General features: G+C 59.8%; 57 protein-coding genes (2 of these 57 cut by a window edge). 23 read left to right on the forward strand and 34 right to left on the reverse strand.

Translation table 11 applies throughout. From position 1 onward, the window contains the following. A protein-coding gene (locus QOM10_RS00265; RefSeq protein ID WP_316917381.1) for an ATP-binding protein crosses the window boundary here: on the forward strand, positions 1–652 show its 3' end. Its footprint begins 1,139 nt before the window's first position; only the last 652 of its 1,791 coding nucleotides appear in the window; its start codon lies off the left edge, out of view; it ends in the stop codon at positions 650–652. Here the strand turns inward: QOM10_RS00265 and QOM10_RS00270 are convergent. The 7 genes from QOM10_RS00270 to QOM10_RS00300 all read right to left on the reverse strand — a co-directional run bounded on the left by QOM10_RS00270 (position 649) and on the right by QOM10_RS00300 (position 7,974). Further along, complete coding sequence (locus QOM10_RS00270) at positions 649–2,262, reverse strand: EAL domain-containing protein (protein ID WP_174245092.1); 1,614 nt, start codon at positions 2,260–2,262, stop codon at positions 649–651. The genes QOM10_RS00265 and QOM10_RS00270 overlap by 4 nt on opposite strands. 76 nt (positions 2,263–2,338) lie before the next feature. Beyond that, positions 2,339–3,121, reverse strand: a complete 783-nt coding sequence (locus tag QOM10_RS00275) for an N-acetylmuramoyl-L-alanine amidase (RefSeq protein ID WP_127925307.1) — start codon at positions 3,119–3,121, stop codon at positions 2,339–2,341. Positions 3,122–3,222: 101 nt separating this feature from the next. Next, positions 3,223–5,295 carry a diguanylate cyclase gene (locus QOM10_RS00280; RefSeq protein WP_316917382.1) on the reverse strand — a complete coding sequence of 691 codons (2,073 nt, stop codon included), beginning with the start codon at positions 5,293–5,295 and terminating at the stop codon, positions 3,223–3,225. Further along, positions 5,292–6,170 (reverse strand): endonuclease/exonuclease/phosphatase family protein, encoded by an 879-nt coding sequence (locus QOM10_RS00285; RefSeq protein ID WP_007911779.1) that lies wholly within the window; start codon positions 6,168–6,170, stop codon positions 5,292–5,294. Before QOM10_RS00285 ends, QOM10_RS00280 begins: the two co-directional genes overlap by 4 nt. A 14-nt stretch (positions 6,171–6,184) precedes the next feature. Beyond that, positions 6,185–6,826, reverse strand: coding sequence for a thiol:disulfide interchange protein DsbA/DsbL (locus tag QOM10_RS00290; RefSeq protein ID WP_122604722.1), 642 nt, complete (start codon positions 6,824–6,826; stop codon positions 6,185–6,187). A gap of 200 nt (positions 6,827–7,026) precedes the next feature. Next, entirely contained in the window at positions 7,027–7,638 is a 612-nt protein-coding gene (locus QOM10_RS00295) for a c-type cytochrome (protein ID WP_016986443.1), read from the reverse strand. Between the two features lie 30 nt (positions 7,639–7,668). Continuing rightward, on the reverse strand, positions 7,669–7,974 hold the full coding sequence (locus QOM10_RS00300; RefSeq protein WP_045123119.1) for a c-type cytochrome: 306 nt from the start codon (positions 7,972–7,974) through the stop codon (positions 7,669–7,671). 191 nt (positions 7,975–8,165) lie between these two features. On the opposite strand from QOM10_RS00300, the gene yihA reads away from it, so the two are divergent. Then, positions 8,166–8,807, forward strand: coding sequence for a ribosome biogenesis GTP-binding protein YihA/YsxC (gene yihA, locus QOM10_RS00305; RefSeq protein ID WP_007911767.1), 642 nt, complete (start codon positions 8,166–8,168; stop codon positions 8,805–8,807). A gap of 410 nt (positions 8,808–9,217) precedes the next feature. Here the strand turns inward: yihA and polA are convergent, their stop codons facing one another. Further along, on the reverse strand, positions 9,218–12,022 hold the full coding sequence (gene polA, locus QOM10_RS00310) for a DNA polymerase I (protein ID WP_160037660.1): 2,805 nt from the start codon (positions 12,020–12,022) through the stop codon (positions 9,218–9,220). Between the two features lie 74 nt (positions 12,023–12,096). Between polA and QOM10_RS00315 the strand changes: the two genes are divergently transcribed. Together QOM10_RS00315 and QOM10_RS00320 are read left to right on the forward strand one after the other, a co-directional pair. Further along, complete coding sequence (locus tag QOM10_RS00315; RefSeq protein ID WP_064389732.1) at positions 12,097–12,387, forward strand: DUF2782 domain-containing protein; 291 nt, start codon at positions 12,097–12,099, stop codon at positions 12,385–12,387. A gap of 54 nt (positions 12,388–12,441) precedes the next feature. Continuing rightward, on the forward strand, positions 12,442–13,395 hold the full coding sequence (locus QOM10_RS00320) for a homoserine kinase (protein ID WP_316917384.1): 954 nt from the start codon (positions 12,442–12,444) through the stop codon (positions 13,393–13,395). A gap of 91 nt (positions 13,396–13,486) precedes the next feature. Here QOM10_RS00320 and QOM10_RS00325 read toward each other — a convergent pair whose 3' ends face one another. Beyond that, entirely contained in the window at positions 13,487–14,407 is a 921-nt protein-coding gene (locus QOM10_RS00325) for a zinc ABC transporter substrate-binding protein (protein ID WP_127925312.1), read from the reverse strand. Positions 14,408–14,473: 66 nt separating this feature from the next. Between QOM10_RS00325 and QOM10_RS00330 the strand changes: the two genes are divergently transcribed. Genes QOM10_RS00330 through QOM10_RS00345 form a run of 4 tightly spaced genes read left to right on the forward strand, consistent with a single transcriptional unit; the run spans position 14,474 to position 17,273 of the window. After that, the gene (locus tag QOM10_RS00330; RefSeq protein WP_007911760.1) at positions 14,474–14,956 is read left to right on the forward strand and encodes a Fur family transcriptional regulator; all 483 of its coding nucleotides are present in this window, start codon (positions 14,474–14,476) and stop codon (positions 14,954–14,956) included. Further along, positions 14,956–15,741 carry a zinc ABC transporter ATP-binding protein ZnuC gene (gene znuC / locus QOM10_RS00335; RefSeq protein ID WP_007911759.1) on the forward strand — a complete coding sequence of 262 codons (786 nt, stop codon included), beginning with the start codon at positions 14,956–14,958 and terminating at the stop codon, positions 15,739–15,741. Before QOM10_RS00330 ends, znuC begins: the two co-directional genes overlap by 1 nt. Beyond that, positions 15,734–16,522, forward strand: coding sequence for a zinc ABC transporter permease subunit ZnuB (znuB, locus tag QOM10_RS00340; protein ID WP_007911758.1), 789 nt, complete (start codon positions 15,734–15,736; stop codon positions 16,520–16,522). Before znuC ends, znuB begins: the two co-directional genes overlap by 8 nt. A gap of 37 nt (positions 16,523–16,559) precedes the next feature. After that, positions 16,560–17,273, forward strand: a complete 714-nt coding sequence (locus QOM10_RS00345) for a PA5502 family lipoprotein (protein WP_127925314.1) — start codon at positions 16,560–16,562, stop codon at positions 17,271–17,273. A 122-nt stretch (positions 17,274–17,395) separates the two neighbouring features. Here QOM10_RS00345 and katE read toward each other — a convergent pair whose 3' ends face one another. Further along, positions 17,396–19,537 (reverse strand): catalase HPII, encoded by a 2,142-nt coding sequence (gene katE, locus QOM10_RS00350; RefSeq protein ID WP_316918408.1) that lies wholly within the window; start codon positions 19,535–19,537, stop codon positions 17,396–17,398. Positions 19,538–19,797: 260 nt separating this feature from the next. Here katE and QOM10_RS00355 point away from each other — a divergent pair, with 260 nt between their 5' ends. From QOM10_RS00355 to QOM10_RS00365, 3 genes are all read left to right on the forward strand, one after another. Next, the gene (locus tag QOM10_RS00355; RefSeq protein WP_127925315.1) at positions 19,798–20,805 is read left to right on the forward strand and encodes a methionine ABC transporter ATP-binding protein; all 1,008 of its coding nucleotides are present in this window, start codon (positions 19,798–19,800) and stop codon (positions 20,803–20,805) included. Beyond that, positions 20,805–21,479 carry a methionine ABC transporter permease gene (locus QOM10_RS00360; RefSeq protein WP_127925316.1) on the forward strand — a complete coding sequence of 225 codons (675 nt, stop codon included), beginning with the start codon at positions 20,805–20,807 and terminating at the stop codon, positions 21,477–21,479. Before QOM10_RS00355 ends, QOM10_RS00360 begins: the two co-directional genes overlap by 1 nt. 76 nt (positions 21,480–21,555) lie before the next feature. Next, positions 21,556–22,326: a MetQ/NlpA family ABC transporter substrate-binding protein gene (locus tag QOM10_RS00365; protein ID WP_316917385.1), complete on the forward strand. Its 771-nt coding sequence runs from the start codon at positions 21,556–21,558 to the stop codon at positions 22,324–22,326. A gap of 277 nt (positions 22,327–22,603) precedes the next feature. Here the strand turns inward: QOM10_RS00365 and QOM10_RS00370 are convergent, their stop codons facing one another. Genes QOM10_RS00370 through QOM10_RS00390 form a run of 5 tightly spaced genes read right to left on the reverse strand, consistent with a single transcriptional unit; the run spans position 22,604 to position 26,512 of the window. Further along, positions 22,604–23,239 (reverse strand): SCO family protein, encoded by a 636-nt coding sequence (locus QOM10_RS00370; protein WP_007911741.1) that lies wholly within the window; start codon positions 23,237–23,239, stop codon positions 22,604–22,606. After that, a complete protein-coding gene (gene cyoE, locus QOM10_RS00375; protein ID WP_160037665.1) occupies positions 23,236–24,135 on the reverse strand; it encodes a heme o synthase in 900 nt (299 codons plus the stop codon). The genes QOM10_RS00370 and cyoE overlap by 4 nt, the downstream gene beginning before the upstream one ends. Then, a complete protein-coding gene (locus QOM10_RS00380; protein ID WP_316917386.1) occupies positions 24,123–25,202 on the reverse strand; it encodes a COX15/CtaA family protein in 1,080 nt (359 codons plus the stop codon). Before QOM10_RS00380 ends, cyoE begins: the two co-directional genes overlap by 13 nt. A gap of 10 nt (positions 25,203–25,212) precedes the next feature. Continuing rightward, positions 25,213–25,806 (reverse strand): hypothetical protein, encoded by a 594-nt coding sequence (locus tag QOM10_RS00385; protein ID WP_316917387.1) that lies wholly within the window; start codon positions 25,804–25,806, stop codon positions 25,213–25,215. Further along, positions 25,772–26,512, reverse strand: coding sequence for an SURF1 family protein (locus QOM10_RS00390; RefSeq protein ID WP_316917388.1), 741 nt, complete (start codon positions 26,510–26,512; stop codon positions 25,772–25,774). Before QOM10_RS00390 ends, QOM10_RS00385 begins: the two co-directional genes overlap by 35 nt. Before the next feature lie 71 nt (positions 26,513–26,583). Here QOM10_RS00390 and QOM10_RS00395 point away from each other — a divergent pair, with 71 nt between their 5' ends. After that, positions 26,584–26,787, forward strand: coding sequence for a twin transmembrane helix small protein (locus tag QOM10_RS00395; RefSeq protein ID WP_034152251.1), 204 nt, complete (start codon positions 26,584–26,586; stop codon positions 26,785–26,787). Positions 26,788–26,842: 55 nt separating this feature from the next. On the opposite strand, the gene QOM10_RS00400 is transcribed toward QOM10_RS00395, so the two are convergent. The 4 genes from QOM10_RS00400 to coxB all read right to left on the reverse strand — a co-directional run bounded on the left by QOM10_RS00400 (position 26,843) and on the right by coxB (position 31,220). Next, positions 26,843–27,730, reverse strand: a complete 888-nt coding sequence (locus tag QOM10_RS00400) for a cytochrome c oxidase subunit 3 (RefSeq protein ID WP_127925323.1) — start codon at positions 27,728–27,730, stop codon at positions 26,843–26,845. Positions 27,731–27,755: 25 nt separating this feature from the next. Then, positions 27,756–28,307 carry a cytochrome c oxidase assembly protein gene (locus QOM10_RS00405; RefSeq protein ID WP_102902574.1) on the reverse strand — a complete coding sequence of 184 codons (552 nt, stop codon included), beginning with the start codon at positions 28,305–28,307 and terminating at the stop codon, positions 27,756–27,758. A 116-nt stretch (positions 28,308–28,423) separates the two neighbouring features. Further along, positions 28,424–30,010 (reverse strand): cytochrome c oxidase subunit I, encoded by a 1,587-nt coding sequence (ctaD, locus tag QOM10_RS00410; protein ID WP_095119635.1) that lies wholly within the window; start codon positions 30,008–30,010, stop codon positions 28,424–28,426. Between the two features lie 82 nt (positions 30,011–30,092). After that, positions 30,093–31,220 carry a cytochrome c oxidase subunit II gene (gene coxB / locus QOM10_RS00415; protein WP_127925324.1) on the reverse strand — a complete coding sequence of 376 codons (1,128 nt, stop codon included), beginning with the start codon at positions 31,218–31,220 and terminating at the stop codon, positions 30,093–30,095. A gap of 369 nt (positions 31,221–31,589) precedes the next feature. Here coxB and QOM10_RS00420 point away from each other — a divergent pair, with 369 nt between their 5' ends. Continuing rightward, complete coding sequence (locus tag QOM10_RS00420) at positions 31,590–32,240, forward strand: hypothetical protein (protein ID WP_127925325.1); 651 nt, start codon at positions 31,590–31,592, stop codon at positions 32,238–32,240. Positions 32,241–32,369: 129 nt separating this feature from the next. Here the strand turns inward: QOM10_RS00420 and QOM10_RS00425 are convergent, their stop codons facing one another. From QOM10_RS00425 to QOM10_RS00435, 3 genes are all read right to left on the reverse strand, one after another. Further along, positions 32,370–33,896 (reverse strand): SulP family inorganic anion transporter, encoded by a 1,527-nt coding sequence (locus QOM10_RS00425; protein WP_122604742.1) that lies wholly within the window; start codon positions 33,894–33,896, stop codon positions 32,370–32,372. A 90-nt stretch (positions 33,897–33,986) separates the two neighbouring features. Beyond that, positions 33,987–34,715, reverse strand: a complete 729-nt coding sequence (locus QOM10_RS00430) for a carbonic anhydrase (protein ID WP_007911720.1) — start codon at positions 34,713–34,715, stop codon at positions 33,987–33,989. A 238-nt stretch (positions 34,716–34,953) separates the two neighbouring features. After that, positions 34,954–36,012: a PA0069 family radical SAM protein gene (locus tag QOM10_RS00435; protein WP_316917389.1), complete on the reverse strand. Its 1,059-nt coding sequence runs from the start codon at positions 36,010–36,012 to the stop codon at positions 34,954–34,956. A gap of 226 nt (positions 36,013–36,238) precedes the next feature. On the opposite strand from QOM10_RS00435, the gene QOM10_RS00440 reads away from it, so the two are divergent. Beyond that, positions 36,239–36,541, forward strand: coding sequence for a hypothetical protein (locus QOM10_RS00440; RefSeq protein WP_127925327.1), 303 nt, complete (start codon positions 36,239–36,241; stop codon positions 36,539–36,541). Between the two features lie 69 nt (positions 36,542–36,610). Here the strand turns inward: QOM10_RS00440 and QOM10_RS00445 are convergent, their stop codons facing one another. Genes QOM10_RS00445 through QOM10_RS00455 form a run of 3 tightly spaced genes read right to left on the reverse strand, consistent with a single transcriptional unit; the run spans position 36,611 to position 40,458 of the window. Continuing rightward, positions 36,611–37,912, reverse strand: a complete 1,302-nt coding sequence (locus QOM10_RS00445) for a cytochrome c (RefSeq protein WP_316917390.1) — start codon at positions 37,910–37,912, stop codon at positions 36,611–36,613. Positions 37,913–37,924: 12 nt separating this feature from the next. Further along, entirely contained in the window at positions 37,925–39,709 is a 1,785-nt protein-coding gene (locus QOM10_RS00450) for a GMC family oxidoreductase (RefSeq protein ID WP_160037673.1), read from the reverse strand. A 2-nt stretch (positions 39,710–39,711) separates the two neighbouring features. Then, the gene (locus tag QOM10_RS00455) at positions 39,712–40,458 is read right to left on the reverse strand and encodes a gluconate 2-dehydrogenase subunit 3 family protein (RefSeq protein WP_127925330.1); all 747 of its coding nucleotides are present in this window, start codon (positions 40,456–40,458) and stop codon (positions 39,712–39,714) included. Between the two features lie 305 nt (positions 40,459–40,763). On the opposite strand from QOM10_RS00455, the gene QOM10_RS00460 reads away from it, so the two are divergent. After that, a complete protein-coding gene (locus QOM10_RS00460) occupies positions 40,764–41,411 on the forward strand; it encodes a dual specificity protein phosphatase family protein (RefSeq protein ID WP_316917391.1) in 648 nt (215 codons plus the stop codon). Positions 41,412–41,415: 4 nt separating this feature from the next. Here the strand turns inward: QOM10_RS00460 and QOM10_RS00465 are convergent, their stop codons facing one another. From QOM10_RS00465 to prlC, 3 genes are all read right to left on the reverse strand, one after another. After that, complete coding sequence (locus QOM10_RS00465) at positions 41,416–43,440, reverse strand: M3 family metallopeptidase (protein ID WP_316917392.1); 2,025 nt, start codon at positions 43,438–43,440, stop codon at positions 41,416–41,418. 113 nt (positions 43,441–43,553) lie between these two features. Beyond that, positions 43,554–43,847 carry a YheV family putative zinc ribbon protein gene (locus tag QOM10_RS00470; protein WP_127925333.1) on the reverse strand — a complete coding sequence of 98 codons (294 nt, stop codon included), beginning with the start codon at positions 43,845–43,847 and terminating at the stop codon, positions 43,554–43,556. Then, positions 43,844–45,895 carry an oligopeptidase A gene (gene prlC / locus QOM10_RS00475; protein WP_127925334.1) on the reverse strand — a complete coding sequence of 684 codons (2,052 nt, stop codon included), beginning with the start codon at positions 45,893–45,895 and terminating at the stop codon, positions 43,844–43,846. The genes QOM10_RS00470 and prlC overlap by 4 nt, the downstream gene beginning before the upstream one ends. Positions 45,896–45,983: 88 nt before the next feature. Here prlC and QOM10_RS00480 point away from each other — a divergent pair, with 88 nt between their 5' ends. Next, positions 45,984–46,529, forward strand: a complete 546-nt coding sequence (locus tag QOM10_RS00480) for a gamma carbonic anhydrase family protein (protein ID WP_127925335.1) — start codon at positions 45,984–45,986, stop codon at positions 46,527–46,529. Positions 46,530–46,558: 29 nt separating this feature from the next. Next, a complete protein-coding gene (locus tag QOM10_RS00485) occupies positions 46,559–47,209 on the forward strand; it encodes an HAD family hydrolase (RefSeq protein ID WP_316917393.1) in 651 nt (216 codons plus the stop codon). Positions 47,210–47,302: 93 nt separating this feature from the next. On the opposite strand, the gene QOM10_RS00490 is transcribed toward QOM10_RS00485, so the two are convergent. Then, the gene (locus QOM10_RS00490; RefSeq protein ID WP_316917394.1) at positions 47,303–48,385 is read right to left on the reverse strand and encodes an aminopeptidase; all 1,083 of its coding nucleotides are present in this window, start codon (positions 48,383–48,385) and stop codon (positions 47,303–47,305) included. Between the two features lie 59 nt (positions 48,386–48,444). Here QOM10_RS00490 and QOM10_RS00495 point away from each other — a divergent pair, with 59 nt between their 5' ends. Together QOM10_RS00495 and QOM10_RS00500 are read left to right on the forward strand one after the other, a co-directional pair. Next, a complete protein-coding gene (locus tag QOM10_RS00495; RefSeq protein WP_095113091.1) occupies positions 48,445–48,867 on the forward strand; it encodes a hypothetical protein in 423 nt (140 codons plus the stop codon). 40 nt (positions 48,868–48,907) lie between these two features. Then, positions 48,908–49,327, forward strand: a complete 420-nt coding sequence (locus tag QOM10_RS00500; protein ID WP_316917395.1) for a hypothetical protein — start codon at positions 48,908–48,910, stop codon at positions 49,325–49,327. Positions 49,328–49,333: 6 nt separating this feature from the next. Here the strand turns inward: QOM10_RS00500 and QOM10_RS00505 are convergent, their stop codons facing one another. Together QOM10_RS00505 and QOM10_RS00510 are read right to left on the reverse strand one after the other, a co-directional pair. After that, positions 49,334–49,573, reverse strand: a complete 240-nt coding sequence (locus QOM10_RS00505) for a DUF1161 domain-containing protein (protein WP_007911697.1) — start codon at positions 49,571–49,573, stop codon at positions 49,334–49,336. Between the two features lie 259 nt (positions 49,574–49,832). After that, the gene (locus QOM10_RS00510) at positions 49,833–50,264 is read right to left on the reverse strand and encodes an OsmC family protein (RefSeq protein WP_316917396.1); all 432 of its coding nucleotides are present in this window, start codon (positions 50,262–50,264) and stop codon (positions 49,833–49,835) included. A gap of 242 nt (positions 50,265–50,506) precedes the next feature. Here QOM10_RS00510 and QOM10_RS00515 point away from each other — a divergent pair, with 242 nt between their 5' ends. Then, positions 50,507–51,508 (forward strand): LLM class flavin-dependent oxidoreductase, encoded by a 1,002-nt coding sequence (locus tag QOM10_RS00515; RefSeq protein ID WP_150776273.1) that lies wholly within the window; start codon positions 50,507–50,509, stop codon positions 51,506–51,508. A 254-nt stretch (positions 51,509–51,762) separates the two neighbouring features. Here QOM10_RS00515 and QOM10_RS00520 read toward each other — a convergent pair whose 3' ends face one another. After that, positions 51,763–51,987 carry a DUF1161 domain-containing protein gene (locus QOM10_RS00520; RefSeq protein WP_316917397.1) on the reverse strand — a complete coding sequence of 75 codons (225 nt, stop codon included), beginning with the start codon at positions 51,985–51,987 and terminating at the stop codon, positions 51,763–51,765. Between the two features lie 128 nt (positions 51,988–52,115). Further along, positions 52,116–52,331: a dodecin gene (locus tag QOM10_RS00525; protein WP_007911688.1), complete on the reverse strand. Its 216-nt coding sequence runs from the start codon at positions 52,329–52,331 to the stop codon at positions 52,116–52,118. 157 nt (positions 52,332–52,488) lie between these two features. On the opposite strand from QOM10_RS00525, the gene QOM10_RS00530 reads away from it, so the two are divergent. After that, the gene (locus QOM10_RS00530; RefSeq protein ID WP_007911686.1) at positions 52,489–52,815 is read left to right on the forward strand and encodes a YqjD family protein; all 327 of its coding nucleotides are present in this window, start codon (positions 52,489–52,491) and stop codon (positions 52,813–52,815) included. Here QOM10_RS00530 and QOM10_RS00535 read toward each other — a convergent pair. Then, positions 52,788–53,705 (reverse strand): LysR family transcriptional regulator, encoded by a 918-nt coding sequence (locus tag QOM10_RS00535; protein ID WP_316917398.1) that lies wholly within the window; start codon positions 53,703–53,705, stop codon positions 52,788–52,790. The two genes, QOM10_RS00530 and QOM10_RS00535, sit on opposite strands and share 28 nt — an antisense overlap. Before the next feature lie 114 nt (positions 53,706–53,819). Here QOM10_RS00535 and trpB point away from each other — a divergent pair, with 114 nt between their 5' ends. Together trpB and trpA are read left to right on the forward strand one after the other, a co-directional pair. Beyond that, positions 53,820–55,052, forward strand: coding sequence for a tryptophan synthase subunit beta (trpB, locus tag QOM10_RS00540; protein ID WP_110718260.1), 1,233 nt, complete (start codon positions 53,820–53,822; stop codon positions 55,050–55,052). Then, positions 55,052–55,396, forward strand: partial view of a tryptophan synthase subunit alpha gene (gene trpA / locus QOM10_RS00545; protein WP_316917399.1) — the 5' portion only. 468 nt of this gene lie beyond the right edge of the window; the window shows 345 of its 813 coding nt (coding positions 1–345); the start codon lies at positions 55,052–55,054; the stop codon falls past the right edge of the window. Before trpB ends, trpA begins: the two co-directional genes overlap by 1 nt.

Raw genomic sequence — 55,396 nt, forward strand, 5'->3', positions numbered from 1 at the left:
CGTCTTGCGCGCCTCCCATGAGCTGCGCACGCCGGTCACCGGTATGCACATGGCGTTCGGTTTGTTCCGTGAGCGGGCGAAGTTTCCAGCGGAATCCCGCGAGGCAGATCTGCTCGACACGGTGAACGAGGAAATGCAGCGTCTGATGCAGTTGATCAACGACTTGCTTAACTTTTCGCGTTATCAGAACGGTCTGCAGAAACTCACGCTGGCGCCGTGCTCCATCGAAGATTTGCTGGAGCAGGCGCAATTGCGTTTTGCCGATTCGGCGGCGGCCAAGGGCATCGCCCTGAATGTCGAAGTACAGGCGCCGCTGCCACGTTTGCAGGCCGATCAGGCGCAGCTCGATCGCGTACTCGACAACCTCATCGACAACGCCCTGCGCCATACCGCCCGTGACGGTCAGATCCGCTTGCAGGCGCGTCGACATGGTGAGCGGGTGATCATCAGTGTTGAAGACAATGGCGAAGGTATTGCTTACGGCCAGCAGGGGCGGATCTTCGAGCCGTTCGTGCAGGTCGGGCGCAAGAAGGGCGGCGCCGGACTGGGTCTGGCGCTGTGCAAGGAAATCGTCCAGCTGCATGGCGGGCGGATGGGCGTCTATTCGAGGCCGGGGCAGGGCACGCAGTTCTATATGGCGCTCGCCGTCTAGGCTTCATCATCCATACGGCGCCCGGCAAGGCGTCGCCCGCGCGTAATCAGCTCAATGAACTGCACTGCGCTCAGGGCATGGGCGAACAACCAGCCCTGGCCGAACTTGACGCCTTCGCTGCTGAGCAATTCGGCCTGTGATTCCAGTTCGATGCCTTCGGCAATCACCTTCAGATCCAGAGCCTGGGCCATGTGAATGATGTGCGGGGCGACGCCGCTGCTCGCCGCGTCATGGCCGAGGGCGTCGATAAAGGCTTTGTCGATTTTCAGGCAGTCGACCGGCAGGGTTTGCAGGTAGGCGAGGCTGCAATAGCCGGTGCCAAAATCGTCGATCAACACTTGATGGCCAACATCGCGCAGCGCTTGCAGGTTTTCCCGCGCCACTACCACATCAATCAAGCCACGCTCGGTGACTTCGAAGGCAATCTGCCGTGCGGCCACCCGGTGCAGTGTAAGCAGTCGCGCCATGACCTGGCCGATGCGCGGCACCATCACGTCGCAGGCGGCGAGGTTGACCGAGATATACAGTTGCGGATTGGCCCGCAGCACCGGACCCAGTTGCTCCAGCAAACGCTGGAGGACAAAGTCTGTCATCTGGCGGATCTGCCCGGTATTTTCCGCCATGGGGATAAACAGATCGGGGCTGGTCAGCGTGCCATCCGGGCGGCGCCAGCGCAGCAATGCTTCGGCGCCGACGCAATTGCGACTGTCGAGATCGAAGATCGGCTGATAGAGCACCTGCAACTCGCCTCGACGAATCGCGCCGTGCAGTTCCGCGTCCAGCGACTGGCGCTGGCGCACCAGCAGGAAAACGAAAAACCCCAGAAATGCGCCGAGCAGCACACACGCCGGGATCATCCACCACCAGATAGCGGGAATATGTATTCCGGTCCTGGGTGTGATCAGCACCAGCTGATATTCCGGGTTGTTGGTGGGCATGCGGTAGATCAGCCGGGTTTGCGTGACTTGCAAGGCATCGCGGCTTTTCGGTGGCCAGTGTTCCGTGGGCGGCCAGGCTTGCGCCATGCCGAGCACCGGGATGGCCCGGGTGCCGTGATCGAGTACCACCAACAGGCTGCTGCCGGGAGACAGATCGACCATGTCGGTCAGGTGCCCGCGCGAGGTGGCCACGCGGAAGTTGCCGCGACCCAGCATCAGGGCTGCGCGGTTTTCATCCGGTTCAGTGGTGGTGTTCAGCCAATAGCTGTAAGTCGGGCCTTTGATGTCCGGCGCGCGGACAACCGACAGGCCTTCCTGACGCGGGCGGTTGGAGCAGATCCGCGAGGCGTCCATGTAAGCCGCTTCGTAGACGAAGCGATAGTTGAAGGTGACTTGCTGCAAGGTGGCGATCATTTCATCGTCACAACTGCGCAGCGGCTGGGCTTCGAGATCGTCGAGACTTTCGCGTAACTGGCCGAACAATTGTTCGAGGCGGGCGAGGAAACGTTCGCCTTGCGCGTTCATTTCCTGACTTTCGCTTTGCTCGACCTGACGCATTGCCACGAACATTCCACCTGCGATCAGCAGGCAGGCACTGAGGACAGCCGCGATCATCGCCAAAAACCACGGGCGATAAAACCAGCTACGCAGCGTCTCTCGGGTAGCAACCATCATGGAATATCCGAAGAATTACCAATGAGTTATAGCTGCTGATTGCGATTTCGCCCTGACCGTCGGGCGGGCGTCATTATTTTGTCTGATTGAGGACCAGCAGCAGCGCTGCCGTTTGCGCATCCGGCGTGCCGTCGAAGCGCGAAGGCCGGAAGTGCATCTGGAAGGCTGCGAGGACGTGGCGCGTCGCAACGTCCAGTTCGCCGGTTTGCGGCGTGTCATAACCCAAGTGCGCCAGTTGTGCCTGGAACCAGCTGATGCTCGGCAGTTCGCTGCTGTTGAACAGCGCTTGCTGGCGCGCCACGGCTTGTTCATTTGGCCACAGGCCCAAACCCTCGGCGGCGAGGCGTTTCCACGGGAACAACGGTCCTGGATCAAGCTTGCGCAGCGGCGCGATGTCGCTATGGCCAATGATGTGTCGCGGGCTGATGCCGTTGCGCTTGCTGATGTCCTTGAGCAGGACGATCAATGATTGAATCTGCGCCTCGCTGTACGGATACCACAGGCGTCCGGTCGGCGTGTCCTTGAAGCCGGGGTTGACGATTTCGATGCCGATCGAACTGGAGTTGAGCCAGGTGCGGCCCTGCCATTGGCTTTCGCCGGCGTGCCAGGCGCGCTGGTTTTCATCCATCAGCTTGTAGACAGTGCCGCTCTTGTCGTCGCCGATCAGGTAATGGCTGCTGACTTCGCCGTGGGTCAGCAATTGCAGCGAGCGCTCCAGCGAGGCCGACGTGTAATGCACGACCACAAACTGAATGCGGCTGTCGTAATTGGCCGAAGGATGGCTGGTGTTGTAGCGCGGGCCGCTGGCACAACCGGCCAGAACGAGCAGCGAAGCGAGGAGGGTAAAGAATTTCATGGCAGAAGGCAGTACACGCAAGACAGTAATGCAACAGTGTAACGTACTGCCTTGCGTCTCGACGGTCAGCGGGCGGATTTAAACAAAATGGAACAATTTGCTCAGCCCAGCTCGACCCGGTTGCGTCCTGCATTTTTAGCGCGGTAAAGCGCCTGATCGGCTCTTTTCAGCACCAGATCGCTGTGTTCTCCAGCGCGGAATGTTGCCAGTCCCATGGAGATGGTGATCGTCACTCGCTCACCCTTGAAGTGAAACGGGCAGGCTTCGATTGCCGCTCGCAACGTTTCCAGCAATTTCGCACCGATTGCAGGCGGAGTGGCCGGTAGCAGCAGTACGAATTCCTCACCACCAAAACGCGCAATGAAGTCGGAGCCGCGCAGGCGTTTGCGCAGCACGGTGGCAATGATTTTCAGCACCTTGTCGCCGGCCAGATGGCCGTAGTTGTCATTGATGCGTTTGAAGTGATCCAGATCGAGCATCGCCAGGCTCAGGGTGTTGCCGTGCTGCTGCCACTGCTTGATTTCATGTTCGAGGCGTTCGCTCCACGCAGCGCGATTGGGCAGGCCGGTGAGCGGATCGATCAGGGCTTTCTGTCTTTGTACTTCAAGATGTTCGCGGAAACCCTGGGCTTCCTGCTCCATATGCGCCACGCGCTCGGACAGGCTTTTCAGCCGCGTTGCGACTTCCTGTTCGCGAGCGTCGCGCTGCTTCTGGTGCTGGTCCATGGTGCCTAGCAGGCCCTCGAGATGGTTCTCCAGCACATGCTTGAGGTCTTCCAGATCCGCCGCTTCCTGCACGCTGGTCTGCAAACCGTCGACTTGCTCGCGGATCTGCGTGTCCATTGCCCGCGCCGCCGAGCTATTGTCGGCATGCCCTTCGCTGGCGGCTTGCAGATTGCTCTGGAACGCTTCGAGGCGCTCGTTGAGCTGTTGCAGGTAGGCTTCGAATTCGTGCTGGCCGCTGTCGGTGATCGCCAGCATCAACGTCGCCAGATCGTCGAGGATCGGGATCAGTTCGTACCAGTTCAAGCCATGTTTCAGTCTTTCACGCATGGCTTCGGCTTGCGGACGGTGGCGCTCCGGCAGGGTCAGGTCGTCGAGGAGGCCGATCAGGGTGTCTTCGATGTGTTTGGCCACGGAGCTGTAAGACGGCTCCGGGGTATCCGGCAAGGCGAACAGGATGTCGTGCTCGGGCTGTTCCGGGTCGATGGCTGCCAGCGCCTGGGCAATCGGTTCGGGCAGCGGCAGGCTGTCGAGGATCAGCGGTGCCGGGTCGCCGGGGTGGATCAGCTCATCAGGATTGATGGCGGCGGGCGCGATGGGCGTCTGAGCTGGAGCTGCGGCGAAAACAGGCTCGGGCTCGATGTGCTCAGCCTGCGGTTCGACCGCAGGGCTACTGACTTTGCTGACGACCGTGGGTGGTACAAAGTTAACCACCTCTGCCGGTTCCGGTTCCAAATGAGCCTGGGCGGCTGGCGTCGTTGTTTCGACGGACACCACAGCTTCGATGGCAGGCGCTGCCGTCATGGCTTCGATCACGGCGACAGGGGCGGGCTGTGCGGCTTCTGGTTCGGGCGCCGGTGGGGCAGGCGGTTGCGGCGGCGTGGCTTGCAGCGGCGCGGGTGATTCTGTCGCTGGCGCTTCTTCGCTGTCACGACTACCGAACAGACGCTGCAACAATCCCGGGCGACCCGGCTCTGCCGGGGTGTCCAACTGACTTAACGCTTTGCCCTGCAAACCACTGAGCTCACTTAACAGCAATGGCATTTCCCGCGCCGAACCGACGCGGCCATCCAGTTGTTTGGCGAATTTCTTCAGCGGCTGGGCGACCTCACGCGGCAGCGGCAAAGCCTGCAACTGGGTGACCAGCGACGTCAGCGCGGTACTGACCTGATCGATGCGGGTTTCGCGGCGCTGCTCGGAATCGAGCACGGCTTTTTCCAGGCGCGGCAGGAGGGCGGCGAGGCCGGCGTCCATGTCATCGGTGCGCACCACGTCGCGCATCTCTTTCATGCACTGATCAACGACTTTATCGGTGCCTTCGGCCGCCAGCGTGCTGCGCACCAGGCCGCGGCGCAGCAAATCGAGCCTGGCGGCCCAGCGGCGTTCAAGTTTGTCCTGTTGTTCGATGCTTTTGAGGTACTTCTCTTTCCAGCGCTGGGCGTCGTCGCTCATTCAGGGGTTCCGCGAGGGGCAGGACTCAACGCGGGCAATGCATCGGCCGTGAGCGAACCCGGCAGACGAATCTCTACCGCGACCGGCAGGTGATCGGAAATAGGTTGTGCCAGCACTTCGACCTTTTCCAGGGTCAGGGTCGGGCTGAGCAAAATATGATCAAGGCAACGCTGAGGGCGCCAGCTGGGGAATGTCGCTTCCACCTGCGGGGCCAGCAGGCCGAGATCGCGTAACGGTGAATGTTGTAGCAGATCGCTGGCATGGGTGTTCATGTCACCCATCAACACTTGGTGTTTATAGCCACCGATCAGCTCACGAATATAGGCCAGTTGCAGGCTGCGGGTTCGCGCGCCAAGGGCCAGGTGCATCATTACCACCACCAGCGCTTCCGGGCCTTCGCCGAAACGCAGCAGAATCGCCCCGCGACCTTTCGGCCCGGGCAGCGGGTGATCTTCGATCGCCGACGGTTTCAGGCGACTGAGCACGCCATTGCTGTGCTGAGCGAGTCGGCCGAGGTTGCGATTGAGTTGTTGATACCAGTAGGGAAAGGCGCCGAGCTGCGCCAGATGTTCCACCTGATTGACGTAGCCCGAACGCAGGCTGCCGCCATCGGCTTCCTGCAGGGCGACCAGATCGAAGTCGCCCAGCAAGTCACCGATCTTTTGCAGATTGCCTGAGCGGCCGTTGTGCGGCAGCAGGTGCTGCCAGCTGCGGGTCAGGTAATGCCGATAGCGCTCGGTGCTGATGCCGACCTGGATATTGAAACTGAGCAAGCGCAGACGCTGGTCTGCGGGCAGGCCCGTGGACTCCAGGTGATGCTCGTTGACCTGCGGATCATGCAGGCCAACGATGCGTTCAGACTTCCAGCGGCGCATGGCGGTAGCCGCGCTTAGTTGGCTGCAGCCTTGGTTGCCGCTCGCTCTTTGGCGACCAGTTGGTCAGCCAGTTTCAACGCTTGCTCGGCGCCGCCGGCAGAGCCGATGTCGAAACGGTACTTGCCGTTGACGATCATGGTGGGTACGCCAGTGATCTCATACTTCTTGGCCAGTTCGCGAGCTTTTACGATCTGACCTTTGATGGCGAAAGAGTCGAAGGTGGCGAGGAACTTGTCCTTGTCCACGCCCTGGGTGGCGAGGAAGTCAGCCATGTCGTTCTTGTCGGTCAGCTTTTTGTGTTGTTTCTGGATTGCTTCGAAAACCGCCGCGTGAACCTTGTGCTCGACACCCATGGCTTCGAGGGTCAGGAACATCTGGCCGTGAGCGTCCCATGGGCCGCCGAACATCGCCGGAATACGCACGAAGTTGACGTCGGATGGCAGTTTTTCAACCCACGGGTTGATCACCGGTTCAAAGGCGTAGCAGTGCGGGCAGCCGTACCAGAACAGCTCGACCACTTCGATCTTGCCAGGCTCTGCAACCGGTACCGGGTTGGCCAGTTCCACGTAAGGGGCGGCTGGGGCTTCGGCGGCTTGAGCGGTCACGCCGAACAGGCTGGCAGCGACGAGAGCGGCGCTGATGATCAGATTACGCATGCTTTACTCCTGGACAATTTGGGTCGCCTCGCGCGACCTGTTTTCAGACAGATCCTGGCGGGCATGAGTTCTGTAGTGTAACGGCAGCGGCCACAAAAAAGGGCGGCCAAAGCCACCCTTTTTATACTTGCTGCGACGGATTAATCGAGCGTTAACGTTGCAGGAGATGTCCATCGCCTGCAGCGCTCGATCCGTAGGCCTTAGTGCAGACCTTGAATGTAGCTGGAGACCGCAGCGATATCTTCGTCGCTCAGGCGTTTGGCGATGGTTTGCATGGTCATGGTGTCACCGTCGTTGTTGCGGCCGCCTTCTTCCTTGCGGAAATCAGTCAGCTGCTTGGCGATGTATTGAGCGTGTTGGCCACCCAGGTGCGGGAAGCCGGCAGCTGCGTTGCCGGCGCCGTTCGGCGAGTGGCAACCGGTGCAGGCGGGCAGGCCCTTGGCCAGGTTGCCGCCACGGAACAGCGCTTCACCGCGAGCGACGATCTTCGGATCGGCGGCGCCGACGCTGCCTTTCTGGCTGGCGAAGTAGGCGGCGATGTCGGCCAGGTCCTGATCGCTCAGGTTAGTCAGCAAGCCAGTCATTTCCAGAACGGTGCGCTTGCCCGACTTGATGTCGTGCAGTTGCTTGGTCAGGTAGCGTTCACCTTGACCGGCCAGTTTCGGAAAGTTTGGCGCCATGCTGTTCCCGTCCGGGCCATGGCAGGCTCCACATACGGCGGCTTTTGCCTGGCCTGCTGCGGCATCACCGGCAGCATGGGCGAAGCCTGAGATTCCCACGGTCAACAGCAGACTCACGATCAATTTGTTCATCAGCTAATCCAACTACGGCTAAGGGTTAAGTTATGGACCGGGCTTACTCGCGCTCATCCACAGGATGATGGCTTGGTAATCCTCGGCACTGCAGTCCATGCACAAACCACGCGGCGGCATCGCCTTGAAACCCTGGGTCACGTGTTGCACCAGCGTCCCCATACCTTTCGCCAACCTCGGCGTCCAAGCTTCCTGATCGCCTCTTTCGGGCGCCATGGGTAGTTGGCCGGAATGACAGGCACCACAAACACGGTTGTACACAGCTTCCGGATCCTGTGTAGCCTGTGCGCTGTAAAGCGGCATCAAGACTCCGGCAGCCAGCAGCCATTTCGTCATAAAACGACCTTTTCAGGGTTGAGAGCGTTCTGCGTTCTAATGCGCAATCAAGGTCTGTCGCTCTCGTGAACTTCATCCTACGCTGGGACAAAGCACACACAAAATCTGCGGCATTATATACTGGCGTCACTGAAACGGAAGCGACACCGCGTTCCGCGCCCAATCCCGGCGCCGCCCACATCGGAAATCCCATGCAACTCAAGAATCCCATCCTCGGCCTGTGCCAACAGTCCACGTTCATGCTCAGTGCCGCCAAAGTCGATCAATGCCCTGACGACGAAGGCTTCGAAGTGGCGTTCGCCGGTCGTTCCAACGCCGGCAAATCCAGCGCACTGAACACCCTGACTCACGCCAGCCTGGCGCGTACCTCGAAAACCCCGGGTCGCACACAGCTGTTGAACTTCTTCAAGCTAGACGAAGATCGCCGTCTGGTCGACCTGCCGGGCTACGGTTACGCAAAAGTACCGATCCCGCTGAAGATGCACTGGCAGCGTCACCTTGAGGCGTACCTCGGTGGCCGCGAGAGTTTGAAGGGTTTGATTCTGATGATGGACATCCGTCATCCAATGACCGACTTCGACCTGCTGATGCTCGACTGGGCCGTTGCCGCTGGCATGCCGATGCATATCCTGCTGACCAAGGCCGACAAGCTCACCTACGGCGCCGCCAAGAACACCCTGCTCAAAGTGCAGTCGGAAATTCGCAAGGGCTGGGGCGACCTCGTCACCATCCAGCTGTTCTCCGCGCCAAAACGCATGGGCCTGGAAGAGGCCTACACTGTACTGGCCGGCTGGATGGAACTCGCAGATAAAGGCGCCGAGGCGGCCGAGTAAACAGGGATTAGAAAATTTGCTGTGGTGCGCTCAGGCAAGGCGAAAGCACAGCTAAAAAGCGGAGTTTAGGGTACCTAAATGAGCATTTTTAGCTGTGCTTTCAACGCAGTCTGAGCGTGCCACAGCCAATTTTCGGGCAAAAAAAGCCCCGGATTTCATTGGGGAGGGAGAAATTCCGGGGTTTAAGTTCCGAACCGCTAGGGCGGGGTTCAGATATCTGCCAACACTTAACACAACATAGGAGCATCGAAGGGCTTCACCAGCCATTCAGTATCTCTGAGTGGTGTCCTTCCAGATTAGTTCAGATTTTTTTCAAAAAGCTTTGGAATAATCTCAAGCGCCTTTCGAAATAAGCAGATTTTCCGCGGCTGCCGCGACGTCATGTCGCGGCAAAATCGTCTTCAAATGGCTCAATGAGCCTCATCCCAATTGTTGCCCACACCCACTTCGACCAGCAGCGGCACATCCAGCTTCGCCGCTTCGCTCATGTGTACTCGAATCTCGGTACTGATCTGTTCCACCAGATCCTCACGAACTTCCAGCACCAGTTCATCGTGTACCTGCAGGATGACTTTGGCGTCCAGCCCGGACGTCGCCAGCCAGTTATCCACCGCCACCATGGCTTTCTTGATGATGTCGGCCGCCGTGCCCTGCATCGGCGCGTTGATCGCCGTGCGCTCGGCGGCGGCGCGTTCCTGCGGCTTGTTCGAGTTGATCTCCGGCAAGTACAGACGGCGACCGAAGAAGGTCTCGACATAACCTTGATCCGCTGCCTGCGCGCGGGTGCGATCCATGTATTCGCGAACGCCTGGATAACGGGCGAAGTAGGTGTCGATGTAAGCCTTGGCGGTCTTGGTGTCGACGCCAATGTCCTTGCCGAGCTTCTGCGCACCCATGCCGTAGATCAGGCCAAAGTTGATCGCCTTGGCGCCACGGCGCTGGTCGGAAGTCACTTCGTTGAGCTCGACCTTGAACACTTCGGCAGCAGTCGCGGTGTGCACGTCGAGATTGTTGCGGAAGGCGTTCATCAGGCCTTCGTCCTTGGACAGATGCGCCATGATTCGCAGCTCGATCTGCGAATAGTCCGCCGCCAGCAGTTTGTAGCCTTTCGGCGCGACGAACGCCTGACGAATGCGTCGACCTTCAGCCGTGCGCACCGGAATGTTCTGCAGGTTCGGATCGCTGGAGGACAAACGCCCGGTCGACGCCACAGCCTGATGATACGAGGTGTGGATACGCCCGGTGCGCGGATTGATCTGCTCCGGCAAGCGATCGGTGTAGGTGCTTTTCAGCTTGCTCATCGAACGGTGCTCCATCAGCACCTTCGGCAAACGGTGATCGTCTTCGGCGAGTTTCGCCAACACTTCTTCAGCAGTGGACGGCTGGCCCTTGGCGGTTTTCTTCAGCACCGGCAGACCGAGTTTCTCGTAGAGAATCACGCCCAATTGCTTCGGCGAGCCAAGGTTGAATTCTTCCCCGGCGATTTCGAACGCTTCGCGCTCCAGCGCAACCATTTTGTTGCCCAGCTCAATGCTCTGGATGCCCAGCAGTTCAGCGTCAACGAACGCGCCCTGGCGTTCGATGCGCGCGAGAACCGGCACCAGCGGAATCTCGATGTCGGTCAGCACGCTGGCCAGGCTCGGGATGGCGCTGAGTTTTTCGAACAAAGTCTGGTGCAGACGCAGGGTGATGTCAGCGTCTTCAGCGGCATACGGCCCGGCCTGTTCCAGCGCGATCTGGTCGAAGGTCAGTTGCTTGGCGCCTTTGCCGGCGATGTCCTGGAAGCTCACGGTGGTGTGATCCAGATACTTCTGCGCGAGGCTGTCCATGTCATGGCGGGTGGCGGTGGAGTTGAGCACGTAGGACTCAAGCATCGTGTCGAAGGCGACACCACGTACGTTGATGCCTTGGCTCTGATCGCCACCGATGGCGCAGTTGGCCAGGATGTTCATGTCGAACTTGGCGTGCTGGCCGACCTTGAGCTTGCTCGGGTCTTCCAGAATCGGCTTGAGTGCGCGCAGCACGGTGTCGCGATCCAGCTGTTCCGGCACGCCGATGTAGGAGTGGGTCAGCGGGATATACGCGGCTTCGTTGGCCTGCACGGCGAACGACAGGCCGACCAGTTGCGCCTGCTGCGCGTCGATGCCGGTGGTTTCGGTGTCGAAGGCGAACAGTTTGGCGTTGTTGAGTTTTTCCAGCCAGACGTCGAAACGCGCCTGATCGAGGATGGTTTCGTACGCGGCTTCAGCAGGCGCGGCGGGCGCTTCCTCTGCTGGCGCGCTGAACAGGTCACCGGCCGGCGCAGGCTCGCTGGCTGCGCTCAGTTCCAGACGTTTGGCGTCGCGATCCAGATCATTGATCCAGCTTTTGAATTCCAGCAGCGAGTACAGCTCGTAGAGCTTGGCCGGGTCTTCTGCGCCCATTTGCAGGTCGTCGAGTTCAACGTCCAGCGGCACATCGACCTTGATGGTCGCCAGTTGATAGGAGAGGAACGCCATCTCCTTGTGCTCTTCGAGCTTGGCCGGCAGGGTTTTCGCGCCGCGAATCGGCAGGGTCGGGACGATGTCGAGATTCGCGTACAGCTCGGTAAGGCCGCCATTGACGCCGACCAACAGGCCGGACGCAGTCTTCGGGCCGATGCCCGGAACGCCGGGAATGTTGTCGGACGAATCGCCCATCAGCGCCAGATAATCGATGATCTGCTCCGGTGCGACGCCGAATTTCTCCTTCACGCCTTCCACGTCCATCGAACTACCGGACATAGTGTTGACCAAGGTAATGTGGCCATCGACCAGTTGCGCCATGTCCTTGTCGCCGGTGGAGATCACCACCGGGCGATCCGCCGCGGCGCTGCTGCGGGCGAGGGTGCCGATCACGTCGTCGGCCTCGACGCCTTCCACGCACAGCAGCGGGAAACCAAGAGCGATCACGCTCTGGTGCAGCGGCTCGATCTGCACGCGCATGTCGTCGGGCATGCTTGGGCGGTTGGCTTTGTATTCGGCGTACATTTCATCGCGAAATGTCCCGCCCTTGGCGTCGAACACCACGGCGAACGGGCTGTCCGGGTACTGCTTGCGCAGACTCTTGAGCATGTTCAGCACGCCCTTGACCGCACCGGTCGGCAGGCCTTTGGAGGTGGTCAGTGGTGGCAGTGCGTGAAAGGCGCGGTACAGGTAAGACGAACCGTCCACCAGGACGAGGGGGGCTTGGCTCATGAGCAGGATCAACCTTTTCGGCGGGTCCGGCGCTAGAATAGCGGGACCGTTGACGACAAAGGGACAAGGTTATCATGCGTACGTTAAATCGCTTGCTGCTGGTCGGTCTGATTGCTGCCTCACCGTTGGCCGCGATGGCGGCGGATGATGCGCCGTCGGGAGATCCTGAAGTCACCATTCGCACGGAAGGCGACAAGACGATTCAGGAGTACCGTCAAAACGGGTTCCTGTACGCGATCAAAGTCACGCCGAAGGGCGCGCCACCCTACTTTCTGGTGCGTGCAGACGGGACGGATGCAAACTTCATCCGCTCGGATCAGCCGGATATGCTGATTCCGTCGTGGAAGATTTTCGAATGGAAGTAGATTTTTAATTCACCCGGCGCCGCCATTGGCGGCGCCCGTACTGGCAGTTAAAACATGTCTGTGTTCACTCCCCTGGCTCGGCCCGAGCTGGAAACCTTTCTCGCCCCTTACGGGCTTGGCCGTCTGCTTGATTTCCAGGGGATCGCCGCCGGCAGCGAAAACACCAACTTCTTTATCAGCCTGGAGCAGGGCGAGTTCGTTCTGACCCTGGTCGAGCGTGGCCCGGTGCAGGAGATGCCGTTCTTCATCGACCTGCTCGATGTGCTCCACGAAGCCGACTTGCCGGTGCCGTATGCACTGCGCACCACTGACGGTGTGGCGCTGCGTGAGCTGAAGGGCAAACCGGCACTGCTGCAACCGCGCCTCTCTGGCAAGCACATCAAAGTTGCCAATGCCCAGCATTGCGCGCAGGTCGGCGAGTTGCAGGCGCATCTGCACCTGGCGACCCAGGGCGAGCGCATGATCAAGCGCAAGACCGATCGCGGCCTGGACTGGATGCTGGAAGAGGGCACGGAGTTTCTTTCGCACCTGAGCGATGAGCCGCGTGCGCTGCTGCAAAAGGCGCTGGATGAAATCACCGAGCGCAAAGAGAAGATCCTCGCGCTGCCCCGGGCGAACATCCACGCCGACCTGTTTCGCGATAACGCGATGTTTGAAGGCACGCACCTGACCGGGCTGATCGACTTCTACAACGCCTGCTCGGGGCCGATGCTCTATGACGTGGCGATTGCCTTGAATGACTGGTGTTCGGACGAGGACGGTTTGATTGATGGCCCGCGTGCTCGCGCATTCCTTGGCGCTTATGCGGCGCTGCGCCCGTTTACGGCGGCGGAAGCTGAGTTGTGGCCGACCATGCTGCGTGTGGCCTGTGTGCGATTCTGGCTGTCGCGGTTGATCGCGGCGGAGCAGTTCGCCGGGCAGGACGTGTTGATTCACGATCCGCGGGAGTTTGAGCAGCGCTTGGCGCAGCGGCAGCAGGTCAGTACACCGTTGTCTTTCGCCCTTTAAAAGCTTCGCGAGCAGGCTCGCTCCCACAGGATTTCGGTGATCCTGTGGGAGCGAGCCTGCTCGCGAATGGGGGCAACACCGATGCCGGGGGTTACAGAGATTCCAGGCACCCGGCCAAATCGTTACCCAGCTTCTCCAATACCTGCTCATAGCCCTGAGCCGTCGCCGGGGTGTACCCGCCCAACGCATCCAGTTCTGCCAGCTTCACCGGCAGACCGGCCACCAAAGTCTCGGCCAGACGCGGACGCAATGGCGGCTCACTGAACACACACGTCTTGCCCACTTCCTGCAATCGCTTGCGCATCGCCGCAACATGCTGCGCACCGGGCTGCACTTCGGCGGCCACGCTGAACACACCGGCATGCTTCAGGCCATAAGCCTCTTCAAAGTAATCAAACGCTTCGTGGAAGACGAAGTAGGGCTTGCCTTCAACACTGGCCAGACGCTTCTTCAAACGCTGATCCAGTGCGTCCAGACGTTCGTCAAACGCCTTGGCGTTCTTCTGATAGCGCTCGGCATTAGCCGGATCTGCGGTGCTCAAGTCAGCGGCCATCTTGTCGGCAATCACCCGCGCATTCACCGGCGATAGCCACAAATGCGCATCCAGCGTGCCCGGACGATGATCGTGATCATGCTCGTCGGCGTCTTCGGCGTGGGAATGGCTGTCCTCAGCAAAACGCCGCAATTTCATCCCCGGCAAATCCTGCACCGCGACGCTCGGCAGCGTCCGACCATTCAGCACGCGTGGCAGAAAGCCTTCCATGTCCGGGCCGATCCAGTACAGCAGATCGACCGACTGCACCTTCCGTACGTCGGATGGCCGCAACGCGTAATTGTGCGGCGAGGCACCCGGCGGCAGCAGCACTTCGGGAATCGCCACGCCGTCCTGCACCGCCGCTGCAATCAGCTGCAACGGTTTGATGCTGGTGAGGACTTTGACCTCGGCCTGAGCCGAACCGATCAGCAGAAAACTGGCGACAAAAGCCACAAAAACAGAAAAAAGTCGGGACACGATGACCACTCAAGGAGGCGAGAACGGGTAACATAATAACGTCTCTATCAAAACTCGTCGCCGCCCATGCCTATTACACCGATTGCCAGCCGTCCCCACGACCACTCTCATTGCGTGCACAGCGCTTTGTCCGAGGCCGATACCTTGTGCGCCCAGAAAGGCTTGCGCCTGACCGCGTTGCGCCGCCGGGTGCTGGAACTGGTGTGGCAGAGTCACAAGCCGCTGGGCGCCTACGACATTCTCGCTGTACTCAGCGAGCAGGACGGCCGCCGCGCCGCGCCGCCAACCGTGTACCGCGCGCTGGATTTCCTTTTGGAAAACGGCCTGGTGCACCGCATCTCTTCGCTGAACGCCTTCGTCGGCTGCGTCCATCCGGAGCACGCGCATCAGGGCCAGTTCCTGATCTGCCGCGATTGCCACGCTGCCATCGAGCTTGAGCAAAAAGTGATCAGCGACGCGATCATCAACAGCGCCAAAGACGTCGGTTTCATCGTCGAAGCGCAGACCGTCGAAGTCGTCGGCCTGTGCTCCGGTTGCCAGGGGGCTTGATGAGCAACGCGCTGATCCGTCTGGAGCAGGTCGCCGTCACATTTGCCGGGCAGGCTGTGCTGGACAATATCGAGCTGAGCGTCGAACCGGGGCAGATCGTCACCCTGATCGGCCCCAATGGCGCCGGCAAGACCACGCTGGTGCGCGCCGTGCTGGGCCTGTTGAAACCGGACAGCGGCAGCGTCTGGCGCAAACCGAAACTGCGCGTCGGTTACATGCCGCAAAAACTCCACGTCGATCCGACTCTTCCGCTGTCGGTGCTGCGTTTTCTGCGGCTGGTGCCGGGCGTTGATCGTCCGCGTGCGCTGGCCGCGCTGAAAGAGGTCGGCGCTGAACACGTCATCGACAGCCCTGTGCAAAGCGTTTCCGGCGGTGAAATGCAGCGTGTGCTGCTGGCGCGGGCACTGCTGCGCGAACCGGAATTGCTGGTGCTCGACGAGCCGGTGCAAGGCGTCGACGTCGCCGGGCAGGCCGAGCTGTACAGCCTGATCACTCGTCTGCGCGACCGCCACGGCTGCGGCGTGTTGATGGTGTCCCACGATTTGCATCTGGTGATGAGCACCACCGACCAAGTGGTCTGCCTCAACCGTCACGTCTGCTGCTCCGGGCATCCCGAGCAGGTCAGCGGCGATCCGGCGTTTGTCGAGCTGTTCGGCAAGAACGCGCAGAGCCTGGCGGTCTATCACCACCATCACGACCACGCTCACGACCTGCACGGTTCGGTGGTCAAAGGGCCGGTTATTGGCCAACCTCACGTTCACGGAGACAACTGCAAGCATGGCTGATTTTCTGTTGTATGCCCTGCTTGCAGGTCTGGCGTTGGCGATCGTTGCAGGTCCGTTGGGTTCGTTCGTGGTCTGGCGGCGCATGGCCTATTTCGGCGATACCTTGTCCCACGCCGCATTGCTCGGCGTGGCGCTGGGCTTTTTGCTGGATGTCAGCCCGACCGTTGCAGTCACCGTAGGCTGCTTGCTGCTGGCGGTGCTTTTGGTGACCTTGCAACAGCGCCAACCGCTGGCGTCTGACACGCTGTTGGGAATTCTCGCACCGAGCACGCTCTCTCTCGGCCTGGTGGTACTAAGCTTCATGCATGAAGTGCGGATCGACCTGATGGCCTATCTGTTCGGCGACCTGCTGGCGATCAGCCCGACCGATCTGGCGTGGATCCTCGGCGGCAGCGCGGCGGTGCTGGTGTTGCTGGTGACGCTTTGGCGGCCATTGCTGGCGATTACCGTGCACGAAGAGCTGGCCAAGGTCGAAGGCCTGCCGGTCGCAGGTCTGCGCATGGCGCTGATGTTGTTGATTGCGGTAGTCATCGCGGTGGCGATGAAAATCGTCGGTGTGTTGCTGATTACCTCGCTGTTGATCATCCCGGCGGCTGCGGCACAGCGTCACGCCCGCTCGCCGGAGCAGATGGCCCTGGGCGCGAGCCTGCTGGGCATGCTCGCCGTGTGTGGCGGGCTGGCGCTGTCGTGGTTCAAGGACACCCCGGCGGGGCCGTCAATCGTTGTGACGGCGGCCGCACTGTTTCTGTTGAGTTTTGTTCTGCCCCGTCGTGGGGTGTAGACTTGGCCGCTTTTTGCGCAAATAGAGAGTCGCAGGAATGAAGCCGTTCGCCTCCCGTTATCTGCTCCTTGTCGCATTTTCAGTGCTACTGGGCGCCTGCCAAAGCACGCCGCCGGTGGCCGAAGTCCCCGATGCGCGGGCTACGGCCATCGCACAGCTGGAGCAAAGCCTGGCCAGCAGCGAACTGGCCACTGCCGAAGACCAATTGGCGGCTTTGCAGAAAGACACCCCCAACGATCAATCCCTTGAGCAATACCAGCGGCAATTGGCCGAGGCGTATCTGCGTCGCAGCCAGATCGTGCTGCAGAAGGGCGATGTGAATGCCGCCGCCACAGCGCTGAGCCGTGCTCGCGCGTTGATGCCGAAAGCGCCGGCGCTGACCGGTGGCGTGAATGGCGCCATCACCGAAGCGCGCAAGGCTGAGCTGGAAAAAGCTGAAGCGGCACTGTTGGCAGCCGAAGCCAAGCCGAAAGCCAAGGTGATCGATCCGACCGCCGAGAGCACCACGGTGGCGCTGAATATCACCGATAGCCGCAAACTTCGCCGGCAACTGGATGCGATCGCCGCTGATGTGGTGAATTACGAGTGTGGGGTGACCATTCAGGCACCACGCACCAATGACTATCCTTGGTTGGCGACGTTGCTGACCAAGCGGGTCAAGAAATTGAATCCGGATTTTGATCTGAAGATTGTGAAGCAGACCGTGCGCACCGTGCCTGCGCAGATGGTTCTGAGCCCGCGCAAACCCTAAAAAGCTTCGCGAGCAGGCTCGCTCCCACAGGGATCTCCAGTGAACACAAAATTCGTGTTTATAGGAGAACCCTTGTGGGAGCGAGCCTGCTCGCGAAAGCGTCCTTTCAGCCAACGAAGATTTTAAGCTGGAATGGCCTTCGCCTTAGGCTCGCGATCCCAAACCCGATGCTGTCCGATCGCAGCAAAGAATGGCTTCGTCAGCGCGCCAACATCCTTGCCTTGTAACAACCCGGCATCCGCTTCCAGTTTCAGCAGATCCTGCAATTGCTTGGCATCGCCGTGCAACGCAATCGCCTTCAAGTGCTTGTACGCCTCCAGCAGGTAATGCAACGCCACGCCGTCGCCGCTCAGCGCCTTCACCGACGCCGCGCCACCCGGCACAAACACCGCATCGAAGATTACTGATGGCATGCCTTCCATCGAAGCATCCACTGGCAACATTTTGCCGTCAGTGGTCTTCACCGGCGCTGAAGTTGGTCCGAGCAACTTGGCATGCGCACCCTCAGCGGCCAATGCCTTCTTCATTGCATCTATCGCCGCACCATCGACGCCGTTGGCAGCAAGAATCGCCACTTTTCGGGTTTTGATGTTTTCTGGCAGCAAATTGGCCTGACTCAATGACGGCGAGTGATCAAACGACACCTTGCGCACATCCACCGTACCTTTGCTCGGCGCTGGCAGACCCAGATTAGCCGCCACACGCTTGGCCAGTTGCAGATCGATGTTGGCCAGAATCTCGTTCACTTCCCGCGCACGGATGAACTCGCGCTCAACCTTGCCCAGCTCGAAGCTGTAAGCGGCAATGATGTGCTCCTTCTCGTGATCGCTCATGCTGTTGAAGAATAGCGTCGCCTGGGAGAAGTGATCGCTGAACGACTCGCTGCGCTGGCGGATCTTGTTGGCATCGATGCGCTCTGGATAACTTTCGAAACCACCGTCCTGCGCGGCCGGCGGCGTTTCTTTCGGCCAGCCGCCATCAATCGAGTTCGGCTCGTAAGACGCGCGGCCCTTGTCGATCACCGTGCGGTGCTGCGCATCGCGCTGGCCGTTGTGGAACGGCGCCACCGGGCGGTTGATTGGCAGCTCATGAAAGTTCGGCCCACCGAGTCGGCTGATTTGCGTATCGGTGTAGGAAAACAGTCGGCCCTGCAGCAGCGGGTCATTGGAGAAGTCGATGCCCGGCACGATGTGGCCAGGGCAGAACGCGACTTGCTCGGTCTCGGCGAAGAAGTTGTCCGGGTTGCGGTTCAGCGTCATCTTGCCCAGCGGCGTGATCGGCACGATCTCTTCGGGGATCAGCTTGGTCGGGTCGAGGATGTCGAAATCGAAGTCGTGCTCGTTTTCCTCCTCGATGATCTGCACGCCGAGTTCCCATTCCGGGTAATCGCCCATTTCGATCGCTTCCCAGAGGTCGCGACGGTGGTAGTCGGTGTCTTTACCGGCGAGCTTCTGCGCCTCGTCCCAGACCAGCGAGCACGTGCCGGCGGTAGGGCGCCAGTGGAATTTGACGAAGCGCGATTTGCCTTCGGCGTTGATCAGCCGGAAGGTGTGCACACCGAAGCCCTGCATGCTGCGCAGGCTTTTCGGAATCGCCCGGTCAGACATCGCCCAGATGACCATGTGCGCCGATTCCGGCACCAGCGAGACGAAATCCCAGAAGGTATCGTGGGCTGAGCCACCGGTGGGGATTTCATTGTGCGGCTCGGGCTTCACCGCGTGGACGAAGTCGGGAAACTTGATCGCGTCCTGAATGAAAAACACCGGCATGTTGTTGCCGACCAGGTCAAAGTTGCCTTCATCGGTAAAGAACTTCACCGCGAAACCGCGCACGTCACGCACGGTATCGCCGGAACCACGCGGGCCCTGCACCGTGGAAAAGCGCACGAATACCGGGGTCTTTTTCCCCGGATCCTGTAGGAAACCGGCCTTGGTCAGCGTCGAATGGTTCTCGTAGGTCTGAAAGAAACCATGCGCGCCGGTGCCGCGTGCGTGGACGATGCGTTCCGGAATGCGCTCATGGTCAAAATGCGTGATCTTTTCCCGCATGATGAAGTCTTCAAGCAACGACGGCCCGCGCGGGCCGGCCTTGAGCGTGTTTTGGTTGTCGGCGATCTTCACGCCCTGGTTGGTGCGCAGGGCCTGGCCGGTGGCGTCGGAGCGAAACTTTTCCAGGCTGTCGAGTTTGGCGTTGGTGTTGGCGCGATCCGGGGTATCGGTTCCGGCCATCTGGCTTTTATCGGTCGTAGGCTTCTTGCTCATCAGTCGTAAACTCCTCGGTTGACCCCGATGCTGGCCGGGGACTCTTGAGTGGTTCCCGGGCACGGCACCCAGGGTTTTCAAGTCGCTTACTTAGTGACTGATGAGGCGTTGGGGGCGTTCCTTTTTTATGACCTTTGATCTTGTTATTGCCAAATCGAAGGTTAATTGCGAAATAAATGCTAAGAACCTCTATACGGACAGGCTAAAATGCGCGCCCGGCTAACCGCTGATCCTTTTCTAACGCGCCCCACAAGGTTCGCTACGTGATCGAGTTTCAAAACGTCCATAAGACTTACCGCGTCGCCGGTAAGGACATTCCCGCGCTGCACCCGACCAGTCTCGCCATCGAGAACGGGCAGGTGTTCGGCCTCATTGGCCATTCCGGCGCGGGCAAAAGTACCCTGCTGCGGCTGATCAATCGCCTGGAGAACTCCAGCGGCGGCAAGATCATCGTCGACGGCGAAGAAGTCACCGCGCTGGACGCCAACGGCCTGCGCCGTTTCCGTCAGCAAGTCGGGATGATCTTCCAGCACTTCAACCTGCTCGCCTCCAAGACCGTGGCCGACAACGTTGCGTTGCCGCTGACCCTGGCCGGCGAACTGTCGGGCAGCGAGATCGACAAGCGTGTCGCCGAGTTGCTGGCGCGGGTCGGTCTGTCCGACCACGCCAAGAAGTACCCGGCGCAATTGTCCGGCGGCCAGAAGCAGCGCGTCGGCATCGCCCGCGCCCTGGCGACCAAGCCGAAGATTCTGCTGTGCGACGAGGCCACCAGTGCCCTCGACCCGCAGACCACCGCGTCGGTCCTGCAACTGCTGGCCGAGATCAACCGCGAGCTGAAACTGACCATCGTCCTGATCACCCACGAGATGGATGTCATCCGTCGCGTCTGCGATCAAGTGGCGGTGATGGATGCCGGCGTAATCGTCGAGCAAGGTTCGGTGGCCGATGTGTTCCTGCATCCGCAGCACCCGACCACCAAGCGTTTCGTCCAGGAAAGCGAGCAGATCGACGAAAGCGAGCAGCGTGATGACTTCGCGCACGTGCCGGGGCGCATCGTGCGTCTGACCTTCCAGGGCGAAGCGACCTACGCGCCGTTGCTCGGTACCGTCGCCCGGGAAACCGGCGTCGACTACAGCATCCTCGCCGGTCGTATCGACCGCATCAAAGACATTCCGTACGGGCAATTGACCCTCGCCGTCACCGGTGGCGACATGGAAGCGGCCTTCGCCCGCTTCACCGCCGCTGACGTTCACATGGAGGTATTGCGCTAATGGAAGACCTGATCAGTTTCTTCACCAACATCGATTGGTACGAAATCTGGCTGGCCACCGGCGACACCATGCTGATGCTTGGCGGTTCGCTGCTGTTCACCGTGTTGCTCGGCCTGCCGCTGGGCGTGTTGCTGTTCCTCTGCAGCCCGCGTCAGTTGCTGGAAAACCGTGGTCTGTACGCGGTCCTGTCGCTGGCGGTGAACATCCTGCGTTCGTTGCCGTTCATTATTCTGTTGATCGTGATGATCCCGTTCACCGTACTGATCACTGGCACCTCGCTGGGCGTGGCCGGTGCGATCCCGCCGTTGGTCGTCGGTGCCACACCGTTCTTCGCGCGTCTGGTGGAAACCGCCCTGCGTGAAGTCGATCGCGGCATCATCGAAGCGACCCAGTCGATGGGCGCGACCACGCGGCAGATCATCATGAATGCCTTGCTGCCGGAAGCCCGTCCGGGCATCTTCGCGGCGATTACGGTGACGGCGATTACACTGGTGTCCTACACGGCGATGGCCGGTGTGGTCGGCGCCGGTGGACTGGGTGACCTGGCGATCCGTTTCGGTTACCAGCGTTTCCAGACAGACGTGATGATCGTCACCGTGGTGTTGCTGCTGATTCTGGTGCAAGTGCTGCAGATGGTCGGTGATCGACTGGTCGTGCATTTCTCGCGCAAATAAGCAGTTTTGTATTGAACAGATGAGCCGGCCATTCGCTGGCAGGCGCCAGACGGGCGCCTCATAAGGAGTTAGCTGAATGAAAAAACTGATCGCTGCTTTTGCTGCCGTTGCAGCATTCTCGGCCCACGCCGAAACCCTGACCGTTGCCGCCACCCCGGTGCCGCACGCGGAAATCCTCGAGTTCGTGAAGCCGGCCCTGGCCAAGGAAGGCGTGGAGCTGAAGGTCAAGGTCTTTACCGACTACATTCAGCCGAACGTACAGGTCGCGGAAAAGCGTCTGGACGCCAACTTCTTCCAGCACCAGCCGTACCTCGATGAGTTCAACAAGGCCAAGGGCACCAGTCTGGTTGCCGTGACCGGTGTGCACCTGGAGCCGCTGGGCGCCTACTCGAGCAAGCTCAAGGATCTGAAGGATCTGCCAAGCGGCGCCAACGTGGTGATCCCGAACGACGCTACCAACGGTGGCCGTGCGCTGTTGCTGCTGGCCAAGGCTGGCGTGATCACGCTGAAGGATCCGACCAACATCCTGTCGACCGTCAAAGACATCGCGCAGAACCCGAAAGACCTGAAAATCCGCGAACTGGAAGCCGCGACCATCCCGCGCGTGCTGACCCAGGTCGATCTGGCGCTGATCAACACCAACTACGCGCTGGAAGCCAAGCTCGATCCGTCCAAGGATGCGCTGGTGATTGAAGGCAATGATTCGCCGTACGTGAACATCCTCGTGTCCCGCGCGGACAACAAGGACAGCGACGCGATAAAGAAACTCGCTGCTGCGCTGCACAGCCCGGAAGTGAAGCAATTCATCACCGAGAAGTACAAAGGCGCGGTATTGCCGGCGTTCTGATTTAGATTGCTGCAACGAAAAGGGGACGCCATGTGCGTCCCCTTTTTTGTGTCTGGTGTTTGGCTTTGGACCTGCTGTGAAGCCCCTCACCCCAGCCCTCTCCCAGAGGGAGAGGGGGCCGACCGAGGTGTCTGGCGTCATGCATCGACCTGAAAGGTCTTGGCGATTATGGATTCAATGCAGGACGTTCAATTCGGTGTAGCTTCCCAATGTTCCCCGATCAGTCCCCTCTCCCTCTGGGAGAGGGCTAGGGTGAGGGGCTTTTGCCTTTAGGCGATTACTTGCGGTTAAGCATCACCGGCAACTGCGCGACCAGTTTGGCGTTGTTCAGCGGCGCCCGAATAAACCCACGCTGCGTACCATCCGGCCCGATCACCGCGAGATTGCCGCTATGGTCGACGGTGTAATTCGGCTTGCTGGTGTCCGCCGGAATAAACGGAATACTCACCGCATTCGCCACCTTCTGCAGTTCTTCAATCGAAGTCGGTGTCAGGCCAACAAACTGCGGATCAAAGTAACCCAGATACTGCTTCAACTGCTTGGGGTTATCGCGGTTCGGGTCAACGCTGACCAGCACGATCTGCAACTTGTCCACAGCGTCCTTGGGCAGTTCGCTTTTGATCTGGCGCAGCTGTGCGAGGGTGGTCGGGCAGATGTCCGGGCAGAAGGTGTAGCCGAAGAACAACAGACTCCACTTACCTTTGAGCTCATTGATCGCCACCGGTTTGCCGTCCTGATCAGTCATCGTCACGTCCGGCAGATTGCGGCTCTGCGGCAGCAGAATAATGCCGGCGTCGATCAGCGCAGTCGGGTCGCCCTGGCCCTTGCCGCTCAGCACTTTGTTGACGGTCAGGCCGAGGATCAGCGCGATCACGGCGACGAGGATGAAGACGGTTTTCTGGGTTCGAGTCATAGGTTCAACAGTAAGTAGTGGTCTACGAGCAGGGCGATGAACAGCAGAAACAAGTACCAAATAGAGTACTTGAAGGTGTTGATCGCCGCGTGCGGCCGAGTGCCACGGTACAGCACCACGGCCCATTGCAGAAACCTTGCGCCGAGCGCGAGCGCGCAAATCAGGTAGAGCGCGCCGCTCATGTGGATCACGTACGGCAGCAGGCTCACCGCCAGCAGCGCGAAGGTGTACAGCAGAATATGCACTTTGGTGTAGTGCTCGCCGTGGGTGACTGGCAGCATCGGGATGTCAGCCTTGGCGTATTCCTCTTTGCGATGGATCGCCAATGCCCAGAAGTGCGGCGGCGTCCAGGCGAAGATGATCAGCACCAGCAACAACGGTTCGGCGCTGACGTGGCCGGTGGCGGCGGTCCAGCCAAGCAGCGGCGGCGCGGCGCCGGCGAGGCCACCGATGACAATGTTCTGCGGCGTCGCGCGTTTGAGGAAACCGGTGTAGATCACCGCATAACCGAGCAGCGAAGCCAGGGTCAGCCACGCCGTCAGCGGATTGGTGAACGTCAGCAACAAGGCCTGACCGAGCAGCGCCAGCACCAACGCAAAGGTCAGCGCTGCGGCTGGGGAAACCCGGCCTTCAGCCAGCGGCCGTTTGTGCGTGCGCGCCATCACCGCATCGATGCGCCGATCCACCACATGGTTAACCGCCGCCGCGCCGCCGGCACACAGGGCAATCCCCAGATTGCCGAACACCAGCACCGTCCACGGCACCCCGGCGCGAGTCGCGAGGAACATGCCGACCAGCGAGGTGATCAGCATCAGCACCACGACTTTCGGTTTGGTCAGTTCCAGATAATCACGCCAGATCGCCTGATGCGGGCGTTCGCCAATCAGAATCGCCACGGTGTTTCTCCTTTTATGGTGATGGGCGCGGCCGCGTGTTTACGCGGACTCAGACGCCAGCGTGCGAGCACCGGTTGTTTGACCCGAACCAGACTGGTGCGCGCGTGGTAATTGACCAGCACCATGGTCAGCAACAGCGCCGCACCGCCGGCGTTATGCGCGACCGCCACCGGCAGCGGCAGATGGAACAACACGTTGCTGATACCGAGGGTGATTTGCGCGGCGAGGGCAATCAGCACCAGGCCGGCCAGCCGCGTCATACCGACCACTTTCAATTGCCAGGCCAGACCGAGCAAAACCAATGTCACCAGCAGCGCACCAATGCGATGAGTCAGGTGAATCGCCGTGCGCGCATCACTGTCGAGTTGCCCGCCGAGATAATTCGGGCCGATGTGTTGGGTCAGATGAAACCCGTTGGCGAAATCCGCTGGCGGCAACCATTGCCCGTGGCAGGTCGGGAAGTCGATGCAGGCCACCGCCGCGTAGTTGGAACTGACCCAGCCGCCCAGCGCGATCTGGCCAATCACCAGCAACAATCCTGCCGTTGCCCAATACTGCAGACGCTTGGGCACGGTCAGCGCCGGCAGCACGCCGGACAATCGCAACGTCAGCAAAAACAACAGGCTCAGGGTCGCAAAGCCGCCGAGCAAATGCCCGGTGACCACCTGCGGCCAGAGCTTGAGCGTCACCGTCCACATGCCGAACGCGGCTTGCGCAAACACCACCGCCAGCAGAGACAGCGGTAGCTTCAACGGCTGTCCCGGATGACGTCGATTGACCCACGCCCGCCCGGCGAGAATCGAAATGAGCAGGCCAAGGGTGCCAGCGAAATAGCGGTGAATCATCTCGTTCCAGCCCTTGTGCGCCTCCACCGGCGAGTCGGGGTAATGCAGTTCGGCATGGGCCAGTTGCGCTTCGCTTTTCGGCACGCTGATAAAGCCGTAGCAGCCCGGCCAGTCCGGACAGCCGAGGCCGGCGTGGGTCAGGCGCGTATAGGCGCCGAGCAGCACCACAATCAGTGCCAGCAGGGTGGCAAACAGCGCGAGGCGAAATCCAGGTTTGGCCATGACGATGCCCTTATCCGATGTTCGACAGTTTCAGCAGGTGCCGCAGGTCGTTGAGCAGATCCTTGCCTTTCACATTCGGCTCGTAACGCAGCACGAGGTTGCCGTGCGGGTCGATGATCCACAGTTGTGGCGTGGCTTTGTCGCCAGTGGTTTTGCTGAACACACCAGCGTCCAGCGGATAGCGTTGCAGTTGTGGATATTCACGGGTCAGCTTGGCTTCGTAATCGGCGCTCACTGGTTGCCCGACGGCGAGGGCATGGCTGGCGCGGCCGGCCTCGCGACCGAGGCCGATCTGGATCTGCCGCGCCAGATACACCAGTTGCTGGCAGTCCACCGCGCAATCCTTCGGCGCGGTGACCAGCATCTGCCAGCGCTCCTCGTCGGCCTGCACGCCGAGGTCGGCGCGGGTCTGGCCGTTGCCGATCAGCTCACCGTGATAGCTGCGACCTTCCGGCACCCAGAACTGCAACTTGTACATGCCGGTGGCGAGCAGCATCGGGCCGACCACGCCGAGCACAATCAGCAATAACTGAATGCGCCCGCGACGGCGGCTGGCGGCAGGTTTCGCCTCAGACATGCTGGGTGGATTCATGGCCGTTCCCATGGTGTTTCTCCTTTGCGTTGTGCAAGCCCAAATAGACGTAGAGGCCGAGCAGGGCGGTGGCCATGGCGAACCACTGCACGGTGTAACCGAGGTGTTTTTCCGGGCCCATGGCGACCACCGGCCAATCGGCCTCGTAGCTGGCCGGGCCGGGTTCGACGCGTAATTCGTAGGCGAAGCCGTCGCGCTCGAGGGTTTGCCACAGCTTGGCCGGCTCGACAGCGGTGATGGTTTGCGGCCAGGTGCTGCTGACCGGGTCGGCGTGTAGCTGGAAGGTCGCGCCGGGGGCGACGTAGACCCAGGCGTCGATATTCAGCGCATCGGCAGGTGTGGAAAATTGTGGCGGCACGCGGCGATCCGGCCACGGCAACCAGCCGCGATTGACCAGCAGCCACAAACCGCTGCGTTGATCCTGAAACGGTTGCAGTAACTCGACGCCGACCTTGCCGTCACGCTGGCGGTTGTCGAGCAACAGACTGTGCGCGGCATCGAACTGGCCGTGCAGATGCACACGGCGATAGGCCGGATCGGCGCTGCTCAGTAACTCGCTGCTGGCCATCGGTTCGGCGGCGCGGCGTTCGGCGTAACTGGCGAGCAGGGCGGTTTTCTCGGCGCCACGGCTCAATTGCCAGAAACCCAACGACACCAGCAGCGGCAGCAAAAGCGCCACCACCACGGTCGGTATCACGCCCGGGCGAAAATGCTTCATGGCTGCGCCACAAAGTCAGTCGTTGCGATCGCTATACTCAACTGCATCGCCTGTCCCCCGGAGTTCTTCCCATGCTCAAAACAGCGATCGTCCTGATGCTGATTGCCACGGTGATCAGCCTGTTCAGCGGCCTGTTTTTCCTGGTCAAGGACGACAGCAGCTCGAATCGCCTGGTCATCGCCTTGAGTGTTCGGGTGGCATTGGCCGCAGTCACCGTCGGCTTGATCGCCTGGGGCTTTTACAGCGGCCAACTGGTGTCCCACGTTACGTGGTAGCTACGAGCTTTTAGCCTCTAGCTGCAAGCTTGAAACTTGCGGCTTGCAGCTGTTGTTAAAGTACGTAAACGAAGATAAAGAGGCCGATCCACACCACGTCGACGAAGTGCCAATACCAGCTCGCCGCTTCGAAGCCGAACTGGTGCTCGTTGTCGAAATGGCCCCTCATGATGCGCATCAGCATCACAAACAGAATGATCGTGCCGATGGTCACGTGGGCGCCGTGGAATCCGGTGAGCATGAAGAACGTCGCGCCATAAATGCCCGAACCGAGGGTCAGGCCCAGCTCGTGATAGGCGTGAATGTATTCCTCAGCCTGGAAACCGAGAAACGCGCAACCCAGCAGCACGGTGATCGCCAGCCAGATTTTCAGCGCGCCGCGATGGCCCTTCTTCAAGGCGTGGTGGGCGATGGTGATGGTCACACTGGAGCTGACCAGCAGGATCGTGTTGATCAGCGGCAGGCCCCACGGGCTGATGATGTCCTTGGGCGGCGGGAACAGTTTCGGGTCTGGCGTGTGCAGCAGCGGCCAGGTGAACTGGAAGTTCGGCCAGAGCATGTGCGCGATGCCTTTCGGGCCTTCGCCGCCAAGCGCCGGGCCGGAAATGTGTCGTACGTAAAACAGCGCGCCGAAGAAGGCGATGAAGAACATCACCTCGGAGAAGATGAACCAACTCATGCCCCAGCGGAACGAGCGATCCAGCTGCGCGCTGTAGAGTCCTGCGCGGCTTTCCTTGATCACCGTGCCGAACCAGCCGAACAGCATGTACGCCACCAGCAGGCCGCCGATGAAAAAGATCAGCGGGCCGTGGGATTCCGGGCGCGCGGCCTTCAGATCGTTGAACCAGGTGGCCAGGCCGTACACGGTGACGAGCATCCCGACCGTGGCAATGATCGGCCATTTGCTCTGGGCCGGAACGAAATAATGCTCATGAGTTGCCATTTATTGTTCTCCTTATCGGGCACGCTCAACCGCCAGTGTTTGCAGCCACCGGCGGATGTCGGGCGGTGATATCGAACAGCGTGTAGGACAGCGTCAGGTGCTTCACATCCTTGGGCATGTCGCGGTCAACAATGAAGCGCACCGGCATCTCGATCTGCTGACCGGGCTGCAGCACCTGCTGGGTAAAACAAAAGCATTCGGTCTTGTGGAAATACGCCGCCGCGTTGCTCGGCGCGATACTCGGCACGGCTTGCGCACTCATCGGCTTGTCGGTGGGGTTGCGCGCGATGAAAATCATCTCGTTGACCGCGCCGGGGTTGGCGGTGAGTTCGTCGTGCTTGGGATAGAAATCCCATGGCATATCGGCGGTGTTGGTCGACAGAAACTGCACGCGCACCTGGCGCGAAGTGTCGACCACCTGTTCACCCTCGTACTGTCCGGCAGTCTTGCCGTTGATGCCGAAGGCCTTGCACATCACGTCGTAGATCGGCACCAGGGCAAAGCCGAAGACAAACATCGCCACCACCACCCCGAGCAGGCGAGTGACGAGTTTTTTCATCGAGATCGAGTCAGCCATGATTCATGCCTCCCCACTAAACCCTGTAGGAGTGAGCCTGCTCGCGATGGGTCCACCGCGGTGTGCCTGACACACCGCCATCGCGAGCAGGCTCGCTCCCACAGGGAGATCTGTGTTCATTTCACTTCCGGCGGTGTGGTGAAGGTGTGATACGGCGCCGGTGACGGCACGCTCCACTCCAGACCTTCCGCACCATCCCAAGGCTTGGCCGGTGCAGGCTCGCCACCCCGAATGGTCTTGATCACGATGAACAGGAAGAAGATCTGCGTGGCACCGAACATGAACGCGCCAATCGACGAGACCATGTTGAAGTCGGCGAACTGCAGGTTGTAGTCCGGAATCCGTCGCGGCATCCCCGCCAGTCCCACGAAGTGCATCGGGAAAAAGGTCAGGTTCATGCCGACGAACGACAGCCAGAAATGCAGCTTGCCGAGGGTTTCGTCGTACATGTGCCCGGTCCATTTCGGCAACCAGTAATAGGCCGAGGCGAAGATCCCGAAGATCGCCCCCGGCACCAGCACATAGTGGAAGTGCGCGACCACAAAGTAGGTGTCCTGATACTGGAAGTCCGCTGGGGCGATGGCCAGCATCAGCCCGGAGAAACCGCCGATGGAAAACAGGATCACGAATGCCACGGCAAACAGCATCGGCGTCTCGAAGGTCATCGAGCCTTGCCACATGGTGCTGGCCCAGTTGAACACCTTGACCCCGGTCGGCACCGCGATGAGCATGGTCGCGTACATGAAGAACAGCTCGCCCACCAACGGAATGCCGACCACAAACATGTGGTGCGCCCAGACGATGAACGACAGGAACGCGATGCTCGCCGTGGCGTAGACCATCGAGGTGTAGCCGAACAGCGGTTTGCGCGCGAAGGTCGGGATGATCTGGCTGACCGCGCCGAACGCCGGCAGGATCATGATGTACACCTCCGGGTGGCCGAAGAACCAGAACACATGCTGGAACAGCACCGGGTCACCGCCACCGGCAGCACTGAAGAAACTGGTGCCGAAGTGGATGTCCATCAGCATCATCGTCACGCACCCGGCCAGCACCGGCATCACCGCGATCAGCAGGAACGCGGTGATCAGCCAGGTCCAGACGAACAGCGGCATTTTCATCAGGGTCATGCCGGGGGCGCGCAGGTTGAGAATGGTGGCGATCACGTTGATCGCGCCCATGATCGAACTGATCCCCATCAGGTGGATGGCGAAGATGAAGAAGGTCACGCTTTCCGGCGCGTAAGTCGTCGACAGCGGTGCGTAAAAGGTCCAGCCGAAGTTCGGCCCGCCACCGGGGCTGAACAGGGTCGAGACCAACAGCAGAAACGCCGCCGGCAACAGCCAGAAGCTGAAGTTGTTCATCCGTGGCAGGGCCATGTCCGGCGCGCCGACCATCAGCGGGATCATCCAGTTGGCGAGGCCGACGAACGCCGGCATCACTGCGCCGAAGACCATCACCAGTCCATGCATGGTGGTCATCTGGTTGAAAAACGCCGGTTCGACGATCTGCAAACCGGGCTGGAACAGCTCGGCGCGGATCACCATGGCGAACGAGCCGCCAAGCAGGAACATCAGGAAGGCAAACCACAGGTACAGCGTGCCGATGTCCTTGTGGTTGGTGGTCAGTACCCAGCGCATCAGGCCTTTGGCGGGGCCGTGGGCGTGGTCGGCATGACCGTGGTCATCGATGACAGCGCTCATGGCCGGTCTCCTTTACGTGAGTGGGCGGGGCGGGCCGGGGCGTGATGCCCCGGCCGGTTCACGAGGTACGCGATAGACCGGCTCATTTGCTTTCCGCCTGTTTCAGCTCCAGCACTTCTTTTGGCGTGACCATGTCGCCCTTGTTGTTGCCCCAGGCGTTACGTTCGTAGGTCACGACCGCTGCGATATCGACTTCCGACAGCTGTTTGCCGAACGCCGCCATGGCGGTGCCGGGTTTGCCGTGGAAGACAATGCTCAAGTGATCCTTGATCGGGCCGGTGGCAATTTTCGAGCCCTTGAGCGCCGGGAACATCGGCGGCAGGCCTTGGCCTTCGGCCTGGTGACAGGCAACGCAGGTGGTGTGATACACCTTGTCGCCGCGCTCCTTGAGTTCGTCGAGGGTCCAATCCTTGCTGGTCAGCTCTTTAAGCTGCGCGGCCTCGGCCTTGCGCTCGGCCAGCCACTTGTCGTAGTCGGCCTTGTCCTTGACCTCGACCACGATCGGCATGAAGCCGTGATCCTTGCCGCACAGCTCGGCGCACTGGCCACGGTAAAGTCCGGGCTTGTCGACACGCGTCCAGGCCTCATTTACGAACCCGGGGATCGCATCGCGCTTGACCGCAAACGCCGGCACCCACCAGGAGTGGATAACGTCGGCGGAGGTCACGAGGAAGCGCACCTTGGCCCCGGTCGGCAGTACGAGCGGCTTGTCGACCTCAAGCAAGTAGTGCTCGCCCTTGGCTTCCTTGTTGTGGATCTGCTCGGCGGGGGTGGCCAGGTTGCTGAAGAACTCGACGTCCTGGCCCAGGTATTTGTAGTGCCACTTCCACTGGTAGCCGGTGACCTGGATATCAATATCCGGCTCACTGGCGTCGTACATCTTGATCAGGGTGGCGGTCGCGGGTACGGCCATGGCCACCAGAATCAGCAGCGGCACGACGGTCCACATGATTTCGACGCCGGTGCTTTCGTGGAATTTTGCGGCGACCTGCCCGGTAGAACGGCGGTGCACCATCATCGACCAGAACATGGCGCCGAAGACGATGATCCCGATCACCACACAGATCCAGAAAATGGTCATGTGCAGGTCGAATACTGCGTGACTGATTTCAGTCGCTCCAGGCGCCATATTCACAGTCCAGGCGGCGTTGGCCTGGCTGAAAATCGACCACAACAGGAGGCCCATCCAGACGTGTGGATGTCGCATCATTGCGGGTTCCCCTTATCGTTCTTGTTATCCCGCCGGCTTTCGCCTGCGGCAAGGGAGCGGCTGCATCAGACTACGAACTTGAATCGCCGGGCCTTGCTGCGGGTGCAGTCGGGCGTCATCAGCTAACTCCATTCACTGGCGAGTATAGACAGCGACTGAGAATTGCAATGTGAGGACGTAAATCAACTGAAACAGCCGGGACTTGCGTTCAAGGGCACGAATGGAGAAGGATGCAGACGAGTGGTGGCAAACCGATATAACGCAGGTGCATCAAGGATGAAATAATTATGACAAATGCGTCTTAGCATTTTTCGTAAGCCAGCTAAGTTATGTCTTCCCTATTTCATTGCCTTGTTTCCTGGAGTTTTCATGAACACCGCCGCATTGCGCGAGCAGATCCAAAAAGCCCAACAACACGAAAAAGACACCGGCCTGCTGACCCGTCAGCTGGAAAGCAAGCTGCCTCATTTACACCCGGCGATCCAATTGCCGGAAGCCGACGCCAATGGTGTGCTGACGCGTTTTGTCGCCGCCTACATTGATGAAGTGCCAGACCTGCTGGATGCAGCCAATGAAGTTGCCAGGGAAGCGGGAATCGAATCGCAGATCAAACCGGTGCTGAAAATCGCCGAGCAGTATTTCCTCCAGCCGCCAGCCATCATGGCCGGGCACGTTGGCCTGGATAGCCTGCTTGATGAAGCCTATCTGGCGCACCGTTTTGTCGAAGAGGTCAACGACCTGTACATCAAGCATTTCGGCCAGCCACTGATCCCCCTGGACATGACGGTCGCCAACTTGATTGCTCACCAATTGATCGGTGAGGAATTTGCCAACCAACTGGACGAAGCGGTGCATCACGCCATTGACGAGATGCTCAACGACGAAAGTTTTGCGCTGGAGTCGGTAGAGGTTTACCGCGACAAACTCAGCAGCCCGGACACCGGCGCCGCGTGGAAACGCTGGCCGTGCATGGGCCGCCGACTGGGTGTGGGTCTGGAACTGGACCAGCCTGCTGCCTGAGTTACACACAATCCAATGTAGGAGTGAGCCTGCTCGCGATGGCGATAGATCAATCAACATCTTTGTTGACTGACCCACCGCCATCGCGAGCAGGCTCACTCCTACAGGGGTTGAGTTCAACCAGCAAATTTAGCCGGCTGCGCCGATCCCGGTATTGGTCCGCACTCTGCCTTCCAGCCTGCGCTTCAAACCACGCGACTCAATCAACAGCTTCGACCCCTTCGCCGCATTCGCCCGGCCCCACTCCTCCAGCAACTCCAGACACGAATGGTCGATGTAGCTCAGATTATTGAGCGGCACATGCACCGTCGTCCCCTGCGGAATACTGCCCAGCACTTGCGTCAGCGCCGGCACCTTGAGGAATGTCGCCGCACCGACCAGACGCAACTCCATCTCACCGTCCTGCGGCAGATCGATCAGGCTGATCTTCAACCGCGACGCCTTGAACGCCAGCTTCAACATCGTCAAACCGAAACCGATCAACACACCTGTCAGCAGGTCAGTGAAGATGATCGCCAGTGCCGTCGCCGCGTAGGTGAACATCGGCATCCGCCCATAACGGCCCAGACCTCGAAACGCCTTGAGATCGACCAGTTTGAAACCGGTGTACACCAGCACCCCCGCCAGGCTCGCCACCGGAATGCTTTGCAGCACACTCGACAGCAACAGCACGAACGCCAAAAGCCACAGGCCATGGAAGATCGTCGAGTAACGCGTGGTCGCGCCGGCCTGGACGTTGGCCGAACTGCGCACGATCACCCCGGTCATCGGCAGTGCGCCGAGCAGACCGCAGAGCATGTTGCCGACACCTTGCGCCGACAGTTCCCGGTCGAAATCCGAACGCACGCCGCTGTGCATGCGATCCACCGCTGCGGCGGACAACAACGTTTCCGCGCTGGCGATAAATGCCACGGCAAACGCAGCGATCAACAGCGTCGGATCGGCCAGACTGAGCAGATCTGCCGGCTTCAACCAATCAATGGCTTCCGCCAGATTCGCCGGCACTTCCACACGTTTCACCTGCAGGGCCAGCAACAGACTTGCTCCGGTCGCCAGACCCACACCGAGCAATGCCCCGGGAACGAAGCGCAGCGAATGCGGGCGAAATTTCTCCCAGAGCCACATCACCGCGATGGTCGACAGCCCGAGCAACCCGGCCTGCCAGCCAAACGACGGCAAGGCCTGCGCCACCGCCGCGGGGAACGCCGTAAGGTTATCCAGCCCCGAGGGCTTCGGTGATGCATCGAGCATCACATGCACCTGCGACAGCACGATCAACACGCCAATCCCCGCCAGCATCCCATAGACCACCGCTGGCGCTGTGACCCGAAACCAGCAACCGAGCTTCAAGCGTCCGGCGACCAGTTGCAGAAAACCGGCAAGCAAAAGAATCGGCCCGAGCATCTCGATGCCGTGCTGGCGCACCAGTTCAAACACCAACACCGCCAGACCCGCCGCCGGCCCACTGACCTGTAACGGCGAACCTGCCAGCCAACCGACCACCAGACCACCGATGATCCCGGTGATCAGCCCTTTGGCCGGCGGCAACCCTGACGCGATCGCAATACCCATGCACAGCGGCAGGGCGACCAGAAACACAACCACTGAAGCGAGCAGCTCCCGTGGCAACACCGCTTTCAATTGAGCCGCACGCATGGCGATTCTCCCGAAGTTTTCTTCAGGCATGGCAAGGCCGGGTCGCTGAATCAGCGACCGGCGTCAAACCACACAGATGTTTAGGAGGATTTAGAAGCGCGCTTTGGGCGTCGCCACCGGAATCGGATGGCTGCCGTCGAGCGGCAGGAAACGTCCCTGATCCGCGTCGTAAGCTTTGATTTCGCTGGTTTCGATATCGTAGACCCAGCCATGGATGAACAAATGACCGTTCGCCATGCGCGAGGCTACCGAAGGATGGGTACGCAAGTGCTGCAATTGGGCGATGACGTTTTCCTCGGTGAGGATCGGCATGCTTTCTTTTTCGTCGGCGCAGTTACAGTTCTCATGCACCATGGTTTTCGCGACTTCAGCGTGGCGCAGCCAGGCTTTGACTGTCGGCATTTTTTCCAGGCTGTCCGGATTGAGCACTGCACGCATGGCGCCGCAATCGGAGTGGCCGCAGATGATGATGTGCTGTACGCCGAGCGCCAGTACCGCGTATTCGATTGCGGTGGAAACGCCGCCGTTCATCTGCCCGTAAGGCGGCACGACGTTGCCGACGTTACGGGTTACGAACAGATCGCCGGGCGAGCTGTGGGTAATCAGCTCGGGGACGATGCGCGAGTCGGCGCAAGTGATGAACATCGCTTTTGGCGCCTGGGCCGTGGCGAGTTTCTTGAAGAGTTCTTCCTGCTGTGGGAAGACCTCATGATGAAAATGCAAAAAGCCGTCTACGATCTGTCGCAGCGCTGCATCGGCGGATTCCGCTTCAGGGGTTTGCGCCGACGCAGCCAACGGCTGTTTATCCTTGTCACTCATGATTCATCCTCTTTGGCGGATTAGGGGAGTCATTCCCATGTATTCCGGTATGAAGCCAGTGGCTGTTTAAAACATCCGGGTCATCCCGACCCGTCAGTCACTCGATGAACAAGGTAGCCGCCGAAACTTAACTCAAACTGAATCAAACGCTCTAGAACGTGTGTTCCAGGTCACAAAAAACGTGACTGGGTGATTTCGGCGGAAGGATTCCAACCCCTCAACCATAGGTCAATTGTCGCTAAATCAACGACATCTGGCGACCCGGCGGACAGAAGGCCGTGCAATCGAGGTTATAGCCCTCGCGGTGATTCAGGCCCAGACGTTTGATTGCCTTGGCGAAACGTTGCGCGAGCAGGTCGGCGAACACCCCTTCACCGCGCATACGCGCACCGAAACGACTGTCGTAGAGCTCACCGCCGCGGCTTTGGCGGATCAGGCTCAGCACATGCGCGGCCCGTTGCGGATAGTGCGCCGCCAGCCATTCTTCGAACAGCGGCGCCACCTCCAGCGGCAGACGCAGCATCATGTAGGCAGCGCTTTGCGCGCCGGCGGCGTGGGCCTCGCTGAGCAGGCTTTCGATTTCGCTGTCGTTGATCATCGGAATCATCGGTGAACACAGCACGCCGACCGGAATGCCGGCCTCGCGCATCACCCGAATGGCGCGCAACCGCGCTTTGGGGGCAGCGGCGCGCGGTTCGAGGATGCGTTTGAGTTCGTCGTCCAGCGTGGTCAGGCTGATCATCACCGCCACCAGCCGTTGCTGCGCCAGTTCGGTGAGCAGGTCGAGGTCGCGCAGAATCAGCGAGCCCTTGGTGACGATGGTCACCGGGTGCTTATAGCGCAGCAGCACTTCGAGGGTCTGGCGGGTGATTTTGTGTTCACGCTCGATTGGCTGATACGGGTCGGTGTTGGAACCCAGATTGATTGGCGCGCATTGATAGCCTTTTTTCCCGAGCTGTTCTTCCAGCACTTGGGCGGCGTTGGTCTTGGCGATCAGCTTGGTTTCGAAATCCAGCCCCGGCGACATGTCCCAATAGGCGTGGCTGGGCCGTGCGTAGCAATAGATGCAGCCGTGTTCGCAGCCTCGGTAGGGGTTGATCGAGCGGTCGAAGGGCAGATCCGGAGAGGTGTTGCGGGTGATGATGGTTTTTGCGGTTTCGATCATCACCTCGGTGCCCTGGGTCAGCGGCACTTCCTGATACCAGCCGTCATCCTCGGCGACCGAACGGTTCGGCGCAAAACGGTTGTGCGGGTTGCTGGCGGTGCCGCGGCCACGGGGCGGGAGAGGATTGATCATTGGGGCAGGCTCCGTGTCTGTATATGCATACAGTACCTGAGCCAGGCCGGTACGATCCAGTACCGTTCAGCGTTGGAATAATGGCTGAGTGGCAAAGTTAATATATATGCAAAGGCGAAGTACAACCCGAGATACATATGTTCCGTTGTCGCGACAAGTTATCGAATATAGTCTTTGGCACTTCCAAGGGCGGTTGTCCGGTAATCAGGTTAAAAGGATTTAATTAATGTCTTATCTCAATCAGCGTGGCGTATTCGTGCAAATGATGCTGCCAAATGCTTCGGAACCCAACACCATTGTTTCGATGCAACTGGCGCGCAAGGAGCTGGGCTGGAATGCCGAGCAAGAGCTGTCCACCGAGACGCTGGTCGATTCGATCTACGTGGTGGCGGTGTCCGGTGACCGTGGCAAGACCTTCACTATTCGCAGCAACAAGAAAGATGTCGACGGCGATGGTGATATTGATAACGATGACAAGGCGAAGTTGATTGCACTGGCCAAGGCTTATGTAAGTATCGTTAATCCTTAAAAGCGAAGTTTGTTGCGCTATACGTATAGTAAAAACCCTGCATGAATGATTCATGCAGGGTTTCTGCTTTTAATGATGTTCTGTTACTTGGCCAAGATCATCAGTGGATGTTGTTTTCATATCGTCGCTGCGTAGGCCCGCAACCTCCTTGGCGCTGACCGGCGCACCTTTGTTACCCCAACTGCCACGGATGAAACTCACCACATCCGCCACTTCCTGATCCGATAGGCGCCAGGCGAAACCGGGCATGGTGAAGGTCGAGGGTGCTGTATGCGTCGCCGGCAATGTGCCGCCCTTGAGCACGATGTGGATCAGCGACGTCGGGTCTTCCGATTGCAGTACCGGATTGCCCGCCAGCGCCGGGAACACCCGGGTGTAGCCATGGCCATCGGTGCGATGGCACGCCGCGCAGTTGTCGATGTAGACCGCAGCGCCACGCTGACTGTCATCGCCGTTCCACAGCGCTTTGGCCGCTTTCTCATCGTACTGATGCGGTTGATCGTTCGGATCAGTGGCCGGCAACGACTTGAGGTAGCGGGCAATTGCGGTCAGGTCGGCATCGGTCATGTATTGCATGCTGTGGGTGACCACATCGCTCATGCCGCCGAACACCGCGCTGCGATCGCTGCGACCGGTCTTGAGGAACTGCACCAGTTGCTCTTCGTTCCAGCCGCCGAGGCCATCCTTGTGATCGCCGCGCAGGCTTTTGGCGATCCAGCCTTCCAGCGGCGCACTGCCGGCGAGGAAGGTTGTACCGTCAGCGGCGCTCAGGGATTTCTCCTGCATGGTCAGGGCGCGCGGCGTATGGCACGCGCCGCAATGGCCAAGGCCCTCGACCAGATACGCGCCACGATCGATCACCGGGTCGGTACTCGTCGCTTGGTAATCCTCGACCTTCGGCGCAAACATCCAGCGCCAGCCCATCAGCGGCCAGCGCATGCTGAGTGGCCACGGAATATCGCTGGCCTTGTTCTCTTGCACCACCGGTTCGACGCCGTGCATGAAGTACGCGTACAGCGCTTGCATGTCGGTTTCGCTGACACGCGCGTAGGACGGATACGGCATCGCCGGGTACAACGTACTACCGTTTTTGGCGACGCCATGGCGCACGGCCTGATCGAAGTCTTGGAAGCTGTATTCGCCGACGCCGGTCTTGTCCGGAGTGATGTTGGTCGAGTAAATGGTGCCGATCGGGGTTTCCATCGGCAGGCCACCGGCAAACGGTTTGCCGCCCTTGGCGGTGTGGCACGCCACGCAGTCACCGGCGCGGGCCAGATATTCGCCCTGTTTGATCAGACTTTGATCAACGTCGGCCGCATGAATGGAGGCACTGCCGAGCAGCGCCAGGGTCGCGATAACGAGATTTTTCATGGTCATCGCTCCTTAAGCCTGAACCAGCGGGCCGGGGTTTTTCAGGTATTGCTCGCGGATCGCCTTCGCCGACCAGTAGGTCAGTGCCGCAACCAGGCCGGTCGGGTTGTATCCAAGGCCCTGCGGGAATGCCGAGGCACCCGGCACGAAGACGTTGTGTACGTCCCAGCTCTGCAGATAACGGTTCAGCGCGCTGGTCTTCGGATCGGTGCCCATGATCGCGCCACCGTTAAGGTGCGTGGTCTGGTAGGCCGCAGTGTTGAAGTGGTCGCCGACTTTCTTGCCGATCACCGCGATGGCTTTCGGCCCCATCGCTTCAGCGACCTTGCCCATTTTCTCGACCATGAAGCGGTTCATCTTGATGTCGTTTTCCTGCCAGTCGAAGGTCATCCGCAGCAGTGGCAAACCGTAGGCATCGCGGTACACCGGATCGAGATCGAGGTAGTTGCCACGGTAGGACTGATGCGCGCCGTGGGCATCCATCGACACCTGGTGGGTGTAGTAATCGGCGGTCGCACGTTTCCAGGCACTGCCCCACGCGGGAGTGCCCGGCGGGTTCGAGGTACCGGCAATCGGCCGGCTGCCAGCCTGGTTGACCCACATCGGCGAGCCACCGACGAAGCCGTGCGGGCCGTGGTCGAAGTTGTCGGCGTTGAAATCATCCAGCGCCACGCCGTTGCCGCCGGCGCCGATGAAGTTGTTGGTGTGGGTGTCCTTGTCGAAGAACGCCTTGATGGTCGCCATGTTCTGGTAGGCGAAGTTACGCCCGACCACGCCTTCGCCGCTGATCGGGTCGTACGGTTTGCCGATGCCGGAAAGCAGCATAAGGCGCACGTTGTGTAACTGGAACGCGCCGAGGATCACCAGATCCGCCGGTTGCTCGATCTCGCGACCCTGAGCGTCGATGTAGGTGACGCCAGTAGCTTTGCTTTTCGTGCTGTCGAGGTTGATCCGCAGCACGTGGGCGTTGGCGCGCAACTCGAAATTCGGCAGCGGTTTCAGCGCCGGCAGAATATTCACATTCGGCGAAGCCTTGGAATACATGTAGCACACGTAACCGCTGCAGAAACCGCAGAAGTTGCACGGTCCCATCTGCGCGCCGTAAGGGTTTGTGTATGGCCCGGAAGTGTTCGCGGAGGGCAGGTTGTAGGGTTTGTAGCCGACTTCTGTCGCCGCTTTGCCGAACAGCTGTGCGGAAACCGTATTCTTCTGCGCTTCCAGCGGGAACGGGTTGGAACGGTCAGGCGCGTAAGGGTTGCCGCCCTTGCCCTGACCGACCAGTTGGCCTTTAACGGTCCAGGCCTGACCCGAAGTGCCGAAGACTTTTTCAGCGAAATCGAAAAACGGCTCCAGCTCTTCATAGCTGACGCCGAAGTCCTGGATGGTCATGTCCTTGGGGATAAAGCTTTTGCCGTAGCGCTCTTCGTAGTGGCTGCGCATGCGCAACTCGATCGGGTCGACCCGGAAGTGCACGCCCGACCAGTGCAGGCCGGCACCGCCGACCCCATTGCCCGGCAGGAACGCGCCCAACTGGCGGTTCGGCAGGGCGATGTCATTGACGCTGTGGCGGATGGTGACGGTTTCTTTGGAGATGTCCTGAAAGAGTTTTTTCCGCACGCTGTAGGTGAGTTCGTCGATCACCTGCGGATAGTTGCCGTCGGGGTAGGTGTCTTGCATCGGCCCGCGCTCCAGCGCCAGCACGTTGAGACCCGCTTCGGTCAATTCCTTGGCCATGATCGCGCCGGTCCAGCCGAAACCGACGATCACTGCGTCAACCTTCTTCATTACCGTTGCCATGCTTACGCCCTCTCGCCGCGAATCGAAACTGCCGGGAAGGGGTATTGCTCGTTGCGTTCCACCCAATCCATGAAATCGGCGCGGGCGCCGGGGAAGCCGATCATGGTCCAGCCGACCATGCCTTTGTTGCCACCGTGGATCGGGTCGCAGAAGAACCCTTCCTTGGTGTTTTGCAGCAGCAGGTTGAAGAAAATCTTTGCCGGAACCGCATCGAATTGCGGCTTGCCCGCTTCAAGTTGCTTGAGCAAATCGTCTCGGGTAGCGCTGTCTTGCTCAGCAAATACTTTACCGTTGAGGGATTTTGCCCACTGATCCGTGGCGGCGATGCCGAGGCGATAGATCTCTTTGGGCACCAGTTTGCTCTGCCAGCCCATCTCCGGCGCGGCGTCGGCATTGAACGGGCCTTGCATGTACCAAAGGGCACCGGCGGCGTACGGCGTGTTCATCTGGCGGTCGATGTATTCCGGTACACCGGCTTCCAGCGCGCCCGGGCCTTGGGCATCGCTGGGGATCAGTTGCGCGACGGCGGCATTGATGAACGCCCATTCTTCGGCGGTGAAGTAGTTCGGCTGATACACGCCGGCTTCAGCGCGAGCGGGTTGCGCGACCGGTGCCGCAGGCGCGGCTTCGGGCGCCGCTTGCAGGACGCTGCTGCCCAGGCTGGTGCCAGCCAGGGTGACCACCGGGATCAAGGTCAGGGATTTGCGCAAAAACTCACGCCGCGGGTTGTCTCGATCTTCATCAGACATGGAGAAGCACCTCATCAGGGCATTAGGGGTGGCCGCTTCTGCGAGCGACTTGAAGATTTCTTGTCGAGACGGGACCGGTCTGACCCGGAGAAAAGGGACACGTCTGCAACATCATGTGACAAATGGTAGCAGGCTAAGGATCCGGATAAACCGATTCAGCGGAAAAAAGTCTGGTTTGTCGCCCTGGCGCGCGATGAAACCACACCGATTCACGTTTCTTTGACCAGCGGCTCACGGGGCTTTGACTGCTAACCATCGAAGCTGCGATTCCTTTCATCGATGAATCCCGAAACGGTCACCCCAGCATGTCCCAAGTTCGTTTTCTTTCTGTTTTGTGCCTGTCGCTTTTCGCCCTGTTGCCGCTGATGCCAGCCCAGGCTGCTGCCGGCGCCGCCACTGGCCGCCCGGCTGATTGGGCGCAGACGGTCGAAGTGCAATACAACTTGTTCCAGATGTCGCCGACCCTGTACCGCAGCGCTTTGCCTGACGCCGGCGCGGTGTCGCTGCTGAAAAATCTCAAAGTCGCCACGGTGATCAACTTTCTTCCGGAAGCCGATAGCAATTGGCTGTCCGAACCTGGCATCAACCAGGTGCAGTTGCCCTACCGCACCAATCATGTCGACGACGCTGATGTGCTCAAAACCCTGCGTGCGATTCAGGCTGCCGAAGCCAATGGCCCGGTGTTGATGCATTGCAAGCACGGTTCCGACCGCACCGGCCTGATGGCGGCGATGTACCGAGTGGTGATTCAGGGCTGGAGCAAAGAGGATGCCTTGAGCGAAATGACCCAAGGCGGTTTCGGCGACAGTACCCACTTCAAGGACGGTATTCGTTACATGATGCAGGTGGATGTCGACAAATTGCGCACGGCGTTGGCCAATGGCGATTGCAGTACCAGTGCTTTCGCCACCTGCTCGATGAAAAGCTGGTTCAAGTCCGCCCACGTCGAGTGATCGGTCAGTCCGGTTGCGCTGCCAGATCAGCGGCGACCGGCTGGCCCATAAAGGTTTTCAGCGCGCTGAACAGCGAAGTCGAATCACCAGAGAAGAACGCTTCACGCAGTTCCCGGCCGGTTTGCACATTGAAGACCCCATCTCGCTCAAAGCGCTTGAACGCTTCGCTGGCCAGTACGCCTGACCATTTGTAGGCGTAGACCGAGGCTTCGTAACCGGTCACCAGATAATCGAAGCTGTTGGCAAGGCGGCAATACGCGGGCAGTTGCAGCTGCGGTATTTGTTGCAGCACCGCTTCGAAGCACTGTTGCGCGTTTCGGCCGTTTTCTTCGCTGCGGTGCAATTCCAGATCGAATAAAGCCTCAAGCAGCAACGTAGCGGTATCGCGACTGGTGTGCGTGGCGATGGCGGCCAGCGCTGACGTTAGCCGTGTGCGGCTTAGTGGCTCACGGGTTTTGTAGTGTACTGACAGCCACTGAAGCAGCTCCTCTGAAAGACTTAATTGTTCGAACAGTTGCCCGGCGAACTCGCCCGTATCACGCCCCAGTTGCGAGATACCCGACAGGTTGTGATGGGGCGAGCGGGTCAGCACCTGTTGCAGGCAATGCCCGAACTCATGGAAAAGCACGCGCAGGTCTTTATGTGAAAGCAGGCAGGGATGCTCGCTGGTCGCGGACGGGAAGTTGCAGTGGAGGATGGCGATCGGCAGGGCTGGCCGACCCTCGGCATTGATGCGTCGGTTGCGCACGGTATTGGTCAAGGCAAAGTCAGGGGCGTCCTCGCGATGAAACGGATCAACGTAGATGTACCCCATCACCTGATCGTATTCGCTGACTTCCAACAGGCGCACATCCTCGTGCCAATGGCTGAGGTCTTGCTGCTCTGCCAGTTTGATACCGAACAGGTGTTCATTGAACTGGCAGAACCGGCGCAGCGTTTCATCCAGCGGAAAATACTCGCGAAGTCCTTTCAGTGTGCTCGCCGAGTGTTGCTGGCGTAATTGCTCAGCAAAAAACTCGAAATCCCAGGCCTGCAGTTCTGCGACGCCTTGCGTTGCGGCGAATGCTTGCAGCGCCTGTATGTCCTGCTCCAGTGATGCGCGATTGTGCTCGATCTGCTGCTTTAGAAAATGTTCGACCTGAGCGGGCGAGTTGGCCATGTGATTCGAAAGCCGCAGATGGGCAAAGCTCTCGAAACCCAGCAACCTGGCTTTTTCATGGCGTAACCCGAGTAACTTTTGCAAGACCGGACCGTTGTCGAACTGAAGAGCCTGCGGTCCTTGATCCGAGGCCCGGGTGCAATAAGCGCGGAAATACTCTTCGCGCAAACTCCGGTCTCGCGCATTTTTCATGAAGTATTCGTAAGTGTTGCGATCCAGCGTCAGCAACCAACCGCTTTTTCCCGTTCGACGCGCATTCAGCGCCAGTCGATCCTTGAGCGCGGCTGACAAGCCGTCGAGCGTCGCCGCCTGGTCAATCTGCTTGCTCCAGGCGGCATTGCTGCGCTCCAGATTGATCTGGAACAATTGCTCCTGAAGCTCGATGTCGAGGTTTATTGCGGTTAACCGCTGTCGCTGATCGGCGGGCAATTCGATGCCCGACCGACGAAAAGCGCGCAGTGTCTTGGCCAGCGACGCTTTGCGAAAGTCATCAAAGCTGTCGGCGATCGGGCTCTGCTGCAGACGTTGATACGTGTGATAAAGCTCCAGGTTCGCAGCCTTCTGCACCCGATAGCGAGCCGCAGTAATGCTGCACAGGGCGCTTTGCTCTATCCAGTCGATGTCCGTGGTTTTGACGGTCGAGAGCACTTCAATGATGCCCATGGTTTCAGCGAGCCGTGCGTCGGCTTCGGCGACGGCCACCACCAGATCATCCCAATTGGGGTGGTCGGTCTGGGTGGCGATCACTTCGGCGATGATCCGCTGATTATCGGCCACGATGGCATTGATGGCGGGTGCCAGGTGCTCGGCCTTCACGTCGGACCAGGCCGGCAGCTGCCAGCGTTGTAGCAGGGGATTGGTAGGGGGCATCGCGTCTTCCTTGACCGCAGGTTGAAAAAAATCAGCCTACGGAGAAAGCGCAAGGGCAAGGCATTAGATAGATACCACCTCGCACCGCTGATTCGGTGCGAGGCAGTCATGGCTCAATTGGGCTGGTCAGGCTTTTTTTTCAGTTTCGGGTTGGGAAAAAACTGCACGGCCTGCACGGTCTTGTCCGGCGCGGGTTTGTTCAGCGCGCTGGTGTTGACCCGCGTGCCCAATTCTTTCGGTACCGAAAGACCTTGCTCGTTGAGTGTGTCGGAGTAACCGCAAGCCACACATTCACGGTGCGGCACGCTGTCCTCGTTCCACATCATCAACTTGTCCGGCTCGCTGCACGCCGGGCACACAGCCCCGGCGATAAAGCGTTTCTTGGTAATCACAGGCCCCTCACTCATGCTGCCGCGTCCTCACTCAGGCCGCTGTGGCGCAAGAGTGCGTCAATCGACGGCTCACGGCCACGGAAGTCGACGAACAGCACCATCGGCGCCTGCGAACCGCCGCGCGCCAGAATCGCTTCGCGGAAGGCGCGACCGGTGTCAGCGTTGAGCACGCCGTCTTCTTCGAACTTCGAGAAGGCATCGGCCGACAGCACCTCAGCCCACTTGTAGCTGTAGTAACCCGCCGCGTAACCGCCGGCGAAGATGTGCGCAAAACTGTTGGGGAAGCGGTTGTAGGCGGGTGGACGCATCACCGACACCTCGTCACGCACGCCTTCGAGCACTTGTGCAACGCTGCGGCCGTCACCGTGGGTGGCGTGCAGCTCGAAGTCGAACAGCGAGAACTCCAGCTGACGGACCATCATCAGGCCGGACTGGAAGTTTTTCGCCGCGAGCATTTTTTCCAGCAGATCCTGCGGCAGCGGCTCGCCGCTTTCGTAGTGACCGGAAATCAGCGCGAGGCCTTCCGGCTCCCAGCACCAGTTTTCCATGAACTGGCTCGGCAACTCGACCGCATCCCATGCCACGCCGTTGATGCCGGAAACACCGGCATGCTCGACACGGGTCAGCAAGTGATGCAGACCATGACCGAATTCGTGGAACAGCGTGGTCACTTCATCGTGGGTCAGCAGCGCAGGCTTGCCGCTGTCGGCCGGGGTGAAGTTGCACACCAGATTGGCCACCGGGCTTTGCAGCACGCCGTCGACGGTACGACGACGGTCGCGCGCGCCGTCCATCCACGCACCGCCTCGCTTGTTGGCGCGGGCATAGAGGTCGAAGAAGAAGCGGCCGACGTGCTGGCCGTTTTCCTTGATCTCGAACAGGCGCACATCCGGGTGCCAAGTATCGAAGCCTTTCTGTTCGGCGATCTCGATGCCGTACAGTCGCTGGACGATGGCGAACAACCCGCCCAGCACTTTATCGATCGGGAAATAGGCACGCAGGGTTTCCTGAGCGACGCTGTAGCGTTGTTCACGCAGTTTTTCACCGTAGAAACCGCTGTCCCAGCTTTGCAGATCGGCGCAGCCCTGTTCGGCGGCGTAGGCGCGCAGCTGTTGCAGGTCCTGGGCGGCAAACGGTTTGCTGCGCTTGGCCAGATCGCGCAGGAAGCTCAGCACCTGATCACTGGACTCGGCCATTTTGGTGGCCAGGCTCAGCTCGGAGAAACTGGCGAAACCCAGCAGCTTGGCCAGTTCCTGACGCAGGTCGAGGATCTCTTCCATCACCGGGCCGTTGTCGTTCTGCCCGGCATTCGGGCCTTGATCCGAGGCGCGGGTGCAGTAGGCGGCGTAGACTTCTTCACGCAGCGCGCGGTCTTGCGCGTAGGTCATCACCGCGTAGTAGCTCGGGAATTCCAGAGTGATCAGCCAGCCTTCGAGGCCTTTGGCTTGCGCCGCTGCTGCCATTTGCGCCTTGGCCGAATCGGTCAGGCCGGCGAGGGCGGCTTCATCGGTGACGTGCTTGGTCCACGCCTGCGTGGCGTCGAGCAGTTGGTTGGAAAAGCGGCTGCCCAGCTCGGACAGTTTGCTCTGCACTTCGGCATAGCGCTTTTGCTCGGCTTCCGGCAGGTCGATACCCGACAGACGGAAGTCACGCAGGGCGTGTTCCAGAATAGTCTTTTGCGCCACGTCGAAGCCGGCGGCTTGCGGGCTGTTGGCCAGCGCTTCATAAGCCTGGAACAGTTCGCGGTTCTGGCCCATCTCGGTGGAGTAGGCGCTCAGGGCTGGCAGGCACGACTCGTAGGCTTCACGCAGTTCGGCGCTGTTGCACACGGCGTTGAGGTGGCTGACCGGGCTCCAGGCAGCGCCGAGGCGATCATTGAGTTCGTCCATCGCCAGGACCAGGCCGGCCCAGGTCGGGTTCTGGACTTGGCTCTTGAGGATTTCGGCGATGGCGGCGCGGTTGTCGGCCAGGATCGTTTCGATGGCGGGCAGGACGTGTTCGGCACGGATCGTGGAGAACGGTGGCAGGTCGTAGGACTGCAGCAGAGGGTTGTTCACGCTCACGGTTGGCACCTTGGCTGGGGAAACATGCAACCATCTTAATTACAATCGGCATTCACCGCAGCTATCGACGACAGAGAGAGAAATTATCGTGTCCGTTCGCAAGTACCAGAATCACACCCCGCGCTTGAGCAAAGGCGCGTTTGTCGACGGCTCGGCGGTGGTTATCGGCGACGTCGAAATCGGCGAAGACAGCTCTGTCTGGCCGCTAACCGTGATCCGTGGCGACATGCACCGCATCCGTATCGGTGCGCGCACCAGCGTGCAGGACGGCTGCGTGTTGCACATCACCCACGCCGGCCCGTTCAACCCGGACGGTTTCCCGCTGCTGATCGGCGATGATGTGACCATCGCCCACAAAGTCATGCTGCATGGTTGCACCATTGGCAGCCGCGTGTTGATCGGCATGGGCAGCATCGTCATGGACGGCGCGGTGGTCGAGGACGACGTGATCATCGGCGCCGGCAGCCTGGTGCCGCCGGGCAAGCGCCTTGAAAGTGGCTTCCTTTATGTCGGTAGCCCGGTGAAACAGGTCCGTCCGCTCACCGACAAGGAAACAGCCTTCTTCACCTACAGCGCGGCGAATTACGTGAAACTCAAGGACCTGCATTTGGCCGAAGGCTACGACCAACTCTGAATTGAATTCGCGACTGCTCAGGAATTCCCATGCATTACCAAACCGTATTGTTTGACCTCGATGGCACCCTCACCGACCCGCGTGAGGGCATCACCCGCTCCATCCAGTTCGCCCTCGCCAAGCTCGGTATCGACGAGCCGGATCTGACCAAGCTGGAACACTTCATCGGCCCGCCGCTATTGCAGGCGTTCATGCAGTTCTATGAGTTTGACGAGGCCAAGGCGTGGCAGGCGGTGAATTTCTATCGTGAGCGCTTCAAAGTCACTGGCCTGTATGAAAACCGTGTGTTTGCTGGTGTTACGCCTTTATTGGAAACCCTGAGCGGGCAGGGACGGCAGCTGTATATCGCCACCTCGAAGCCATGGGAATTCGCCCGCGAGATCGCGCGGCACTTCGACTTCGCCCGGCATTTCAAGGTGATTTACGGCAGCGAACTGGATGGCACGCGGACCAACAAGGTTGAGTTGATTGCGCATCTAGTGAAGGAAGAAGGGCTGGATCCGGCGAATACGTTGATGATCGGCGATCGCAAGCACGACCTGATCGGCGCGCGCAGCAATGGCCTGGATGCAGCGGCGGTCGGTTACGGGTTTGGCAGTTTTGAAGAGTTGAATGCCGAAGCGCCGGCTTATCACTTTGAAACGCTGGAGGAGTTGCATCAGGCATTTCTGCGGCGCTGATCAAATTGCTTTCGCGAGCAGGCTCGCTCCCACATTTGGAATGCATTCCCCTGTAGGAGTGAGCCTGCTCGCGATGACTTACTCCCAATCAACTCAACCGTTTGGATCTGCCAACATTTTCAAAGCCGCCTTACGCTCAGCCCCCGGCAACCGACCCAACCGCTCAACCTGCGCATAAAACCTCAGCCAATCCCCCCCAACCTGCCTGAACAACGCCGCAAACGCCGGCACCCACTGGTCATACAGCCCAAACGGCAACAACCGCGCATTGTTCAACGGCGCATTCACCCAAGCGTCATAACGCTTGTCCCCGGCCCACTGGCTGTCCCTCATCATTCGGTATTCGCGGCGAAACAGCTCGAACTCCGCCGCTTTGCGTTCGCGCATTTGTTCAGCGGGCAATGCCTGCGCATACAGCTTCTCCAGCCGTGACCGCACATCAAGCACCAACGCGATGAACTGATCACGCTGCTGCAACCGTGAGTCGGTATCCGCCGGCAACCCGCGAAACGCACGCCACTGCCGCGTGCCTTCCTGCTCGACAAATGTGGCAAAGGACTCGTTGAACTCGGTGTCGTCCTTCACATAAAAGCGTTGATGCGCCAGTTCATGAAAGATCAGCGTGGCCAGACGCTCATCGCCCCAACCCATCATCGAATTGAGGATCGGGTCGTTGAACCAGCCGAGCGTCGAGTAAGCCTCAACACCGCCAATCGACACGTCCATGCCCTGCAGGCGCTGGATCGCCGCTTCGCCTCGCGCGGCACTCTGACTGTAATAACCGCGATAGGCCACGCAGCCGGCAATCGGGAAGCAATGGTTCTGTGGCGTCAGGGAGAACTCCTGAGTGGCGAACACATTCCACACCACAAACGGCCGGCCGATGTCGGCATACAGGCGATAGCTCTGGTTATCCGGCAAATGCAGGTGTTCGCTGGCGAAGGCGCGGGCCTTCTGCGATTGCGCCAGGTGTGTGCGCAATTTCGCGTCGCGGCTTGGGTCGGCAATGACTTTTTCCACGGGTTCCCGCGCCCGCAGCAGTTGCAGTTGGCCGCTGGCCAACTGACTGTAATAGCTGACGCTGGCGCAACCGTTGAGCAACAAAAACAACACACCCGGAAACAAAACCCGAAAAACGCGATCAAGTAACCCAAGGCTTGAAAATGGCCTGATCAAAATAAGAAATCCCCCGGAGAGTCTGCCCGCAAGACTATCCCGCCTAAAGGAGCACCGCTATGCGCATATTGATGCTGACAGGGGGCCTGCTGACGCTGGCCGGTTGTGCCAATTTCGGAATGCCCGATCCCGACCCTTCGCAAGCCTGGATCGACCTTGATGCCCGGCAGCAGGACACGTCGTTGCAAGCGCTGAAGGTCGATAGCAGCGTGACCGACGACAAACGTTACTTCGAAGTGCAGCCAGGCAGCCATGAGTTGAAGGTGCGTTATCAGTTTCCGGTGGAGGCGACCAATATCGGTCCCGACGCTGAGCCGCTGTGGCGCGATTGCCAGTTGAGCGTGAAATTCAAGGACTTCAACGCCGGTCAGCGTTATCAGTTGCAGGCCGGCAGTATCGGCTTTCGACCATGGGCCAAGCTTTATGACGAGCAGCGCAAAGTGGTAGGTCAGGGCACACCGGCAGGCTGTCAGCGCACCTGATCGGCGCTATGCTGAGGATTCACATCTGTGGATATTCATCATGCGCCAGTTGCTGTTGTCGCTCGCTGCCGGTCTTTTGGCCGGTTGTCAGACGCCTTTGCCCCCGGCCGATCCGCACATGGCCTGGGTCGATTTTTCGACGCCGACACCCGGCGGTAAAGTGCTGATGGCCGAGCGTCTCGACAAACAGCGACTGAATGACGGGCGCTACTTTCAGGTCACCCCCGGCAGCCACGAATTACGCGTGCGGTTCGATTTCGAAGTGTTTGGTGGTGGCGGCAGCTTGATGAACGGCCCGGTGGAGCGGCTGTGCTATCTGTACATCCGCTATGACCATTTCGAGGCCGGGCAGCGTTATGTGCTGGAGGGGCGTTCGCTGGGGTTCACTCCGAGTGCCCGGCTGTACAACGCCAAGCGCGAAATCGTTGCCGAAGATCGTGACTACAACTGCATCATGTGAAATGTTTCAGCTGTCGTTTTTCTGGTAGATGATCGCTTTGGTGCCGTTCTCACATGAACCGACCACCATGGCGATGTCATGTTTCGCAGCTTCTTCCTTGGTTACGATTTCCAGTGTGTAGGACGGCACTGCTTTAGCCTGAATCTTGATTTCGATCTCTTTCTTGAGTTCTTCGCAGTCTTTGGGTGCCGCAATTACCGAGGTGGCCAGTGCACTGCAGAGAATCGCCAAGCCAATACGTTTCATGAGTGAAGCTCCCTGAGGCAGCGCGCACGGGGGTGCGCTGAAGCTGCTGTCATTGATTCGACCATACTTTTACAGCGAGGGTTCTGACTTCGCTCACAAGTTGTGCTGAAGGTTTCAAACCTTGGTTGATCTGCAGATGGCTATCGCGAGCAGGCTCACTCCTACAGGGGATCTTCGTCGCTCACAATAATTGTGTCCGCTGGAGATCAACTGTAGGAGTGAGCCTGCTCGCGATAGCGTCAGACCGGTCAGCGACAAATTAGCTGACCAGCGAAGCGTCTAGCGTAATCTTCGCATTAAGTACCTTGGACACCGGGCACCCTTCCTTGGCCTTGTTGCTCAGTTCTTCGAACTGCGCCTGCGTCGCCCCCGGAATTTTCGCCTTGAGGATCAGTTTCACCGCCGTGATCGCGAACCCGCCCTCTACCTGATCGAGGGTCACTTCAGCCTGAGTGTCGATGCTGTCGGCCTTCAGCCCCGCATCGCCCAGAATCATCGAAAACGCCATGGAAAAACAGCCGGCATGCGCGGCACCGATGAGTTCCTCCGGGTTGGTGCCCTTGCCACCCTCGAAGCGGGCCTTGAAGCCGTACGGTGCTTCTCTGAGGACACAGGTTTCAGTGGAGATCGAGCCAATACCGGTTTTCAGATCACCTGCCCAATGTGCGGATGCTTTCTTAACGATAGCCATGTCTGCCTCCTCAATATCTGGCGCGGAAACGCCGCGTCGTCGTGGTTTTTACTTGCAAGGCTTCTGAGGATAGACGCCGCAGCAAAGTTCAGCCCGGTTGAATCGTTGACTTTTTTAGTAGGAAATTTCGACTCGGCTATTGAAACTCGGGTATATGCCCTCATTGCACAAAACACGCTTATGAATTCGGCAGGTTTTCGTTCGCAAGAAAAACCTGCCTCCCCACTCGGAGACGCAGGTTTATGAAACAACTGTCCGACGTAAAATTTTCCACCCTCGATCTGGTACCGGTGCGCGAAAACGCCAGCCCGGCGCAATCGCTGCGCAACTCGCTGGATCTGGCGCAGCACGTCGAGAAATTCGGCTACACGCGGTTCTGGGTGGCCGAACACCACAACATGGATGGTATCGCCAGTTCCGCGACCTCGGTATTGCTGGGCTATCTGGCTGGTGGTACGTCGACCATTCGTGTCGGCTCCGGCGGCGTGATGCTGCCCAACCATGCGCCGCTGGTGATCGCCGAGCAGTTCGGCACACTGGAAAGCCTGTATCCGGGGCGTATCGACCTCGGTCTGGGCCGCGCGCCCGGTTCCGATCAGATGACTGCTCGAGCGCTGCGCCGTGAACGCTCCGGCAGCGCCGATGATTTCCCCGAAGACGTCGCCGAACTGGTGCGCTACCTCGGCCCGCGTACCCCGGATCAGCGCGTGATCGCCATGCCCGGCACCGGCACCAATGTGCCGATCTGGCTGCTCGGTTCCAGCCTGTTCAGTGCGCAACTGGCCGGTGAGCGCGGCTTGCCTTACGCCTTCGCCTCGCATTTCGCCCCACGTTTCATGCACGAGGCGATCCGCGTTTATCGCAATCACTTCAAGCCGTCGGCGGTGCTCGACAAGCCGTACGTAATGCTCGGCGTGCCGCTGGTGGCGGCGGACACCGATGAGCAAGCCGATTACCTGGCGACCTCGGTGTACCAGCGCATTCTGGCGCTGATGCGTGGGCAGAGTCTGGTGCAGCGTCCGCCGGTGAAAACCATGGATGGCTTGTGGTTGCCCCATGAGCGTGAGGCGGTGGGGGATTTCCTTGGGCTGGCGATGGTGGGTGGCCCGCAGAAGATCCGCGCGAAGCTGGAGGTGCTGATTGAGCAGACCCAGGCGGATGAGCTGATTTTTACCAGTGATCTCTACGAACACGCTGATCGTGTGCATTCCTACGAGTTGTTGGCGCAGGTGATGAAGGGCTGAAAGGCCAAAAAACACCCTCACCCTAGCCCTCTCCCGGAGGGAGAGGGGACTGACCGAGGTGTTCTTGCGCCCAACATCGACCTGAAAACTCCAGTCGTACTCAGGTTCTGAACAACCCCCGATCTGCTCCCTTTCCCCCTCGCCCCCCTGGGGGAGAGGGCTGGGGTGAGGGGGATCAATCTCAAACACACCACAAAACTTTCAGACACAAAAAAGCCGACGCCTTCACGTCGGCTTTTGCATTTCAGGCGCAATCAACCGCGCTTGTAGACGATTTCCTTGGTGCCAGCTTCGCAGGCGCCAACGACGTCGCCACCAGCGGCTGCGCCCTTGTCGACAATCTCCAGCGAATACCCGGAAACGCCCTTGGCATCCAGCTTCGCCGCAATCTCGCTTTTCAGCTCTTCACATGGCTTGCCGGCAGCAAACGCACCACCCGCAAGGCTCAACAAACCTACTGCCAACATGAACTTCTTCATCGGTCGCACTCCCTGGTCGGATTAAAAGAGGCGGGCATCGAGTCGTTCACTCGATGCAGCCACCCTGTAGCGCTTTGCCATTCCTATGGCACTCGGCCAGCGCGCAAGTTCAGAAGACTAGACCAAACTCAGCTGCTGGCAATCCTGAAGCCGACTTTCAGCGTCACCTGAAAGTGCGCAGCCTTGCCGTCCTTGATGTGGCCGCGGGTATCGACCACTTCAAACCACTCAAGATGCTTGATGCTCTTGTTGGCTTCGGCCAGCGCGTTGTTGATGGCGTCTTCGATGCTGCTGGCGGACGAACCGACCAGCTCGACTTTCTTGTACGTGTGATGGTCACTCATGGCGATCTCCTTGGCGTGTGGAATTGAGACTAGCAGTGAATCTGCACTGTTGATTTCGGTGGCTGTGCGCGGACGAAGTTCAGATTTTCTGCACTTTCTCAAACCGCTGAAGTCCCAACCAACACACGCCACTCATCACCAATGCAGGAGAGCCACCATGGCCAATACCTCTTTACGTAAAGCCTCGTTGCAAAGCATGGAAGCCGAGATCGAGAGTCTGCTCAAATCGTTGGAAAGCTTGAAGGACGACGCTTCGGACGAGTCGCGCAAGACCCTCAAGGCGCTGAAAAGCAATGCCGAAAGTGCGCTGAAACATTCACGTCACTTGCTCAGCGATGCCTATGAAGAAGTCAAAGTGAAAACCCGCGAAACCGGGATCGCCACCCGTGATTACGCCCAGGAACATCCGTGGACGACGGCCGGTGTGGCAGTCGGTGCGATCGGTCTGCTCGCGGCTTACTTGCTGTTCAAGCGCGGCGAGTGATCGCTCTGGCGCAGCTCGTTCTTGAGCCATTGCGCCAGTTGCCGGGCGCGCCCGTCTGCGGCGCGCTTGGGTAGCCACAACGCCAGTTGCGCCGGGGTTTCACAGAAGCCCCACGGCGCAACCAGGCGACCGGCCTTCAAATCTTCCGTCACCAGCGGCTCCGGCGCGATGGCCACGCCGAGGCCAGCAACGGCTGCTTCCAGCAAATAATATAAATGCTCAAAACCTTGCCCGAGCTTCAACGCTTTTGCGTCGAGGTCGCTTTGCTGTGCCCAGCTTGGCCAGGCTTGTGGGCGCGAGGTGGTGTGCAGCAGCGGTTCATTGAGCAGTGCCGAGGCTGGCGCGGCTTGCAGGCGCTGATAGCCACTGAACAGGGGGCTCATCACTGGGCCGATGCGTTCTGCGGCCAATTCGTAAACCTGCATGTCTGCCGGCCAAGGTGGCTCGGCGAATAGCAGCAAGGCATCCAATCCTGGACGACGGGGGTCAAGATCGCCTTCTCCCGCCGACAGGTGCAGACGCAAATCCGGCAGATCAGCATTCAATCGCCCCAAGCGCGGAATGAACCAGCGTGCCAGCAGACTTCCGGAGCAACCCAGGACGAACGGCGCATCGGCGGTGCTCTGCGTGAGTTCAGCACAAACACTGCGCAACCGGTCAAACGCCTCACCGCTGGCATCGCGTAAACGCATGCCGGCATCTGTGAGTTTCAAGCCGCGTCCGTCCTTGACGAACAGACTGACGCCGAGATGTTCTTCAAGCGCTTTGAGCTGGCGACTGACCGCGCCATGGGTGACGTGCAGCTGTTCGGCGGCCTGACTGACGCTGTTCAATCGGGCCGTGGCTTCGAACGCACGCAAGGCGTTCAGCGGAGGAAGATCGTGGCTCATGGTATCTGTGAGTTTTCCTGACAGGTTGTGGCGATCTTATCGGTTTTCAGCTTAGAAGGTCAGGGGTAGAGTGGTCGTCATTGTCTCTTGACCCGAATTCACCTGGAGCGACTCATGACCCAGACTTCGAACACCTCTGATCTGCGTAACGGCCCGGACGATAACGGCCTGTTCGGCTCCTTCGGTGGCCGCTACGTGGCGGAAACCCTGATGCCGTTGATCCTCGATCTGGCCCGTGAATACGAAGCGGCCAAGGAAGATCCGGCATTCAAAGAAGAATTGGCCTACTTCCAGCGCGATTATGTCGGACGTCCGAGCCCACTGTATTTCGCCGAACGCCTGACCGAGTTCTGCGGCGGCGCCAAGATTTATCTCAAGCGCGAAGAGCTGAACCACACCGGCGCGCACAAGATCAACAACTGCATCGGCCAGATCCTGCTGGCGCGGCGCATGGGCAAGAAACGCATCATCGCCGAGACCGGCGCCGGCATGCACGGCGTTGCCACTGCCACCGTCGCCGCACGTTTCGGTCTGGATTGCGTGATCTACATGGGCACCACTGACATCGAACGTCAGCAGGCCAACGTCTTCCGCATGAAGCTGCTCGGCGCTGAAGTGATTCCGGTCGTGGCCGGCACCGGCACCCTGAAAGACGCGATGAACGAAGCGCTGCGTGACTGGGTGACCAACGTCGACAGCACCTTCTACCTGATCGGCACCGTGGCCGGGCCGCACCCTTATCCAGCAATGGTTCGCGACTTCCAGGCCGTCATCGGCAAGGAAACCCGCGATCAGTTGCAGGCTCAGGAAGGCCGTTTGCCGGACAGCCTGGTGGCGTGCATCGGTGGCGGTTCCAACGCCATGGGCCTGTTTCACCCGTTCCTCGATGACAAGAGCGTCGAGATCATCGGCGTTGAAGCGGCCGGTTACGGCATCGAAACCGGCAAGCACGCGGCGAGCCTGAATGGCGGCGTTCCGGGTGTGCTGCACGGCAACCGTACTTTCCTGCTGCAGGACGACGATGGCCAGATCATCGACGCCCACTCGATTTCCGCCGGCCTCGACTATCCAGGCATCGGCCCGGAACACGCGTGGTTGCATGACATCGGCCGTGTTCAGTACACCTCGGTGACTGACGACGAAGCTCTGGATGCGTTCCACAAATGCTGCCGCCTGGAGGGGATTATTCCTGCCCTGGAAAGCGCCCACGCCCTGGCTGAAGTGTTCAAACGTGCGCCGAAGCTGCCGAAGGATCACCTGATGGTGGTCAACCTGTCGGGCCGTGGCGACAAAGACATGCAGACCGTCATGCACCATATGGAACAGTCGAAGCAGGAGAAACACTGATGAGCCGCCTGCAAACACGTTTTGCCGACCTCAAAGAACAGAACCGCGCGGCGCTGGTGACCTTCGTCACCGCCGGTGATCCGGACTACGACACCTCGCTGGCGATCCTCAAAGGCTTGCCGGGCGCGGGCGCCGATGTGATCGAACTGGGCATGCCGTTTACCGACCCGATGGCCGACGGCCCGGCGATTCAACTGGCGAACATCCGCGCCTTGGGCGCCAAGCAGAACCTGGCGAAAACCCTGCAAATGGTTCGCGAGTTCCGTGAAGGCAACAGCGATACGCCGCTGGTGCTGATGGGCTACTTCAACCCGATCCACATGTATGGCGTCGAGCGCTTCATC

This window comes from Pseudomonas sp. P108, assembly GCF_032613195.1.
Classification (GTDB): Bacteria; Pseudomonadota; Gammaproteobacteria; order Pseudomonadales; family Pseudomonadaceae; genus Aquipseudomonas.

Excerpts from the sequence above, each read along its gene's own strand:
- QOM10_RS00280 (WP_316917382.1), bottom strand. The coding sequence starts at position 5,295 with ATGAGCGACGACGCCCAGCGCTGGAAAGAGAAGTACCTCAAAAGCATC.
- znuC (WP_007911759.1), top strand. The coding sequence starts at position 14,956 with ATGAGCAACGCGCTGATCCGTCTGGAGCAGGTCGCCGTCACATTTGCC.
- QOM10_RS00510 (WP_316917396.1), bottom strand. The coding sequence starts at position 50,264 with ATGGCTATCGTTAAGAAAGCATCCGCACATTGGGCAGGTGATCTGAAA.
- QOM10_RS00460 (WP_316917391.1), top strand. The coding sequence starts at position 40,764 with ATGTCCCAAGTTCGTTTTCTTTCTGTTTTGTGCCTGTCGCTTTTCGCC.
- QOM10_RS00360 (WP_127925316.1), top strand. The coding sequence starts at position 20,805 with ATGGAAGACCTGATCAGTTTCTTCACCAACATCGATTGGTACGAAATC.
- trpB (WP_110718260.1), top strand. The coding sequence starts at position 53,820 with ATGACCCAGACTTCGAACACCTCTGATCTGCGTAACGGCCCGGACGAT.
- QOM10_RS00330 (WP_007911760.1), top strand. The coding sequence starts at position 14,474 with ATGCCTATTACACCGATTGCCAGCCGTCCCCACGACCACTCTCATTGC.
- QOM10_RS00275 (WP_127925307.1), bottom strand. The coding sequence starts at position 3,121 with ATGAAATTCTTTACCCTCCTCGCTTCGCTGCTCGTTCTGGCCGGTTGT.
- QOM10_RS00295 (WP_016986443.1), bottom strand. The coding sequence starts at position 7,638 with ATGAACAAATTGATCGTGAGTCTGCTGTTGACCGTGGGAATCTCAGGC.
- QOM10_RS00515 (WP_150776273.1), top strand. The coding sequence starts at position 50,507 with ATGAAACAACTGTCCGACGTAAAATTTTCCACCCTCGATCTGGTACCG.
- ctaD (WP_095119635.1), bottom strand. The coding sequence starts at position 30,010 with ATGAGCGCTGTCATCGATGACCACGGTCATGCCGACCACGCCCACGGC.
- QOM10_RS00390 (WP_316917388.1), bottom strand. The coding sequence starts at position 26,512 with ATGAAGCATTTTCGCCCGGGCGTGATACCGACCGTGGTGGTGGCGCTT.
- QOM10_RS00385 (WP_316917387.1), bottom strand. The coding sequence starts at position 25,806 with ATGGGAACGGCCATGAATCCACCCAGCATGTCTGAGGCGAAACCTGCC.
- polA (WP_160037660.1), bottom strand. The coding sequence starts at position 12,022 with ATGAGCCAAGCCCCCCTCGTCCTGGTGGACGGTTCGTCTTACCTGTAC.
- QOM10_RS00500 (WP_316917395.1), top strand. The coding sequence starts at position 48,908 with ATGCGCCAGTTGCTGTTGTCGCTCGCTGCCGGTCTTTTGGCCGGTTGT.
- QOM10_RS00395 (WP_034152251.1), top strand. The coding sequence starts at position 26,584 with ATGCTCAAAACAGCGATCGTCCTGATGCTGATTGCCACGGTGATCAGC.
- QOM10_RS00285 (WP_007911779.1), bottom strand. The coding sequence starts at position 6,170 with ATGCGCCGCTGGAAGTCTGAACGCATCGTTGGCCTGCATGATCCGCAG.
- QOM10_RS00535 (WP_316917398.1), bottom strand. The coding sequence starts at position 53,705 with ATGAGCCACGATCTTCCTCCGCTGAACGCCTTGCGTGCGTTCGAAGCC.
- QOM10_RS00300 (WP_045123119.1), bottom strand. The coding sequence starts at position 7,974 with ATGACGAAATGGCTGCTGGCTGCCGGAGTCTTGATGCCGCTTTACAGC.
- QOM10_RS00505 (WP_007911697.1), bottom strand. The coding sequence starts at position 49,573 with ATGAAACGTATTGGCTTGGCGATTCTCTGCAGTGCACTGGCCACCTCG.
- QOM10_RS00530 (WP_007911686.1), top strand. The coding sequence starts at position 52,489 with ATGGCCAATACCTCTTTACGTAAAGCCTCGTTGCAAAGCATGGAAGCC.
- QOM10_RS00435 (WP_316917389.1), bottom strand. The coding sequence starts at position 36,012 with ATGATCAATCCTCTCCCGCCCCGTGGCCGCGGCACCGCCAGCAACCCG.
- QOM10_RS00520 (WP_316917397.1), bottom strand. The coding sequence starts at position 51,987 with ATGAAGAAGTTCATGTTGGCAGTAGGTTTGTTGAGCCTTGCGGGTGGT.
- QOM10_RS00425 (WP_122604742.1), bottom strand. The coding sequence starts at position 33,896 with ATGCGTGCGGCTCAATTGAAAGCGGTGTTGCCACGGGAGCTGCTCGCT.
- QOM10_RS00370 (WP_007911741.1), bottom strand. The coding sequence starts at position 23,239 with ATGACTCGAACCCAGAAAACCGTCTTCATCCTCGTCGCCGTGATCGCG.
- QOM10_RS00400 (WP_127925323.1), bottom strand. The coding sequence starts at position 27,730 with ATGGCAACTCATGAGCATTATTTCGTTCCGGCCCAGAGCAAATGGCCG.
- QOM10_RS00465 (WP_316917392.1), bottom strand. The coding sequence starts at position 43,440 with ATGCCCCCTACCAATCCCCTGCTACAACGCTGGCAGCTGCCGGCCTGG.
- yihA (WP_007911767.1), top strand. The coding sequence starts at position 8,166 with ATGCAACTCAAGAATCCCATCCTCGGCCTGTGCCAACAGTCCACGTTC.
- QOM10_RS00525 (WP_007911688.1), bottom strand. The coding sequence starts at position 52,331 with ATGAGTGACCATCACACGTACAAGAAAGTCGAGCTGGTCGGTTCGTCC.
- QOM10_RS00290 (WP_122604722.1), bottom strand. The coding sequence starts at position 6,826 with ATGCGTAATCTGATCATCAGCGCCGCTCTCGTCGCTGCCAGCCTGTTC.
- QOM10_RS00405 (WP_102902574.1), bottom strand. The coding sequence starts at position 28,307 with ATGGCTGACTCGATCTCGATGAAAAAACTCGTCACTCGCCTGCTCGGG.
- QOM10_RS00365 (WP_316917385.1), top strand. The coding sequence starts at position 21,556 with ATGAAAAAACTGATCGCTGCTTTTGCTGCCGTTGCAGCATTCTCGGCC.
- QOM10_RS00320 (WP_316917384.1), top strand. The coding sequence starts at position 12,442 with ATGTCTGTGTTCACTCCCCTGGCTCGGCCCGAGCTGGAAACCTTTCTC.
- QOM10_RS00270 (WP_174245092.1), bottom strand. The coding sequence starts at position 2,262 with ATGGTTGCTACCCGAGAGACGCTGCGTAGCTGGTTTTATCGCCCGTGG.
- QOM10_RS00440 (WP_127925327.1), top strand. The coding sequence starts at position 36,239 with ATGTCTTATCTCAATCAGCGTGGCGTATTCGTGCAAATGATGCTGCCA.
- QOM10_RS00485 (WP_316917393.1), top strand. The coding sequence starts at position 46,559 with ATGCATTACCAAACCGTATTGTTTGACCTCGATGGCACCCTCACCGAC.
- QOM10_RS00450 (WP_160037673.1), bottom strand. The coding sequence starts at position 39,709 with ATGGCAACGGTAATGAAGAAGGTTGACGCAGTGATCGTCGGTTTCGGC.
- QOM10_RS00420 (WP_127925325.1), top strand. The coding sequence starts at position 31,590 with ATGAACACCGCCGCATTGCGCGAGCAGATCCAAAAAGCCCAACAACAC.
- QOM10_RS00470 (WP_127925333.1), bottom strand. The coding sequence starts at position 43,847 with ATGAGTGAGGGGCCTGTGATTACCAAGAAACGCTTTATCGCCGGGGCT.
- QOM10_RS00430 (WP_007911720.1), bottom strand. The coding sequence starts at position 34,715 with ATGAGTGACAAGGATAAACAGCCGTTGGCTGCGTCGGCGCAAACCCCT.
- QOM10_RS00380 (WP_316917386.1), bottom strand. The coding sequence starts at position 25,202 with ATGGCCAAACCTGGATTTCGCCTCGCGCTGTTTGCCACCCTGCTGGCA.
- QOM10_RS00455 (WP_127925330.1), bottom strand. The coding sequence starts at position 40,458 with ATGTCTGATGAAGATCGAGACAACCCGCGGCGTGAGTTTTTGCGCAAA.
- QOM10_RS00445 (WP_316917390.1), bottom strand. The coding sequence starts at position 37,912 with ATGAAAAATCTCGTTATCGCGACCCTGGCGCTGCTCGGCAGTGCCTCC.
- znuB (WP_007911758.1), top strand. The coding sequence starts at position 15,734 with ATGGCTGATTTTCTGTTGTATGCCCTGCTTGCAGGTCTGGCGTTGGCG.
- QOM10_RS00315 (WP_064389732.1), top strand. The coding sequence starts at position 12,097 with ATGCGTACGTTAAATCGCTTGCTGCTGGTCGGTCTGATTGCTGCCTCA.
- coxB (WP_127925324.1), bottom strand. The coding sequence starts at position 31,220 with ATGATGCGACATCCACACGTCTGGATGGGCCTCCTGTTGTGGTCGATT.
- QOM10_RS00495 (WP_095113091.1), top strand. The coding sequence starts at position 48,445 with ATGCGCATATTGATGCTGACAGGGGGCCTGCTGACGCTGGCCGGTTGT.
- QOM10_RS00345 (WP_127925314.1), top strand. The coding sequence starts at position 16,560 with ATGAAGCCGTTCGCCTCCCGTTATCTGCTCCTTGTCGCATTTTCAGTG.